Below are 56,439 nucleotides of genomic sequence, written 5' to 3' on the forward strand. Positions count from 1 at the left end.
CAGACAGAGAGCATTCGGGAAATGATGCGTGCAAATGATTCGATGATGTGAGTGACGAATCAAGGGAGCCTGAACTGTGTTCGAGGAAAGCCATCTGCCGATTCGGCGGATAATGAAGACGGTTCAGACTGTCGGATTCAATTGAGCTCGTGCCGCTTCCATATGCTCGGGTTCTTCCGTCTGCAATGCGAACAGCCCCAACTCGACGGGAGAAGTCGAATAGAGCTCGCCGCAGTGCTCGGCGAACCGCGGCCAGATACGACCACCTTCGGCCACGTATCGCGCTGTCGTGGCCCCGAATGCCGAAGCTGAGACGCTGGCGTAGTGGAACATGAAGTCCTTTGCCGGATCGCCGATGGACGCGGTCGTCCAGTCGAGCAGACCCACAGTGACCGGCCCGTCCATCAGCTGGTGAGCCGGATAGACCTCGCCGTGAGTCACGGTTGTGAAAGTCGGCCAGAAGCTGTCGTCGTCGAGCCAAGCAGCCCATCGCTCGCGCAGGCTCGGCGCCACCTCGAACTCGGAGATGACACGATCGATGTCCTCACGCTTGCGCTGTCGAACCTCGGTGGGGGAGGACTCCGGGATCCCCGAATCGCGAACGGCGGTCGGATCGACTGTGTGCAGTTCGGCGAGGACGGAACCGAGTGAGTCCGCGTATTCGGGGGACTCGACATCGAAATGCCATCGCGGCGCTCCATCGTCATCGATCGTCAGTCCAGGGCTTCCCGGCAGCAGCGGGTAGGCGATGAGACTCTCTGAGTGGATCTGCCAATCCGGGACTGCGATGCTCAGCAGCGGTGCGATGGCAGTCAGGAAACGGCCCTCGACGCCGGCCCGGGCGGTGACATCGGAGCGGCGAGGTATCCGAAGGACCCAGGACCGGCCGTCTGCCGCCTCGGCTATGGCGACCTGGAAATCGAGGCCGAGTTCGTTGACGACGATGGAATCGGCATCGATGTCGAGACCGTGAGACCGGGCCAACTCGCGGATGTTCGATCGATCGGTGGACATGGCTGCAGCCTTTCTGAGTTCGACGATCACGGTTCTGCGTTCACGTCTCGAGTTTAGTGTTCGGTGAAGTAGTGAGGCCGTCATTGCCGGTCCAGCCGACGCCGAATCCTCGATGACAATGAAATTTCGCCATGAGCCGAACCCTTTCGGCTCATGGCGAAACCTGCAATAGAACCGCGCCCAAGGTGGTTAGGCTCAGAAGAATAAGAAGACCGAGGAGGATGAATATGTTCGAGCGGTTCACCGACCGAGCACGACGCGTAGTGGTGCTCGCGCAGGAAGAAGCGAAACTTCTCAAACACAACTACATCGGCACCGAGCACATTCTGCTCGGCCTCATCCACGAGGGTGAAGGTCTGGCAGCGAAGGCTCTCGAGGGCATGGACATCTCCCTCGAGCAGGTGCGCGACCAGGTCCAGGAGATCATCGGTCAGGGCCAGCAGGCTCCGAGCGGCCACATTCCCTTCACCCCGCGGGCGAAGAAGGTCCTCGAGCTGAGCCTCCGGGAAGCACTGCAGCTGGGACACAGCTACATCGGCACCGAGCACATTCTGCTCGGCCTCATCCGTGAGGGCGAAGGCGTTGCCGCGCAGGTGCTCGTCAAGCTCGGCGCGGACCTCGGACGCGTCCGCCAGGAAGTCATCAAGCTGCTGTCCGGCTACCAGGGCAAGGAACCCGTGTCCGCTGGCGGCCGCGAAGAGGGAACTCCCTCGGGATCGCTCGTGCTCGACCAGTTCGGCACCAACCTGACCGCGGCGGCCCGCGAAGCCGAGCTCGACCCGGTCATCGGCCGTCACGAGCAGATGCAGCGCGTGATGCAGATCCTCTCGCGCCGCACCAAGAACAACCCGGTTCTCATCGGCGAACCCGGTGTCGGCAAGACCGCCGTCGTCGAAGGACTCGCGCAGGCCATCGTCAACGGCGAAGTCCCCGAGATCCTCGCTGACAAGCAGCTCTACACCCTCGACCTCGGTTCGCTGGTCGCAGGTTCCCGCTACCGTGGTGACTTCGAAGAGCGTCTGAAGAAGGTGCTCAAGGAGATCCGCACTCGCGGCGACATCATCCTCTTCATCGACGAGATCCACACCCTGGTGGGTGCCGGAGCCGCCGAAGGCGCGATCGATGCCGCTTCGATCCTCAAGCCCATGCTGGCTCGCGGAGAGCTGCAGACCATCGGTGCGACCACTCTGGATGAGTACCGCAAGCACATCGAGAAGGACGCTGCTCTCGAGCGCCGGTTCCAGCCGATTCAGGTTCCCGAACCGTCGCTGGCGCATTCGATCGAGATCCTCAAGGGTCTGCGCGACAAGTATGAAGCGCACCACAAGGTCACTGTCACCGATGGTGCTCTGGCTGCCGCCGTGAACATGTCCGATCGCTACATCAACGACCGGTACCTGCCGGACAAGGCGATCGACCTCATCGACGAAGCCGGTGCCAAGCTGCGCATCTCGCGTCTGTCGGTGCCGCAGGAAGTGCGCGACCTGGAGGAGAAGATCCTCGAGGCCCGCCACCGCAAGGAAGCCGCGATCGATGCTCAGGACTTCGAACTGGCAGCCTCGGAGCGTGACTCCGAGATGCAGCTGGTCAAGGAGAAGGAAGAGCAGACCGAGGCCTGGCGCAAGTCCGGCACCGACACCTCGAAGGTCGTCGACGCCGATCTCATCGCCGAAGTGCTCGCCTCTGCCACCGGCATTCCGATCTTCAAGCTGACCGAGGAAGAGTCCTCGCGTCTGCTGCGGATGGAAGACGAGCTGCACAAGCGCGTCATCGGTCAGGACGATGCGGTCAAGGCGATCTCGCGGGCGATCCGTCGTACCCGCGCCGGGTTGAAGGATCCGAAGCGTCCCTCCGGTTCGTTCATCTTCGCCGGCCCCACCGGTGTCGGCAAGACCGAGCTGGCCAAGGCGCTCTCGGAGTTCCTCTTCGGCGACGAGGATTCGCTCATCAGCCTCGACATGTCGGAGTACTCGGAGAAGCACACAGTTTCACGACTGTTCGGTTCGCCTCCGGGATACGTCGGCTACGAAGAGGGCGGTCAGCTCACGGAGAAGGTCCGTCGCAAACCGTTCTCGGTCGTCCTCTTCGACGAGGTGGAGAAGGCCCACTCGGACATCTTCAACTCGCTGCTGCAGATCCTCGAAGACGGTCGCCTGACCGACTCGCAGGGTCGTGAGGTGGACTTCAAGAACACCATCATCATCATGACGACCAACCTCGGTACGCGTGATATCTCGAGTGGACTCCAGCTCGGATTCCAGGTCGAGGGTGACACGAAGACCAACTACGACCGGATGAAGCAGCGGGTCAACGAAGAGCTCAAGCAGCACTTCCGTCCCGAGTTCCTCAACCGTGTCGATGACACGATCGTGTTCCCGCAGCTGAGCATGGTCGAGATCATCAAGATCGTCGATCTCTTCCTCGAGCGTCTCGACGTCCGTCTGGCCGATCAGGGCATGAAGGTCGACGTCACCGCTGAGGCGAAGGATCTGCTGGCCGAGCGCGGCTACGATCCGGTCCTGGGTGCCCGACCTCTGCGTCGGACCATCCAGCTCGAGATCGAAGACACTCTGTCGGAGAAGATCCTGTTCAAGGAGATCGGCCGCGGCGAGACCATCAAGGTCGACGTCAAGGGCGAAGGTAAGGACACTGAGTTCACCTTCGAGGGCATCGAAACCGAGAGCCTGAAGCCCGCTGAGGATGACGACGGGGAACTCGCCGGTGCGGGGTCGTCCGGATCTTCGGAGTCCTCGGCCTGATCGTTCATCAGATCCTCGGATGACATCGAAGAGTCCGGGGAGTCGGCGGGAGTCGGCTCCTCGGGCTTTTTCGTGCCCGCGTCCGGTGATGGTGTTGAATGTCCGTATGAGCTCACACGCAGTCGACTTCGATCATGGACGGATCTCCGGGGACCACCACTCCAAGCATGAACTTCCCGGCGGTCTGTATCTGCGACGGGCGAGGACCGGCGATGTCAAAGGCATCGAGGCCCTGGTTGCCCCGCTGGCCGATGAGCGGATCCTGCTCGCCAAGGACACGGTGACGTACTTCGAATCACTCCAGGAGTTCTGGCTGGTCGTCGACCCGCAACCCGACGGTTCCGAGATCCTCGCCGGCTGCGGTGCCCTGCATGTCATCTGGGCGGACCTCGCCGAGGCGCGCACGGTCGCCACTTCACCGGACTACAGGGGCAGGGGAGTCGGCAGAGCGATCATCAATCAGCTGCTCGCCGATGCCCGTGAGATCGGAGTCGACCGGGTGTTCTGCCTGACCTTCGAGACCGGATTCTTCGGTTCCCTCGGCTTCGAGCCGATCAAGGGCATCCCGGTCTCGCCTGAGGTCTATATCGAGCTGCTGCACTCCACCGACGAAGGTGTCGCAGAATTCCTCGACTTAGCGCGGGTCAAACCGAACACCCTGGGCAACTCACGGATGATCAAATACCTCTGACTCTGATTTCGGCTTCATCCGCTGCCTTGAGCCTCCGGCGAGCTGTCGCCGGCACTGTGCCTCAGCGGTTCGGCAGAGCCAAACGCCCGTCGACCTGTTGAGCCAGACCGTCGGCGACGAGATCGGTGATGAGGCGAGAGATCCTGTCCTGGTCGGCACTGAGCTCACGTACTCGTGCCACCGCTGCGGAGGTCGATTCTGCCATTGAGTCGACGAGCGCGGGATCGAAGTCGGTCACCGTGGTGGTGAAGACGTCGGTGCTGACACCGTTGTGGTCGTCTCCGGCGGCGTGTGCGGCCTTGAGAACGTCCATGATCGCGCCGCGCAGCTGTCGATCCGTTCCCGCCCACTTCTGAGTCTTCCGCTTCGTCGCCGAGGCGGGTCTGCCCATCTGGTTCCATGTGCAGATGTCCTGCAGCGGGCAGGCAGGGCAGTCAGGATTTCGTGCCGTGCAGACGAGGGCCCCGAATTCCATCACTCCGGCGTTCCACTCCACGTGCCTGTGTTCGGGCACGAGGTCGGAAGCCCAGGCGGTCTCCTGCCGTCCAGGTGAGGCGGCGGGGCGTTCCCGGCCTGCGAAGAGGCGGATGAGGACCCTCCGCACGTTCGTGTCCAGGACGGTGGTCTTTCGGCCGAAGGCAAAGGAGGAGACCGCGGCGGCGGTGTAGGAACCGATTCCCGGCAGGCGTTCGAGTTCTGCGGTCGTCTCAGGAACCTGGTTGTCCAATTCGTCGGCGATCACGGCGGCGGCTTCCTGCAGTCGGAGAGCTCGGCGCGGGTAGCCCAGGCGGCCCCAGGCGTGGAGGACTTCGGCGGTGGGTGCGGCAGCCAGGTCGGCCGGTGTCGGCCACTCGTCCATCCAGGCGCGCCAACGTGGTTCTACTCTGGCGACCGGGGTCTGTTGAGACATGATCTCACTGACGAGGATCGCCCAGGCACTCGTGTTCGGATGCCGCCACGGCAGGTCGCGGGCTGCCTCTTCGAACCAGGCGATGATCGTGTCCTGAACTCGTCTGAGCAGCGATTCCGTCACGGCGGGAAAGTCGGTGGAAGACGCGGAAGATTTCGATTCGGGACCGACTCGGTGTGTCATTTGGATGCTCATTCGCAATTGCCTAGGCTCAAAAAGATGACTCCTTCCAATCGTGGTTCGCAGCCGAACAGAGCTGCCGGGCAGCCTCGCCAGTCTAGCGGGAAGCTGCCTGCTCACGTGTACCGCAGACGCCGCATCACTCTGGGCGTGGCGAGCCTCCTCGTCCTGGGACTGCTTGTGCTCGGAATCGTCGGTATCGTCAAAGCGATCGGCGGCCGCAGCGATGAACCAGACAAGACCGCCGTCGAGGAGACGACACCGGCTGAATCGACGACGACGGCACCAGTGCCGGATAAGAAGGCAGCGAGCGGAAAATGCCCTGAGGGCAAGGTCTCGCTGAAGGCGAAGGTCGATCCGAAATCCGTGAAGGACGGAAAAGAACCCGAATTCGGCATGGTCATCGAGAACGACCACACCGCCACCTGCCTCATCGAAGTCGGCACTGAGAAGCAGGAGTTCATCGTCGAGAAGGACGGCGACGTCGTGTGGTCGTCGAAGTACTGTGCGGCCGCGAAAGATGAGAATGCGGAGGCCTCAACTGAGTTCGCACCGCAGTCGGAGAAGACCGCGAAGCTCAAGTGGAACCGGACCAAGGTCGACAAGAACTGCAATCGCAGCGATGAGGACTTCGCTCCCGGCGACTATGACCTGATTGTGAAGCTCGAGGACAAGAAGAGCGAACCGACGACGTTCACACTCGAAAAAGACGCCGCCACCAAGGCGAAGGAGAAGAAGGCCGCGGAGGAGAAGAAGAAAGCCGAAGACGAGAAGAACTCGGAGGAGGAGTCCGGCGAGAAGGCTTCCTCGGATGAGGAGAAGTCAGAGGAACCGCAGGACTGATCGGACGGGCCTCAGGCTCCGCGGTAGGAGCCGACTCCCCAGGAGTTTCCGTCGTGGTCGCGGAAGTCGAATTCGCGGCCGCCGTGTTCTTGAGTCGCCACCGGTCGGACGATCGCGTGACCCAGGTCGACGATCTCCTGGTAGAGCCGATCGACTTCACGTTCCGTGTCGACGACGACATAGATCGAACTGCCGCCCACTGCGTCGAGTGCTGATCCGTCGCTGCGGACCGAGCCGACCATGATTCCGCCGGTGTCGCCGAGCGCGAATTCGGCATGATCGACGAGTGCCGGATCCTGCTCGTTGCGCACCATCAGCCGTTCGGTGAATCCGAGCGTGACCAGCAGTTCGATCGTCGCTTGTGCATCCGTGGTCCGGAAGGCCGGAAAAACTGTCGTGGTCATGACACCAGGATGCTCCAAAAGCGTGGGAAAGTCCCGAGAATTCTCATTTCGGATCCCGCAGCCCCTCGTTCGTCAGCATCAGTTCGACCGCTCCGGCGATATGTTCGCACTCCTTGATCTCCATCGTCTCCGGCGCCGCCACATTGGTCATCGCACCCTTGGCCACGACGGCATGAGTGATCCCTAAGCGTTTGGCTTCGTTGAGTCGTTGTCCGAGGTTGGGGACGTTGCGGATCTCTCCGGACAGGCTGACCTCGCCGATTGCGACGAGGTGACGGGCCAGCGGTTTGCTGAGCAGCGCCGAGGCCAGGGACATGCAGATCGCCAGATCGCTGGCCGGTTCCGACAGCTTCGCTCCGCCGACCGTGGCCGTGAAGACATCGCTCTTGGCCAGGTTCGCCTGAGTGACGTTCTGGCTGAGCACTGCCAACATCATCGCCACTCGGGACGAATCGACTCCCGAGACAGACCGGCGGGACTGCCCGCCGGCGGACTCGGTGATCAGTGATTGGACTTCGACGAGAAGCGGGCGCTTGCCTTCCTGCGTCACAGTCAGGCAGGTGCCGGACGGATTCGCGCCGCTGCGGGAGAGGAACAGACCCGAGGGATCCTCGAGGCTCTTGATCCCGTTCTCCTCCATGTCGAAGCACCCCACGTCATCGGTGGGACCGAAGCGGTTCTTCACCGCTCGCAGCATTCGCAGTCGCGAATGCCGTTCTCCTTCGAAGGTGCAGACGACATCGACGAGATGTTCGAGCAGTCGGGGACCGGCGATTGTGCCGTCCTTCGTGATGTGGCCTACGAGCACAGTGGGAAGGGACCTGGCCTTGGCCTCTCTGATGAGAGCAGAGGCGACTTCCCGGACCTGGGTGACTCCCCCGGGGATGCCTTCGACTTCGGAGGAGGCCAGAGTCTGAATCGAGTCGACGACGAGCAGCTCGGGCTGTTCGGCTTCGATCATTCCCAGCACCGAACCCAGATCGGTTTCGGCAGCGAGCAGCAAGGAGTCGGCCAGGGCGTTGATCCGTTCTGCGCGCAGTCTGACCTGGCCGGCGGATTCCTCACCGGTGACGTAGAGGACCTTGACCCCGAACATGGCGATCTTCGCAGCGACGTCGAGCAGCAGAGTCGACTTGCCGACACCGGGTTCGCCGGAGAGCAGAACGACGGCGCCGGGCACGATACCACCGCCGAGCACCCGATCGAATTCGGGGACGAACGTCGATCTCGCCTGTGCCAGCGTCGAGTCGATCTCGCTGATCGGCTTCGCTCCGCTGGACTTCTTGACCTTCGTCTTCACCTTCGACGAATTGGCACCCTTTTCCTCAAGGGTGCCCCAGGCCTGGCATTCGGGGCAGCGTCCCAACCATTTGACCGTCGAATAGCCGCATTCGGAGCACGTGAAAGACATACCGCAATTCTGGCACGAGCCGCTGACACAGAGGGCCGATCACAGTCGTCCCCGGTCTGAACGACTCGGCCGATGCATCACACGGGGAAGGGGAGCAGCCGCGAAGGCAGAGGGCGCCCGACGATCTGTTCGTCGGACGCCCAATGACAGCTGTGCGGCAGCCAGCTCAGTCGAGCGCGGTGAGGACTCGGGGACCATCCTCGGTGATGGCGATCGTGTTCTCCGAATGCGCGCCGTTCGAACCGTCGGCCAGACGCAGGGTCCAACCGTCCTTGTCGACGGTGAGCTTCTTCGAGGTGAACGACCACCAGGGCTCTATGGCCAGGGTCAGGCCCGGCTTGAGGACGAGCCCGCGACCACCCTTGCCGCGGTTGGGCACGTGCGGATCCTCGTGCATCGTGTGCCCGAGTCCGTGCCCGCCGAAGTCGAGATTGACCGGGATCCGCTGAGCGTCGGCGACGTCACCGATGGCCTTCGAGATGTCGCCGAGGCGGTTGCCCGCCTGAGCGGCGTCGGTGCCGGCTTCCAGCCCGGCCCAGGTGGAGTCGATGAGTCGCTGGTCCTCGTCGCTTCCGTCGCCGACGACGACGGAGCGGGCGGCGTCGGCGACCCAGCCGTCGATGGACACGGCGAAGTCGAGGGTGAGCAGGTCGCCGTCTTTCATCACATAACTGTGCGGTTTGCCGTGGAGGACTCCGTCATTGACTGAGAGGCAGATGACGTTGCGGAAGGGGCCCGAACCGAAGGACGGAGCGTAGTCCCAGTAGCAGGACTTCGCGCCGCCATCCTCGATGAGCTTCCTGGCGGTCTTCTCCAGGTGCATGATGTCCATGCCCGGCTCTGCGATCGAGGTCAGCTCGGCCAAGGTCTTGGCGACGAAACGGCCGGTCACCGCCATCTTGTCGATCTCGGCAGGCGTCTTCAGCTCAATCACAGGGGCCTCCTCAGGCGATGCGCAGGGTTCGTATCGATTTTAGTCCCTGGCCGCAGCTCCGCTGCATCCGCACCCGAATTTGCGGACTCTTCGACTGCCGCAGCCGACGTTCTGCAACGATCCGGCTCAGGCAGTGGCCGGCCTCGGACGGTGCACCGGCTCGGGCGGAAACCCACTCAGGCGGAAACCCACTCAGGCGCGAGTCGTCTCGGGCAGTGGCCGGCCTCGGGCGGCCACTGGCCTCAGGTCACGCGAATCTCGAAAAAGTCGTCGCCGGCGGCGCGAATTTCGAGTTTCGCGTTACCTGAGAGGAGGGTCGCTCCGGATGGCGGCTCATCGTGCTGCCTGCGCGGAGAACTGGCGTGCGAGCAAGGAGTCTTGTGCCCGGCTGTCTTGGAACGTAGGGTGCCGGGCATGAGAGACATCATCTTGGCGTTCAGTGTGGGGATTGCTTTTGCGACCGTTGTGCCCATAGGGGTCGAGGACCTCCAGTCAGGCGGCCCTTGGATCCTCACGCTCATCGTCTTTCCCGTCTTCTCGCTGCTCTGCCTCGCTTTCGTCCTCCGCGATCACAGAAGACGGTCGTCGTCCGAGGACAGGCGTCTGGACTCCTCAGCGGAGCAGGTCGTCTCCGAACAGCGCTGAGCAGGTCACCGTGGCGTGGTGAGAGCAGAGCACCTCAGCTGAGGCCGCTGTTTTCCTTCTTTGGTCGTGCTGCAAGCCAACAGATCGGCCCGATGAGAGGGAGAAGGAAGACGATGATCACCCACGCGAGCTTTGCGGGGGCCTCCATGCCTGATCTGGCGATGCTGATGAGCGTCCAGACGAGCAGGGCGATCATCAACAGGACCACGCCCGACCAGACGATGTCGTAGGCGGCGGGCAGCAGCGGATTCTCACTCATACGCCCAAACTACCTTGTCTCCTCCCGCGCGACCCGCTCGATCAAGGGTTCGCTCGAAAATGTCGTCGTAGACGGTTCGGTATTCGAGCGAACCCTTGAACGACGCGGTAGGTGGCTGGCGGAGTCGCCTCGAGCCGCAGGAGCGGCCGGGTCGCAGTGAGCGTAGTGGGTGAACCGGGCCGAAACGGCCAGGGGCGGTCAGAGGAATTCGACGCCCTGGGCCAGAGGAAGCTCGCCGGAGTAGTTGATCGTGTTCGTTGCCGGTCGCATATAGGCTTTCCACGAATCCGAACCCGACTCGCGTCCGCCGCCGGTCTCCTTCTCACCGCCGAACGCGCCGCCGATCTCCGCGCCCGAGGTGCCGATGTTGACGTTGGCGATGCCGCAGTCTGACCTGGACAGGAACCGTTCCGATTCGGCCAGCTCGGAGGTGAAGATCGCCGAGGACAGACCCTGCGGCACCCCGTTGTGGATCTCGAGTGCCTCGTCGAGGTCCGAATAGGTCACGACGTAGAGGATCGGGGCGAAGGTCTCATCCTTCATCACCGCCGTCTGTCCGGGCATGCGCACCACGGCCGGTTCGACATAGTGAGCGTCCGGGCGTTCGTCGGCCAGCACCCGGCCGCCGCCGCAGAGGACCTCGCCGCCCTCGGCTTCGGCCTGCTTGAGCGCCGACTGCATCGCCTCATACGATCCCTCGTTGATGAGCGGTCCCACTAGCACCTCGTCATCGGTCGGGGACCCGATGCTCAACGTCTTATATGCCGCGACGATGCGATCGACGAAGTCATCGGCGATGGACTCATGCACAATGAGCCGTCGCAGAGTCGTGCAGCGCTGACCGGCGGTGCCGGCGGCGGCGAAGACCACTCCGCGTAGGGCCAGATCGATGTCCGCACTCGGGGCTACGATCGCGGCATTGTTGCCGCCGAGCTCGAGCAGGATCTTGCCGAATCGCTCGGCCACGACCGGCCCGACCTCGCGCCCCATCCGCCCCGACCCGGTCGCCGAGACCAATGCCACTCGTTCATCCCGGACCATGACATCGCCGATGTCGCGACCGCCGATGAGGACGGGTGCGAGGTTCTCCGGGGCACCCACCTCGGCGGCGGCACGGGCCAGCAGTGATTGTGCCCCGAGCGCGGCGAGCACGGCGTTCTCCGACGGCTTCCACACCACCGCATCACCGGCGACCAAGGCCAGGGCGGTGTTCCAGGAATACACGGCCACGGGGAAGTTGAACGCCGAGATCACCCCGACGACGCCGAGGGGATGCCACGTCTCCATGAGCCGGTGACCGGGGCGTTCGCTGGGCATGGTCTTGCCCCACAGCTGCCGGGACTGACCGAGCGCGAATTCGCAGATGTCGATCATCTCCTGCACTTCACCGGCCGCTTCCGAGGGAGTCTTGCCGGCTTCGACGGTGATGATCTTCGCCAGATCCTCCTTGTGCTCGCCGAGCAGCTGTCCCCACCGCTGTACCAGCTGGCCGCGCACGGGAGCGGGCACGTCCCGCCAGGCCTCGAACGCCTGTTGAGCGGCAGCGATCTTCGCCGAGGCAGTATCCGCCGTGTCCGCGGCGATCGTGCCGAGGTCCTGACCGGTGATGGGGGAGCGGGCAGGCAAGCTCGCCGAGGCGGCCGACCCCTCAACCACGGATGTGTCCACCCCGCAGGCGTTCAGTCCCGCGGTGAGGAGTTCGGTGATGGTCTGGTCGGTGGGCAGTGCGGTCATGGTGATCCTTTCGTCGACTGCTGCGTCGATTGGCTGTTCAGCCGTTCGGTGGTGATCTGGGGAGGTCGGGTGGGCGAGGGTGATTGCGTGCTGGTCAGACCACGTTGAGTTCCTTGCGAAGACCGGTGGTCGCGAAGCGGCGTTTGTCCATCGTGCTCACGTCGACGAACGGCTCGCGGCCGGTCATGAGGTCGGCGACGACCTCGCCGACTGCCGGACCCATGAGGAAGCCGTGCCCGGAGAACCCGCAGGCGTAGAAGAATCCGGGAAGTTCTTCTGCCTCGCCGATGAGCGCATTGTGATCAGGCGTCATCTCGTACAGTCCGGCCCAGCCGCGCTTTGCCTCGACATCGCCGAGTTCCGGGGTGCGCGCCTCGATGTGTTCGGCCAGGGTGGCCAGCCAGTTCGGGTCGCGTTTGTCGTTGAAGGACCAGTCGTCTGCCTCGTCGGGGCAGCCGAAGAGCAGTCCGGAGCCTTCGGGGTGGACGTAGTAGCCGGTGGAGAAGTCGATCGTGAAGGGCATCTGCGACGTGTCGAAGTCGACGGGTTCGGAGACCATGATCTCTCGCCTCAAAGGCCTGACCGGCAGGTCGACTCCGGCCAGCTCGCCGATGAGTCCGGACCACGCCCCGGCGGCGGCCACGACTTGTTCACAGGCGATGGTGCCGCGGCTGGTGATCACCGAGGTGGCCCTGGGTCCTGTGTCATCCCCGCTCCCAGAGGGGGAGTCAGTGTCGCCGGTGACCCCGAACCCGGTGACCTCGCAGGACTTGAGCACCCGCACGCCGCGCTTGCGGGCGGCGCTGATGTACCCGGACACGACCGCCTCGGGGGTGCAGTGACCGTCACCGGGGTTGAAGGCTCCGGCCACGAGGCCTTCGGTATTCACGTGCGGGGCGAGTTCGGCCACCTCGGCGACGGTGAGCATCCGCGAATCAAGCCCCATCCGCTGCTGCAGAGCCACATTGGCGGCGAATGCCTCGGCGGATTCGGTCGAGTCGAGGAGGAAGAGGTAGCCGTTGCGGACGAGGCCGATGTCGATGCCGAAGTCGGCCTCGAAGGTTGAGAGCACCTCGAGTCCGCGGGCGGCCAGGGCGATGTTGACCTCATCGGAGAACTGGCAGCGCACACCGCCGGCGGCCTTCGACGTCGAGCCGGAGCCGGGGGTGTCGCGTTCGACGATGACGATGTCCTCGATGCCGCGCTCGGCCAGGTGAAAGGCGATGGACGCACCCATGACGCCGGCGCCGATGATGACGACGGAGGCGGTGGTGGGGAACGTGTCTTCGGCAGTGCTCGGGGTTGACGGGGTTTCCATGAAGCACCTCACTTTCTGCTGCTGCAAGGGACGTCCTCGACCCTCACAGCTGCGGAACATGCCGACAGCGGTGTCGGCGAACTGTGACCTGTCTCCATTGTGGTGGCCCTCACAGTTAAGGACAAGGGAGAGTTTGTGAAAGGTCTGTTTAGAACTCCTAAAAACAGCTACGATGCCTTCATGACCTGGACGCTCGGACAGCTGCGCACCTTCGTCACCGTGGCCGAACTCGGCTCCATGACAAGGGCGGCCGACCACCTCGGCTACAGCGTCGGCGCCGTGTCCCAGCACATCACCGCCTTGCGCAAGGTCGTCGGCTCCGACTTGTTCCTGCGGCGCGGTCGCGGACTCGTCCTCGCCGAGGCCGGACGCACACTGCTGCCTCGGGCCCGCAACATCCTCGCCGCTCAGCAGCAGGCGGAGATGGCGATGCTCGGCCGCGACTTCCGCAGCGAAGCCATCGTCACCCTCGGCGTCTTCGGCTCGGCCTCGACGACGGCGCTGCCGCAGGTGGTGACCGAACTGAAGAAGCGACACCCGGACATCGAGGTTCGGGCGCGCGAGATCGACGTCGAGACGATGTCCGCGGCCGTCATCGACGGTGTCATCGACCTCGGCATCGGAATCAACTACCCAGCCGTACCGCTGCCGCCGATGCGGGGGCTGCGCTGGGAGGCCGTTGCCGCGGAGGACTTCGGCATCGTCGTGCCCGCCGGTCGACCCCGCCCGACCGCGGCTGAGCTCGCCGAGGCCGACTGGATCCTCCCACCGGCTGAGGAGCTCTTCGGTCGCGCGATGCGCTTGGCCACGTCGGCGCTGGGGATCAACGCGAAGGAGACGCACATCGTCACCGACACCGCGGTCGCGCTGGCGCTCGCCGGAACCGGGCTGGGGCTGACCTTGGCGACGCCGATCATGATGTCCTTGGGCGGACCCGACATCGACCTCCATTCCGTCGCCGAGGCGGGTGGCCGAGAGATCATCGTCCTGACCTCCCCTGACCCCAGCGACCCGGTCGGGGCCGTCGCTGAGGTGGTCGCCGAAGTCTTCGCGTGAACGCAGGCTCGTCTGCAGCGAATCTCGGCCTAGGATGAGATCATGAGCTTCGACCATCAGTGGAACAGAGTACGCAGGGCCAATCCCGACCATTCCGCGAATTATGCGCAGCGGTGGCGTGATCTCGCCGCCGCCGGTCACGACATCGGCGGTGAGGCGCGGTTCGTCAATGCCATGGCCCCGCGAGGCTCTCGCATCCTCGATGCCGGCTGCGGAACCGGCCGGGCCGGCGGACTGCTCATCGACGAAGGGCATACGGTCTACGGCGTCGACCTCGACGAATTCCTCATCTCCGTCGCCGAGGAGGACTTCCCCAGTGGTGAATGGCACACCGGCGACCTCGCCGACTTCGACTTCGCCGGTGCCGGGATCAACGAGATCGACGTGGCCTTCTGCGCCGGAAACGTCCTGTCTTTCCTTGACCCCGCCTCCCGTCGGCAGACCCTGGGCAACATCAAATCAACACTCAAACACGGCGGCCGCTTCGTTGCCGGCTTCGGTGCCGGGCGCGGCTACGACTTCGGCGAGTTCATCGACGACGTCAAGGCCACGGGTATGTTCGTCGAGCAGAAGTTCTCGACTTGGGAACTCCGCCCCTTCGACTCCGACAGCGACTTCCTGGTCCTCATCGCCGAAAGGCTGTGAGCGGCTCGAATCGCAGGAGCGTCCGAACTAAGCTGGCACCGAACCCTGAAACCGATCAGCTGAGGAGAATCCACCATGATCTTCATCGTCGTGAAGTATGACGTGAAGCCCGAAAGCGTCGAGCAGTTCCCCGAGGCTGTGCGCGCCTTCACCGAGGCGACCCGCTCCGAACCCGGCAACCTCTTCTTCGAATGGTCGAAGAGCCTGGAGAACCCGAATGAGTTCGTCCTCGTCGAGGCATTCACCGATGACGGTGCCGAGCCGCACGTCAACAGTGATCACTTCGCCGCGGGCCTCGAGGCCATGCGTCCGCACCTGGTCTCGACCCCGAAGATCATCTCCCGCAAGATCGACGGCGAAGGCTGGGACGAGATGGGCGAGCTGAAGATCGACTGATCCGTCTCCAGACCCTTCACCCCTGGTCGACTGAGCTAATAGACTTCAGCCATGGCGACCAGAGCAGCGAACATCGAGTCCATTGAGAAGGCGTTCGGCGAACCGTGGGCCACGACGCGGGGGCGCCTCGAAGACGCGGGCGGGGCATCGGCGAGCCATAAGGAGCTCGCCGATGCTCTCTACCCGCAGTTCGAGGGCGTCGTCGACAAGCACGGCTGGTGGGTCCAAGGCGCGGTCATCGCCTATGAGCAGGAGATCGGCAGACGTGTGCCCGGCCAACGCGCAGACGGCACTTTCGACGTTGCCGTGTCCCGCACCATCGCAGGGGACCGTTCCGAACTCATCGAAGAGTTCGCCTCCCTGATCGACGACACCCTCAACGAGGTGGCTCTCGACGGTGATCCCCGCACCTCCGAGACGGCGAAGCGCTCCTTCTGGAGAGCGAACCTCGAGGGCGGGATCAAGGTCGAAGCCGCCGCCGAGGCGAAATCCGAGGGCAAGACACTCTTCGTCCTCACCACGTCGAAGCTGCCCAGCCCCGAAGCCCTTGAGGAGTGGCGAGCCTTCGGCAAGGACTTTCTCATGCAGCTCTGATCGTCCGGAAGCGGAACATCTCCGACAATCCCGCTTCGTCTCAGCCTATGATCGGGTTCCAGACTCCGAACAGGTGAGCCGCACCGATCGCGAACACGCACACGGACACAGCCGACACCACAACCACGAGATCACGGAATCCGAACGTCGAGCGCCTGCGCCACGTGCGTCCCGGTCGTCCGAAAGACCGCCCCTCCATCGCCATCGCCAGGGTGGTCGCCCGCCGGATCGAGACGACGAGGAGGACGAACACACCGCTGAAGAGACTGTTCGTACGCCGGACCAGCGAACCACCGGCGACACCTCTCGCCCGCCTGGCCATCGACAGGACCTGCCACTCACTGACCAGCAGCCCGAGCAGACGCGACGCCGCCAGGACCGAGACCACGACGACCTCGGGCAGACGCAGATGCTGAACGAGGGCATCGGCCAGATCGCGCGGATCGATCGTCGACGCGAGCACGATGAGCGGAATCGCCAGAGCCAGAGCACGGACGAAGATCGCCGCCGCCGCGGAAAGGGAGCCGGTGGTGAACAGGAGCGGACCGAATTCGACGACCACATCCCCAGTCTTCTCAGCCAGCAGAGCAGTGCCCCAAGCGGCGAGCAGAGCACCCGCCGGGAGGAACCACAGCCTCCTGGCTGCGGCCGCCAGATCGAGGCCCGTGGCCGGCAGAGCCAGCAATGACGCGAGCAGCACGACTCCGGCAGAGACCAGATCGATGCTCAGCAGTGTGCCGAACATGAGGATGAGGGCCACCCCGATCTTCGTCAGCGGATTGCACCGAGCCACAGCAGTGGAGCGCACGACGGGGATGAGCTGGCCCGGATCCTGCACGGAAACCTCGGGGGAGGGGCGAGTGCGCTGATCGAGACTCTCACTCACTGCGATCACCGGCACTGACACGGTCATCCGGTTGGCAGTCGGCGACTCGTTCTGCACTGCTGCGGTCTCCGAGTTCGAGGAGATCGGCGCCGATGGCTTCAAGGAACGAATGATCATGACTGACAGCGACTACAGCGGATCCGTAGTCCAAGGCATCGCGGAACATCTCCACCAGCCCCGCCCACGTCAGGGCATCCTGACCGAACGTCGGTTCATCGACGATGAGCACTCGTGGTCGGGGAGCCAACATCGCCGCCACTGACAAGCGACGCTTCTCACCGCCGGACAGGCTCTGCGGATGCGCGTGCGCCAACCTGGTGAGACCGAGACCCCCGAGCAGTTCCGCCACCCTTGCCTGCGCCTCCGCGGCCGACCACCCGGCCAGCCGCGGACCCAGTTCGAGTTCGGCCGCCACGCTCGAAGTGAGGAACTGGTGTGCCGGTTCCTGGAAGACCATGCCGATGCGCGCCGCCAACTGCTTCGAGGGCCAGGCGAACGGACGGGTCCGCTTGGCACCTTCCCGCAGCGCCGCCTCGGCGAGGACCTGCCCGGAGAACTCGGGCAGCAGCCCTGCCAAGGTCAGAGCCGTGGTCGACTTGCCGGCCCCGTTCGCTCCGACGAGTCCCAGCGCCTGACCGGACCGCAGGCTCAGGCTCAGGTCCGACGCGGCGGGGGTGCGCATGCGCGGACGAGCAGCACTGAGCTGATCGGTGCGCAGCAGAACCTCGCCGAGGCGGCCCGAGCGGCCGCCCTCAATCGGACTGCCAGACAGGGGCCCCACTTGGTGTGCCGCCGACCGCGGGGGCGGAGGAGCCGAGAGGCCGCCTCGGCGCGGGGCGGGGGAGTCCTGCGGCATCCAGATGCCGCAGTCGATGAGCGTGTCGGTCAGCTCCGGATCGGTGAACAGCTGTCCGGGCGGGCCTTGGGCGACGATGCCGTCGCGGCCGAGCACGATGACCTGATCGACATGATCGATCCACAGCTCCACCCGGTGTTCGACGACGAGCATGGTCGCCGTGGTCTCAGCCTGCACGGTGAGCACGGCGTCACGGACCTCGGTCGCCGAGGCGGGATCGATATTGGCGGTGGGCTCGTCGAGGACGATGACATCCGGAGCCATCGCATGGATTCCGGCCAGCGCCAGCCGCTGCTTCTGCCCACCTGAGAGGGCCGCGCTCGGATGCTCCGGCGGCAGATCGAGTCCCAGCGCCCGCAGGGAGGAGGGGATCCGGGCCTCGACGACCTCTGCCGGGAGCCCGAGGTTCTCCATTCCGAACGCCACATCGTCGCCGATGCGGGAGAAGATCACCTGCGAATCGGGATCCTGAAGGACCAGCCCGGTGCTGCCTCGGCGAGGATCCGGCGCCTCGCCGCCGACGAGGAGTTCACCTGCAGGCTCACCGGATTCCTCGGGAAGGACTCCGGCGACGGCGTGGAGGAACGTCGATTTCCCTGCCCCGGAGGCGCCGAGCAGCAGCACCCTCTCGCCGGCGGCGATCTGCAGATCGAGCGGACCGACGGCCGGTTCGTCACGGTCGGCGTGCGTCCACGAATACCCGCATGCGGTGATCGGCAGAGCCATCAGCGCAGACGGCCGGAGGCGAAGGAGCTCAGCGCTCCGGTGGCCGCGATCGCCCGGTAGGCGAACCACGCGCCGATTCCGGAGATGACGAGACCAGAGACGATCGCGCAGACGGCATAGATCGCCTGGAAGCCGAACTGCCATTCGGCGTTGTACATGATGTTCTCGCTCACGGCCATGAACGCGGCCGCGAGCATTCCCGAGGCCGCGGTGACCCACAGGGTGAAGCGTCTGTAGCCGAAGGCGGCGAAGACGAGCTCGGCCCCGAGGCCCTGCAGCAGGCCCGACAGCAGCACGGTCGCTCCGAAGTGGGAACCCAGGACGGCTTCGACGATGGCGGCGATGAGCTCGCACAGGAGGGCGGCACCGGGTTTGCGGATGATGGCTGCGGCCAGCGGTCCCGCGAGCACCCAGAGGCCGGCGATGAGGCCGATCGAGGGTGGGAACGCCTGGAACGCGAGTTCGAGGACCTTCCAGCTCAGAGCCAACACCCAGAACACGAGCCCGACGGCGATGCCGAGCACGGCGGTGGTGACGTAGTCGACCACCCGCCACTGTTTGGACTTCGGCGCCGAGGTGAAGGCGCGCGCGGAGGTGGTCTTCGGCGTGGTGGTTTTCGGCATTGTGCCTCCTCATGCAAGGAGGGGTGAAGAGTCTCGACTTCCTTCGGCGGTGCTAACCGCATCAGGTTCGAGGGTCTGCAGCTTCTTCTGCACTCTCAGCGCCCCTGACGGCGCTCCCCTGTCGTAGCCACCACTGTACAACAGAGGAGCGCGGGGGCGACCGCTCAATGGAGACGAACGCGGTGCCGGCCGCTGATCAGCTCGGAACCACCATGACCGGGCCCTCGGCGTGGTTGAGGACTCCGCGCGAGACGGATCCCAGCAGAGCGCTGCGGATCCGTCCGCGCCCGCGGGTGCCCATCACCGTCAGCTGCGCACGCGAGCTGATCTCGACGAGGGTCTCGGTGGGGTCGCCGACCGGCACCGAGGTGGTCACCGTCAGATCCGGGAACTGCTCGGCCAGCGTTTCGGCCTCCTTCTCCAGCCCGTCGGTCAGCTGTTTCTGACGACGTGCGGTGACCTCGGAGCTGAGTTCGAGGTCCGGGTACCAGTACAGCCATTCCTCACCGGCCGGCAACACCGCGACGAGCTCGAGGTCCGCCCCTCGCACAGCCGCCTCAGCGGCAGCCGTGAACATGGCGACCCGACCGGCGTCCGAGCCGTCGACGGCGACGACCACCGGACCCTCGGCGCCGGGTTCCGAGGGCGACCGTTCGGGGACGACGATCGTCGGGCAGTTCGCGTGAGCCGGCAGAGCCGTGGACACGGATCCGAGGACGCGGCCCATGAAACCGCCGCGGCCGCGGGCACCGACGATGACGACCTCGGCGTTGGCACTGAGCGTGACGAGCGCACCGGCAGAGTTGCCGGGCACCGTGCGGAAGGACTTCTCACCGGGGTGTTCGCGCAGAAGTTCGACCGCCTCGGCGAGAGTCTTCTCTGCGTTCTTCTTCGCCTTGTCATCCTCGGGTTCGCTGGGGATGGAGGCCATATTCGGGTAGATCATCGTCGGCAGCTCATAGGCGGTGACGGCGGTGAGAACGGTTCTGCGGCGTTCGGCCTCGATCACGCCGTAACGGACAGCCTGGGCAGCGAGTTCGGAGCCGTCGAAGCCGACGAGGACGCCGAGTTCGAGGTTCAGGCCGGATTCGGACGAACTGGATTGAGCAGACATCTCGCACCTCTCGATCGGGGCCTGTCCAACCCAGACGCAGACGACGGCCCCGACTGGCGGTATCGTCTGCGCCGCCTTCAGTCTACCAACAGACTTCTACGGGAGGTAGAAATGCGTGTTCGGTGAGAACCTTCATCTCACCTGAACGAGTCTGGACCTCAGACGCGGAAGCCCAGATGAGCCAAGGCGATACGCAGGATATGGTCCTGGCCGTAGCAGAGCTCGCCGACGATATCGGGACGCAGAGTCTCCTCGGGAGTCAGCCAGTCGAGGCTGAGCGCATCGGCGCGCGGGGTGCACTCGCCGCGGACCTCGAGGATGAAGCACATGGAGATCGCATGCTGCCTCGGGTCGTGGAGCAGGGACGAGCCTTCGGTGGGGAAGTACTCGGCGATGTGGAACGGCGAGATCGCCGGAGGGATGACCGGCAGCGCCATCGGGCCGAGGTCATTCTCGGCATGACGCATCAGCGCGGTGCGGATTGTCTCGTGGAAGCGGATCCGCCCGCCCACGACCTCCCGTCCGAGGGTCCCGTCCTCGAGGCTGCGCAGCAGCAGGCCGATGCGCTCGACATTGCCCGTCTCGCCCACCCGCACAGGGATGGCGTTGACATAGGGGATCGGCATGCGTCTGCGCAGGCGTGCGTACTCTGCGTCGTCGAACCAGTTCTCATCGAAGTCCAGGGCAGTCCGGGTCATGACCCAATATTCCCACAACCTCACTCGCAGCAGAAGTGTCCGGACACCCAGTTGGTGAACCAGAACACGCATCGGGTAAAGTATCTTGATGTCGAGATAAATTTTCGACCGGCAGAGACCTGCCGAGTGACGTGGCCTACAGTTGTGTCAGCACTATGTGACCATTTCCGGTCAAGGACTATGAAGGGGTATCCATGATCAATCATGAAGTCCGCACCTACAAGAGCTCAGAGAACCTGGCTCGTGAAGATCAGCTCGCATGGAAGATCGCCGAGGTCGCATCCGACCCGACGCCGGTCGATTCCGATGTCACTGAGATGGTCATCAACCGCGTCATCGACAACGCTGCCGTCGCCGCGGCATCCGTGCGCCGCTCCGCTCCGACCCACGCCCGTGAGCAGGCCCAGACCCACCCGTTCAATCCCGGTGCCAACATCTTCGGCCTGCCGGTCGGTGACCGCTTCTCCCCGGAATGGGCCGCTTGGGCCAACGGCGTGGCCGTGCGCGAACTCGACTTCCATGACACCTTCCTCGCCGCCGAGTACTCGCACCCCGGTGACAACATCCCGGCCGTGCTCGCCGTCGCCCAACACAAGGGCATCGGCGGTGCGGACCTCATCAACGGCATCGCCACCGGATATGAGGTCCAGGTCGACCTCGTCAAGGGAATGTGCCTGCACGAGCATAAGATCGACCACGTCGCCCACCTCGGCCCCTCGGCCGCGGCCGGCATCGGTGCGCTGCTGCACCTGCCCACCGAAATCACCTTCCAGGCTGTCCAGCAGGCCCTGCACGTGACCACCGCGACCCGTCAGTCGCGCAAGGGTGAGATCTCTTCCTGGAAGGCCCATGCCCCGGCCTTCGCCGGCAAGATGGCCGTCGAATCCGTCGACCGTGCGATGCGCGGCGAGGGTGCACCGAATCCGATCTACGAAGGTGAGGACGGCTTCATCGCCTGGATCCTCTCCGGTCCCGAAGCCCGCTACACCATCCCGCTGCCGGGCAAGGGCGAATCGAAGCGCGCGATCCTCGACACCTACACCAAGGAGCACTCGGCCGAATACCAGGCCCAGGCGCTCATCGACCTCGCCCGCAAGCTCGGTGGACAGATCGAGGACCTGTCGAAGATCAAGCGCGTCGTCATCCACACCTCGCACCACACCCACTACGTCATCGGCACCGGTGCCAACGATCCGCAGAAGATGGATCCTGGGGCCAGCCGCGAGACCCTCGACCACTCGATCATGTACATCTTCGCCGTGGCGATGCAGGACCAGGGCTGGCACCACGAACACTCCTATGCTCCCGAGCGTGCCGGCCGTCCCGACACCGTCGAGCTGTGGCACAAGATCGAGACCACTGAGGATCCCGAGTGGACCCGCCGCTACCACTCGATCGACCCGAACGAGAAGGCCTTCGGCGGACGTGTGGAGATCGAGTTCGAGGACGGTTCGACCCTGGTCGATGAGATCGCCGTCGCCGACGCCCACCCCTTCGGTGCGCGTCCCTTCGCCCGTGCGAACTACATCGAGAAGTTCAAGACCCTGGCCGAGGGCATCGTCTCCGACTCGGAACAGGCTCGCTTCATCGACCTCGCCGAGAACCTCGAGAGCCTCGACGCCGAGGGCGTGGGCGAACTCAGCTTCACAGTCGACGGACTCGAGCACAGCGGATCGAAGGGCATCTTCTGATGCTCGGCGCACAGGCAACCCCTGCCGAGCGCCGCGCGAAGTTCCGCGAGCTGCTCGCAGGCGATGAGATCCTCCAATTCCCCGGGGCCATCAACCCGATCAATGCTCAGATCATCGAGCAGACCGGATTCGAAGGCGTCTACATCTCCGGCGGAGCGTTCTCCGCGGCCATGGGCCTGCCCGACATCGGGCTGACGACGCTCACCGAGGTGGCCGACCACGGACGCAATATCGCCCGGGTGACGAACCTGCCGACCTTCATCGACGCCGACACCGGATGGGGCGAGGCCATGAACGTGGCCCGCACCATCCAGGAGTTCGAGGACGCCGGAATCTCGGGCATGCACTTGGAAGACCAGGTCAACCCGAAGCGCTGCGGCCACCTCGACGGCAAGGAGGTCGTGACTGCGGCCGAGATGTCCAAGCGCATCAAGGCCGCCGTCAAGGGCCGCCGGGACGAGAACTTCGTCATCTGCGCCCGCACCGACTCCCGCGCAGGCGAAGGCCTCGACGCCGCCATCGACCGGGCGAAGGCCTACGCCGATGCCGGTGCGGACATGATCTTCCCCGAAGCGATGCGAGATCTCGGAGAGTTCGAGAGATTCGCGTCCAGCGTCGATGTGCCGATCCTGGCGAACATGACGGAGTTCGGAAAGAGCGAACTGTTCACCACCGAGCAGTTGGCGAATGTCGGAGTCAAGCTTGTGATCTACCCGGTCACGACTCTGCGCATCGCCATGGGTGCGATCAAATCGGGCCTGCAGACCATTCGGGACAAGGGCACTCAGGTGGACCTGCTCGAGGGCATGCAGACCCGTGCGGACCTGTATGACACGATCGACTACGCGGCATACAACGAGTTTGACGCCGCAGTCTTCAACTTCTCACAGGAGGGTCACCAGTGACCGAAGAAATCAAGAAGGGCCTCGCCGGTGTCGTGGTCGACACCACCGCAGTGTCCAAAGTGGTCCAGGAGACCAACTCGCTGACCTACCGCGGCTATCCCGTACAGGAGCTCGCCGCCAAGCGCAGCTTCGAGGATGTCGCCTACCTCATCTGGAACGGCGAGCTGCCCACCGAGTCGCAGCTGAAGGAGTTCCAGGAGCGTGAGCGCGCTCAGCGTGCCATCGACGACAAGCTCGTCCAGCTCATTCTCGACCTGCCCAAGGACTGCCACCCGATGCACGTCGTGCAGACGGCTGTGGCCTACCTGGGTGCCGTCGACCCTGAGGCCGACACCGAGGGCGCTGAGGCGAACCTGGCCAAGGCCGAGCGCCTCTACGCCCAGCTGCCGACGATCGTGGCCATCGACCACCGTCGCCGACACGGCCTCGATCCCGTCGCCCCGACGAAGGACCTCGGCTACGCCGCGAACTTCTTCAAGATGGTCTTCGACGAAGTGCCTGCCGAGGAGGTCGTGCGCTGCTTCGACGTGTCGATGATCCTCTACGCCGAGCACTCGTTCAATGCCTCGACTTTCACCGGTCGTGTCATCACTTCGACCACCTCGGACCTGTACTCGGCTGTCGCCGGTGCCGTCGGTGCGCTCAAGGGCCCTCTGCACGGCGGCGCGAACGAAGCCGTCATGGCGATGCTCGAAGAGGTCGGCACCGCCGACAAGGCTTCGGCCTGGATCGACGATGCGCTGGCCAAGAAGGCGAAGATCATGGGCTTCGGCCACCGCGTGTACAAGAACGGCGATTCGCGAGTTCCCACCATGCGCAAGGCCTTCGAAGACATGGTCGCGGCCAAGGGTGCGAACGATCTGCTCGATCTCTACAACGCCTTCGAAGAGGACTTCGTCGGGCGCAAGGGCATCTACCCGAACCTCGACTATCCCTCGGGCCCGGCCTACCATCTCATGGGCTTCGACACCGAGCAGTTCACCCCGATCTTCGTCATGGCCCGCATCACCGGTTGGACCGCTCACATCTTCGAGCAGCAGGCGAACAACGCCTTGATCCGTCCGCTGAGCGCCTACGACGGCGAAGACCAGCGCGAGGTTCCCGACAACCGCGGCTGACCTCTCGAAAGGCAGAACACATATGGGACCTGACGGTTCGTACCGTCCGGTCGATCTCGAGGGTTTCGACTTCACCGTCACCGGTGGAGTCGGAACCCTCGTCATCGATCGGACCGAAAAACGCAATGCGATCTCGCGTGCCATGTGGCGGGCGCTGCCGGAGATCATCGCGAACGTCGACGCCGATGATTCGATCGGGGCGCTTGTGATCACCGGGGCCGGTGGGCATTTCTCCGCCGGTTCGGACATCGCCGACCTCAACGTTCCGCTCGCCGATTTCTGGGCACTCAATTCCACCGCCGAGGCGGCCCTGGCGAACTCGCGGACACCGACGATCGCAGCCATCACAGGCAATTGCGTGGGCGGGGGAACGGAGATCGCGGCAGCCTGCGATATCCGCATCGCCGCCCCCGGTTCGATCTTCGGCGTCACCGCAGCCAAGCTCGGACTCGTCTACCCGGCCGGACCCACGCAGCGTCTGGCTCAGATCCTCGGCGATGCCTGGGCGAGATATCTGCTGATCACGGCCTCGATCGTGAAGTTCGAGAAGATGGCCGAACTCGGCTTCTTCCACGAGATCTCCGAGACTCCGCTGGAGTCCGCGCAGGCTCTGGGAGAGCGGATCGTGGGACTGTCCCGACTGAGCCAGGTCGGGGCCAAAGCGGTCCTCGACGGTGATCTGGCTGAGGGCACGGAGCCGCCTCGGTGGCTCGATGATGCCTACCGGGCCGAGATCGCCCACGGTCAGGAAGCGTTCTTCGCTAAAGAGTCGCCGGAATTCGGCTTCACCAAATCTGCGTGGCACAACGGTGCCTAGGTTCGTCGGCGCGGAGTCCGGCAGAGAGGATAAACTGGGCGAATGCGCCTAGCAGTCCTCGACATCGGCTCCAACAGCGTCCACCTCCTGGTCGTCGACGCTCACGTCGGAGCACCGCCCCTGCCGGCCACCTCGCACAAGGAGGTGCTCCGCCTCGCCGAATACCTCAGCGACGACGGAACGATCGACGCAGAAGGTCAGGAACGGCTGCGTTCCTTCATCACCGACGCCGTCGAGATCGCCGAAGACCAAGGGGCGGAACAGATCCTCGCCTTCGCCACCTCGGCGGTCAGGGAGGCTCCGAACGGGATCGGACTCATCGATTCGATCAACGCTCAGCTCGGGGTCACGCTGAACGTGATGTCCGGCCGTGACGAGGCCCGAGTGACATTCCTCGCCGCCCGCCGCTGGTTCGGGTGGTCGGCCGGAAAGATCTTACTGCTCGACATCGGCGGCGGCTCACTGGAGATCGCGGCAGGTCAGGACGAGTACCCACAGGCGGCTGTGTCTGTTCCGCTCGGCGCCGGACGCACGTATTCGGACTTCCTGCCGGACCCGATGCCCACGGAAGAGGACATCCACAGACTGCGCAAGCATGCCCGAGCACAGATCGGACGCATCGCCGGCGAGATCAACCGAGTTGGCGTCCCCGATCAGGTCGTCGGTTCGTCGAAGACCTTCCGTTCCCTGGCCCGAATCGCCGGAGCGGCCCCGAGCGGAGACGGAATCTATGCGCCCCGGAAGCTCTTCCGCCGCGATCTCGACGGCATCATCGACACTCTCGCCTCCCGCACCCCCGAGGAGCGGGCGACCCTGCCCGGCGTCTCCGAAGCCCGTGCCGGCCAGGTGCTGGCAGGGGCGATCGTCGCCGAGGCGGCCTTCACGATCTTCGACGTGGGCGTCATGAGCATCTCCCCATGGGCGCTGCGCGAAGGCATCATCATGCGCAAGCTCGATCTGCTCGACTCGGCCGAGCAGTCCTCGGCGATGCGCGTCGAGCCCGTCGCCGCCCTCGATTGAGTCTTCGCCGGAGGTGGCTCAGGAGCTTCTCCCGGCACAGCTGAGTCTTCTGCGCGTCTGTCGGTCGGTATCGGAATTCAGGTTCGCCTGCTAGTTTTTGATTAGTCGCCGAGGCGGCACCGCACGTGCCGACACCGGCTGAAGCCCGATACTTCTGACAGAAAGCACGAACCTGCTGATGCGAAATGGTGAGCTGTCCCCGAACTTCCGTGACCAGGCACTGGAGACTCTGAAGAAGACGAGCGCGGCCGACCCGCTCGACGTCTTCGTCGTCGGCGGGGGAGTGACCGGAGCAGGATCGGCCTTCGACGCAGCCACCCGTGGACTCAAGGTCGGTGTCGTCGACGCGAAGGACTGGGCGTCGGGAACCTCCTCCCGGTCCTCGAAGCTGATGCACGGCGGACTGCGCTACCTCGAGATGCTCGACTTCAAACTCGTCGCCGAGGCACTGAAGGAACGCGACCTGCTGCTCCAGCACACCGCACCCCACCTCGTCGAACCCGTCGCTTTCGTGTTCCCCTTCGAACATCGCCTCATCGACCGCGCATTCATCGGCTCCGGTGTGCTCCTCTACGACACGATGGCCACCCGGCCCGGTCGCAAACGCGCCGTGCCGATGCACCGCCATCTGGGGAAGAAGGCACTGAGCGCCCACTTCCCGGGATTGGCCGACGACGCCGCGGTCGGTGCCCTCGAATACTACGATGCGAAGGTCGACGACGCCCGCTTCGTCATGACTCTGGTCCGCTCGGCCGTCAGCTACGGCGCCGCTGCCGCCAATCACGTCTCCGTCATCGGCTACCTCCACGACGGCGACCAGGTCGCCGGCGTCCGTGCCCGGGACGAGATCAGCGGCGAAGAATTCGACATCCACGCCCGCCGCACCATCCTCGCCGGAGGCGTCTGGACCGAAGAGCAGCAGGACCTGGCGAAGGCCGACGCCGGACTCAAGGTGCTCGCCTCCAAGGGCGTGCACATCACCGTGGCCGAAGACAAGATCAAGGCCGACCCCAATACCGGAATCATCTCGAAGACGGAGAAATCGGTGCTCTTCGTCATCCCCTGGGAGGGGTATTGGGTCATCGGCACCACTGACACCCCGTGGAACGAAGACGTCGATGCACCGGTGGCGACTTCGCAGGACATCGACTACCTGCTCGAACACGCCAACGACATCCTCGCCGACAAGCTCACCCGCGACGACGTCATCGGCGTCTACTCCGGTCTGCGCCCGCTGCTGCAGCCGGTCGTCAAGGAAGGGCAGGCCTCGACGAAGGTCTCGCGCGAACACACCGTGATGGAGGTCGAACCCGCTCTGGCCGCGATCGCCGGAGGCAAGTTCACCACCTACCGAGTGATGGCCGAAGACGCTGTCGACTTCGTCCTCGGCGACGATGCGAAGGACCGCCGGTCCCTGACGGAATCGGTGCCGCTGCTCGGTGCACAGGGAGTGGGAGCGCTGCGGCGCGGCGAGTCAGGGATCGCGGAGAAGTACGGATGGGACGAAGAGCGCGTCAAAAGGCTCATCCGGCGCTACGGCACCCTCATCGAGGATCTGCTCGACCTCGTCGACGAGGACCCCGAGCTCGGTCAGCCGCTCGAAGGCGCCGAACGCTACCTGCGCGTCGAAGCCCACTACGCGGCGGCTGCGGAAGGGGCCGTCCACCTCGGCGACATCCTGGAGCGGCGGATGCGGCTGAACTACGAGTCCCGAGACAGGGGGAAGAACGCCGCCGAGGCGGTCGCTGCCATCGTCGCCCCCGTCCTCGGATGGGACGCCGAGCATGAGGCGGCCGAGGTCGAGAAGTTCAACGCCCACGTCGATGCCCAGGTCGCGGCCGAGTCCACGGAGGACGACGCCTCGGCGGCGGCTCTGGTCGGGGCGACTCTCCACTGAACCGTTCACAACGATGTGCGGGACCACAACCGAATACCGATAATCGAATATCGACCGGCACCGGAGCACTCTCCGGGTCGACCATCGACCGGAACACCCACCGGAAAGACAAACAATAGGAGTTTGTGAGATATGGGCACTATCTTCCTCTATGAGATCGCCGGTACGGCGATGCTCATGCTGCTCGGCGTCGGCGTCGTCGCCAATGTCGTCCTCGGCAAGACCAAAGGCAATGGGGGCGGCTGGCTGCTGATCTCCTTCGGCTGGGGACTCGCTGTCTTCGCCGGTGTCTACGTCGCCTACAAGACCGGTGCACACCTCAACCCCGCCGTGACGTTCGGCATCCTCACCAGCGGAGCGAGCGAATACGCCGAGGGCATCCCCGTCAACTTCGTCAACACGGTGGCCTACCTCGCCGCCGAACTCATCGGTGCGATGATCGGTGCCTTCCTCGCCTGGGCCGTGTACAAGAAGCACTACGACGAAGAGAAGGACGCCGGGAACATCCTCGGCACCTTCTCCACCGGACCGGAGATCCGCTCCTATGGGTGGAACTTCGTCACCGAGGTCGTGGCCACCTTCGTGCTCGTCATCGTCATCCTCCTGTTCGGAGGAACACCGGACAGGCTCGGACCGCTGGCAGTCGCACTGATCGTCGTCGCCATCGGCGCCTCCTTAGGCGGACCGACCGGCTATGCCATCAACCCGGCTCGTGACCTCGGACCTCGTATCATGCATGCGCTGCTGCCGATCCCGAACAAGGGCAGCTCCGACTGGGCATATTCGTGGGTTCCGGTCTTCGGCCCGCTCGTCGGTGCTGTGCTCGCCGGCGTGGTCTCGCGAGCATTCATCTGAGTACGATCACCAAGAACCACTTCGACACAGGAGTCAGAATGAGTCAGGAAAAGTTCATCCTCGCCATCGATCAGGGCACCACCTCGTCGCGGGCGATCGTCTTCAACCATGACGGCCAGATCGTCTCGTCCGGTCAGCTCGAACACGAGCAGATCTTCCCCCGCGCCGGCTGGGTCGAACACGACCCGGTCGAGATCATCCAGAACACGAACGAAGCGATCGGCCAAGCGTTGGCGCGCGCGAACATCAACCGCCACCAGCTCGAGGGCGTGGGCATCACGAATCAGCGTGAGACCACCGTCATCTGGAACAAGAAGACCGGTGAGCCCGTCTACAATGCCATCGTGTGGCAAGACGCCCGCACCCAGAAGGTCTGCGACGAACTCGCAGGCGATGAAGGGCCGGATAAGTACAAGGACCGGGTGGGTCTGCCCCTGGCCACGTACTTCGCCGGTCCGAAGGCCAAATGGATCTTCGACAACGTCGACGGAGTCAAGGAGGCCGCTGCATCCGGGGACCTCCTCTTCGGCACCATGGACACCTGGGTGATCTGGAACCTCACCGGCGGAGTCAACGGCGGAATCCACGTCACCGACGTCACGAACGCCTCACGCACGATGCTGATGAACATCGACACCCTCGACTGGAATGCCGACATCGCCGCAGATATGGGCATCCCCATCGAGATGCTGCCGGAGATCAAGTCCTGTTCGGAGGTCTACGGATACGGGGCGAAGAACGGTCTGATCATCGACACCCCGATCTGCGGCATCCTCGGCGATCAGCAGGCGGCGACCTTCGGGCAGGCCTGCTTCGAGAAGGGGCAGGCGAAGAACACCTACGGTACGGGCAACTTCATGCTCATCAACACCGGCAATGAGCCGGTGGCCAGCAAGAACGGCCTGCTCACGACCGTGGCCTACAAGATCGGCGAGGACGAAGCGGTCTACGCTCTCGAAGGGTCGGTGGCCGTGACCGGTTCGCTCGTGCAGTGGCTGCGCGACAACTTCGGAATCATCAACGACGCTCCCGAGGTCGAGACCCTGGCCAAACAGGTCGATGACAACGGCGGCTGCTATATCGTGCCCGCGTTCTCCGGACTCTTCGCTCCGCACTGGGAGTCCGATGCCCGCGGAGTGATGGTGGGTCTGACTCGGTACGTGAACAAGAACCACATCGCCCGTGCGGCGCTGGAGTCCGTGGCCTTCCAGTCACGGGAGGTCCTCGACTCGATGAACCTCGACTCCGGTGTCGAGCTCACCGAGCTCAAGGTCGACGGAGGCATGGTCGCGAACGAGACGCTCATGCAGTTCCAAGCCGACCTCCTCGGCGTGCCTGTCATCCGTCCCGAGGTCATCGAGACCACGGCTCTGGGCGCGGCCTATGCGGCCGGCATCGCCGTGAAGTTCTGGAACGGCGAGGAAGACGTGAAGGGCAACTGGCGCGAGGACAAGCGCTGGAACCCGTCGATGGACGACGAGACGGTTGACCGTCTCTACCGTCTCTGGAACAAGGCCGTGGACCGGTCGAAGGGCTGGGTGGACGAGGACACCGAAGCCCTCTCCGGCTAAATTACTACCCGACGGCGGCTCAGCAACCTCGCGCGGGGTTGCTGAGCCGCCGTCAGGTAGTTCTGGGGCGGGGAGGTCGCGTTAGACTGGAATGGATGAGCAAGAAGTCGAAGTCCCAGCGGAAGGTGTTGACCACCAAGAACTCTGCGCGCTCGAATTCGAAGCGCAACAAGGAGTACTTCGACAGTCACGACGTCTATGAGAAGGACGCTCATCACGTCTCCGACAACCGGATCAGACTCGGCCTCTCCAGCTCCTCCGTCTCACCCATGACCGTCGAGGAGACCTTCGCCCAAGCCGCCAAACACGGCTACGACGGTGTCGAGATCATGGTCACGCACAACGCCGAGACCCGCGACGTCGACCTGATCAACGGACTCGCCCGTGACACCGGTCTCGACGTCCTGTCCCTGCACGCGCCGACCCTGCTGTTCCTGCCCCGCGTGCTGCACAAAGACCATTGGGAGAAGCTGCGGATCACCGCGAACCTCGCCAAAGAGGTCAACGCCGACACCGTCGTCCTCCATCCGCCGTTCCGGTGGCAGGGTGAGTACGCCTTCGGCTTCGTCGACGGCGTCCGACAGGTCGCTCACGAGTCCGGGGTGGCCCTGGCCGTGGAGAACATGTACCCCTGGCGCGCCGGCCTGCGTGAGATCCAGGTCTACTATCCCGACTGGAACCCCCTGGACGAGGACTACGACGACCTCACCTTCGACTTCTCCCATGCCTCCACAGCAGGAATGAACGCGCTGGAGACGGTGGATGAGATCTTCGACAAACTCCGCCATGTCCACCTCACCGACGGCGCCGGCTCGCTCAAAGACGAACACCTCGTTCCGGGTGAAGGCACAATGCCTGTGGCCGAGACCCTGCAATACCTCGCCAAGCACAATTGGCAGGGCGACGTCGTCGTCGAAGTCAACACCCGATTCGTGCGCAGACCCTCGGTCCGCGAGAAGATGCTCGCCGACTCCATCGCCTTCGCCCGTGAACACCTCGGCCTCGAAGAGGATGGTGCTCGGCGCAATGCCCACAGCCACACTCGCACCACCGAACACAAGACCGCGCGGTCCGGAGAAGACGGAGCCGACAGCTGAGCCTGCGTCCGAACGCGACATCGCAGGTCTCGCACATCAGCTTCGGACAGGCACGCACGGACACACACCGACCACTGCATCCCAAACCTCGAAAGGCTGGAGCACTTTGACCACCATCGCCTCCATCGGAACCGGCAACATGGGCACGGCCCTGATCCAGGGAATCCTCACCGCCGACGCAGGCATCACCGTCCGCGCGACCACGAGTTCGACCGCCTCGGCGCAGCGACTGCGCAATGAGCTGCCGACCGCCACGGTCACTTCGGCGGAGGACGATGCCGACGCGAACCGCAAGGCCGCGGCCGGAGTCGATTTCGTCTTCCTCGGTGTGAAGCCGTGGATGATGGCCGAGACCCTGCGCGAACTCGCCGATGATCTCGATCCGAGCTCAGTGCTCGTGTCCATGGCCGCCGGCGTCGCAGCCGCGGACCTTGCGGAGCTCGCCCCCGAGAACCCGATCGTGCGGATCATGCCGAACATGCCGAGCGCCATCGGCCACGGCGTCATCGCGTTGGCCCCCACCGCCGAGGTGAGCGCCGCCAGCGTGGACACACTGAAGTCCCTGCTGTCGGGCGCCGGGCTGGTCGTCGATCTCGAAGAATCCCAGATCCCGGCCATGACCGGAATCTCCGGGTCCGGCGTCGCGTACTTCTTCCTCCTCGCCGAGGCGATGATCGCCGCCGGCGTCAAGCAGGGACTGAGCGAGGACGCTGCCCGCCGGATGGTCTTGGCCACGGCCGACGGCGCCGGCCGGCTGCTGACCGAGAAACCCGATCCTGCCGCTCAGCGTCAGGCTGTGAGCAGCAAGGGCGGGACGACTCTGGCCGGTCTCCAGCAGTTCCTCGATTCCGGGATCTTCGATATCGCCGAGGCGGCCGCGCAGGCGGCCGCGGACCGTTCCGTGGAAATGGAACAGGAGAACTCCGAGGTCATCAACGGCTGAGTCGGGAGCCCCTGCTCAAGGGAGCACGTGGGACGAGCGGGCGATCGACACGGCCTCATGTCGGGTCCGTGCAGAGAGCTTGACCATCGCCGTATTGAGATAGGACTTCACCGTCGACTCACGCAGAGACAGTGCCTCTGCGATGCGCGCGTTCGGCCACCCCAGCGCGACATGCGAGAGGATGTCGGTCTCCCTCGGCGACAGTCGCACTGCGGGCACCGGCGTCTGGAAGTTCTCCGGATTGTGTCCGGAGAGGATATCGGCCAGTCGCGATTCGATTCCGGTGAGCTTCTCCCGGGTCTCCTCATCGACGATGCCGGAGCGGACGGCCCGCAGCTCTGCATAGGTGTGCCGCAGAGCCTCGCGACCCGAGGGATCCAGGTCCGGGTAGAGCGGTTCGTCCTTGACCGGGCCGCGGCGTTCCTGCCGGTAGCCGAGTCGCGCGAGATCGACTGACAGCTGGCGCACTCGCCTGACGAGGTCTCCTGTCTGCGTCGCCGCGGCGTTGTAGTCCGCGCGGTGGCCGCAGTAGACCATGCCGGTGACCTCGCCGCCGTGCAGGGTGGGGACGGCGACGAGGACCCGGATTCCCTCACCGAGCACTTCCTCGTCGTAGTGGTGAGTGATGAGAGGGTCGATCTCGTAGTCACGAGTCAGCTGAGGGGTGCCCTCGGTCATCGCTCGTCCACCGAGACCCCGTCCGGTGCTGACGATGAGGGAGGAGAGCAGGTCCTTGTCGGCACCGGCAACGGCCTCGACCGAGACCGAATCATCTTCGACCATGCCTCCGAAGACGACATCGCCCGTGCCGCTCTGATGCAGGGAGTCGACGGCTTCGACGAACAGGCGACGGGTCTCGACCTTGAGGGCCCGCGTTTCCTTGGCGTGCGCATTCATGTGAATAAGCTACCAACTTTCGGTGGTATTCCCTAGCGCATGCTGAACGTTACCTTTGGGTCATGTGATTCAGGACACTGATGTTCTGTCCATTCAAAGGAGAAAGAATGACTGACCCCGTCAACACCGGTGTTGACTTCCTCGAGGAGGAAGAGACCCCGGAGTTCAAGGCCCTCAAGCGCAAACGATTCTCGGTGGTGATCCCGCTGTCGATCGCGTTCCTCGTTTGGTACTTCCTCTACGTGATCCTCAGCACCTATGCCCATGACTTCATGTCGACGAAGGTCGTGGGGGAGATCAACATCGGACTCGTCTTCGGGCTGCTGCAGTTCGTGACGACGTTTGCGATCACCATGTTCTACGTCTCGTTCGCCAATAAGAAGCTCGATCCGCCCGCGGAAGCGATCCGTGAACGACTGCAGGCCGAAACGGAAGGAAGCCGCTCATGAGCACTCTGGCAATCGGAGACTTCGTCGCTTCGGGAGTAGACTTCCTCAGCGCCGCGACCACCGAGGTCGAGAACAACCCGGTCCTCAACATCACGATCTTCGCCGCATTCGTCGCGGTCACGATGTTTATCGTCCTGCGGGCCAGCCGCAACAACAAGTCAGCCTCGGACTACTACGCCGGCGGCCGGTCGTTCACCGGGCCGCAGAACGGCTTCGCGATCTCAGGTGACTACCTCTCCGCCGCGTCGTTCCTCGGTATCTGCGGTGCGATCGCCGTCAACGGCTACGACGGATTCCTCTATTCGATCGGCTTCCTCGTCGCTTGGCTCGTTGCGCTGCTCATCGTCGCCGAACTCATGCGCAACACCGGCAAGTTCACAATGGCCGATGTGCTGTCCTTCCGACTCAAGCAGCGTCCGGTGCGTATGGCTGCGGCCCTATCGACGCTGGCGGTCTGCTTCTTCTACCTGCTCGCGCAGATGGCCGGAGCCGGCGGGCTCGTATCCCTGCTCATGGGCATCGACGGCAAGATCGGTCAGTCACTGGTCATCGCCGTCGTCGGTGCGCTGATGATCATCTACGTCCTCGTCGGCGGAATGAAGGGCACTACCTGGGTGCAGATCGTCAAGGCGATCCTGCTCATTGCCGGTGCCTTTGCGATGACCATCTGGGTGCTCGCGCTCAACGGCTTCAATCTCTCGACTCTGCTGGCCTCGGCCGTGGAGAACGCCGCCGAAGGTGTCGGGGAAGGCGTCCTCAACCCGGGTCTGCAGTACGGCGAGAACCCGCTGGACTTCATCTCGCTGGCACTGGCACTCGTGTTGGGCACGGCGGGGCTGCCTCATGTGCTCATGCGCTTCTACACCGTCCCCACTGCGAAGGAAGCTCGCCGTTCAGTGGTGTGGGCGATCTGGCTCATCGGCGCGTTCTACCTCTTCACCCTCGTGCTCGGCTACGGTGCGGCCGCACTCGTCGGTGCCGAAGAGATCAAGAACGCTCCGGGCGGAGTGAACTCGGCGGCGCCGCTGTTGGCGCTCCACCTCGGCGGGCCCCTGCTCATGGGCTTCATCTCGGCGGTCGCGTTCGCCACGATTCTCGCGGTGGTGGCAGGTCTGGCGATCACAGCGGCGGCCTCGTTCGCCCACGACATCTACGCCAACGTCATCAAGAAGGGCAAGGTGGAAGACTCCGAGGCGGAGGTCAAGATCGCTCGCCGCACGGTCGTCGTCATCGGTGCGGTCGCGATCATCGGCGGTATCGGTGTGCAGGGCCAGAACATCGCGTTCCTCGTGGCCCTGGCCTTCGCAGTGGCCGCCAGCGCGAACCTGCCCACGATCGTGTACTCGCTGTTCTGGAAGCGCTTCACCACCCGCGGTGCGGTGTGGTCGATCTACGGCGGGCTGATCTCGGCGATGGTGCTCATCACCTTCTCGCCGGTCGTCTCCGGATCCGAGACCGCGATGATCCCCGGTGCCGATTTCGCGATCTTCCCGCTGTCGAACCCCGGCATCATCTCGATTCCACTCGGGTTCCTCCTCGGCTGGATCGCTTCGGTCACCGACCGGACGGTCGAGAGTCCCGAACTGGCCGCAGAGATGGACGTCCGCGCGCATACCGGGTTCGGCGCCGAGGAGGCGGTCGAGCACTGATCCTTCAGTGACCTGATCGTGTGGTGGGTCCGGCGGGGATCGAGTTCGAACTCCACCGGGTCGTGGTCTCCGCCGGGACGGGCTCGTCGGCGACGATTCGCCGGCACTGTACGAGGGGGCGACTTCGGTCGCTCCCTCGTGGTGTGCAGGGGACGCTCTAGCGCGAAATCAGCGCTTGAACCAATGACTGTCTATCGAACGTGCGCGCGGCCTGAATGTATGCGCTACGCCTGCACTTCGACCGTACAGTTGTGGACGAATCAACGAGGCTGCCTGCAATACCATCCCTGATCGCCGTGCCGTTTACGTCGACGTAGGTGCCGAAGAGTCAGCGCAGGGCCGGGCTCCATAGAGAGATGGCGACCTGCTCTGTGCTTCAGCCGGTCGCCGAGCGTTGTGGACGGTCGGCTGACTCGAGCGTCGGTGCCCTGTGGAACCGACACAAGTATCCACAGGGAGGCGACCTGCCCTTGCGCCGATGAAGGGAGCAAGGGGAGATTTGCCGCATGTACAACGTCATCCGCACCTGCGAACTCAACGCCCACGGAGTGCTGAGCCGAACCATCAAAGATGCGATCGACTGCTGCCTGCTGCGACTGAGCAGCGGAATGTATTCGATCATCAATCGGTGTGCTCGACCGCGCCACGCAAAGATCGCCGCGCTCATCACGGACGAATCGTGGCTTGCTCAGGTGATTGAGCAGACCGACGAACCCACGGGGAGAAAGCAATTCACGCTTCTCGACACCATTGAGAAGCTGCGTGCATCGTCGTATCCCTACTATCGGGTCGACGACGTCGTCTGGTCGGCCTCCGCCGCATATATTCACGAGCTTCCGCTCTATCAGCCTCCGCGAGGCAAAGTGCACATCGCGCATCCAAGCGTGCGAGGCAACAGCAGCGACATCAGGAGATCGCAGACTTCGATCCCCGGCGAAGACGTCGTTCACATCGGCAAGATGACGCTGACGACCCCGATTCGAACGGCTTTCGATCTCATCGGCCAACTCGGCGAAGCGGAAGGATTCGCCGCCCTCGACTCGTGTCTGAGGACATCAGTGTTCGGCTCAGTCGCCGCAGCAGATGAGGCGGCTCGCTTCGGGTACCCGCCGGACACGATGATGCTGGCCGAACAGCGAATCGCGGACGAGTTCATGCCAGTGCTCAATCGTCTGGTCAAGGGGAGGCGTCGCGCTGAACGACTCCTATCGGCGGTCGGTCCGCTGTCTGAGAGCTATGCGGAGAGCCGATTCGTCTACACCCTCATGCAGCTGAAGTTGAACGGGTTCAGACAGCAGGTGAGAATCTGGGACGGAAACAGAGTCATTGCTCGAGTCGACTTTGCGCATGAGGAGTCGAAGACGATTGTATTGATCGACGGAATCACGAAATATGCGGACAACGGGTTTCGGCTCATGCAGAAGGAAGCCAAGCAATACAACCGCCTTCTCGATTTGGGGTATCGCATAGTCCGTTTGAACTTCAGCGAGGTGACAAATCTGGAAACGACGTCGACCAAGCTCTTTCGTCAGGCGCCTCAGCTGCGAGCATACGTATCGCGCAGACGTTCGAAATCCTCGAAATCAGCGACTCCGGTGAGCAACGGGTGACCCGGAACCGATCTCCCCGTGGCGATCGTGTTGCCACAGACGCCCATGCTTGAGCAACTGCCTAGTCGAAGTGCACGCGTAGTGAATGTATGCACTACGTCAGCACTTTCAATGGACACTTGCTCTCGATGAGTACCGTGAGGCGTCGACCGGCCCCGCGAAAACAAACGGTGCGGGAAGAATGCGCGACATCGGAGGGGTCGGCGGATCCGAAACCGGGCCAAGGCTGTAGACTGGTTCGAGTCGCCGACCACGGCATGCCTGTACCGGCACCACCTGGGCGGACAGTTGGCTTTGGATGGCGACGCGCGGGCGTAGCTTAATGGTAAAGCTTCGGCTTCCCAAGCCGATGACGCGGGTTCGATTCCCGTCGCCCGCTCTCTTTGTGCCCGCGAGTGCGGAAGCTGCGGATTGCGAATTTCGGGGCGTATCTGCGGCGTGCGCCGTGCGGTCTGCTACGGGCGGCCGGCGAAGCGTCCGAGCAGCTCGACGTGCCCCGCGACGATGAGCAGGTCCTGTTTGCCCACACGGGTCGTCGGGTCGGCGTAGGTGAAGTCCCGGCCGGGACTCTTGATGCCCACGACCGTCACGCCGTATTTGTCGCGGACACCGGACTCGCTGAGTGTGAAGCCCTGGATCTCCCGCGGGGGACGCATCTTTACAACAGCGAAATGGCCCTCATCGAACTCGATGTACTCCATCATCCGGGAGCTGACCAGGTGGGCGACGCGGCGACCGGCATCCGACTCCGGGTAGAGCACATGGTGGGCGCCGATGCGGTGGAGGATCTTGCCGTGTGACGGTGAGATCGCCTTCGCCCACACCTGCGAAACTCCCAGGTCAACGAGGTTGGCGGTGGTGAGCACACTGTCCTCGATCGAGGTTCCGATACCGACGACGGCAGTCGAGAAGTCACCGGCACCCACCTGACGCAGAGCGTCGATGTTCGTCGAGTCAGCTTCGACGACATGCGTGAGCTTGCCGCTCCAGTCCTTGACGAGTTCGGGATTGTGTTCGATGGCCATGACCTCGCGCCCCAGCTTGGCCAGTGTGGCCGCCGTCGAGGACCCGAAACGTCCCAGTCCGATGACCAGGATGGAAGTGTGTTCGTTAGCCAACGACCGGCCTTTCTTCGGGGTAGCGGTACAGACGCACCGAGTCCTGCATAGACAGTGCCGCCGCAAGTGTAATCGTACCGAGCCGGCCGATGAGCATGATCACCGACAGCACGTAGAGCCCCGAGTCCGGTGACGTCGCCGATACCCCGGAGGTCAAGCCCACGGTGCCGAAGGCCGAGATCACCTCGAACAGCACCCGGTCGAGAGGCTCGGCACTGATCTGCAGCATCGCCAGAGTGCCGATGAAGACGATGAGGGCACCGGTGAGCAGGATCGAGATCGAGAGTTTGATCGTCGAGGAGGTCAGCCGCCGACCGAACACGTGCACGTCCTGCAGACCCCTGGCCTCGGCGAACGCGGCGAGGACGAGCACAGCCACAGTCGTGACCTTGATTCCGCCGGCCGTCGACGACGAACCCCCGCCGATGAACATCATGAGGTCCATGAGCAGGTGCGAAGCCTGGCTCATATCCGCGACCTCCATCGTCGCGAACCCGCCGGAACGGGGCATCACCGCCATGAACAGGACCTCGACGAAGGTGTGACCGGCGTTCTTATCACCCAGAGTCGCCGGGTTCGCCGACTCGAACAGCGCCAACAGCAGCAGTCCGATCGCCAGGACAGTCGTCGTGGTCGTCAGTGTCAGCTTCGTATGCAGGTCCCACCGGCTGGGTCGGTTCCAGAACATCGCGACCATGAGCACGACCGGGAAGCCCAGAGACCCGACGAACACCCCGGCCATGAGCAGGGTCAGAATCCACGGGTCCGAGGCGAAGTAGGCAGCCCCGCCTTCGTGGATGGTGAACCCGGCATTGTTGAACGCCGAGATCGAGTAGAACACCGAATACCAGACGGAATCGCCGAGGGATTCCCCACGGATGAGGAATCGTGGGAACAGCAGCACCGCGAGAATCGATTCGGCGGTGAAGATGGTGATGACTACGGTCTTGAGCAGCGAGCCGACCTGCCCCAGATTGAGCGCAGAGGTGGCCTGCTGAGCGATCAGACGCTGCCGCACTCCTAGCCGGCGCGAGACCGCCATTCCCAGCACCGAGGCGAGGGTGAGGATTCCGAGTCCGCCGACCTGGATTCCGGCGGTGATGACCGAGATCCCGAAGTCCGACCAGTACTCCTCCGTGACGACAGGGGTCAGTCCGGTCACGCACACCGCCGAGACCGCGACGAACACAGAGTTCGCGATGTGCGTGGCCTGATCCACCGAACCGGGATGGCGCATGCTCGCCGGCAGGATCAGCAGGATCGCGAACGCCGCGACGACGGCGACGAAGGAACCGATCGCCAAACGCGCCGGTGATGCCACAGCGAGGTCGTCGACGAAGTCACGGACCCACCGACCCGGCTTGAGCAGCCGGTCGTAGCGCGGCGAGGAATTCTTGGACACAAGCACCATGGTAGAGCCGGGGACCCCGGAATCGGCGCAAGTGAGCTGTGCCATATAGCATGGTGGGCATGGCCGAAAATGATGTGTATGTCGTTTGGGACGACGAGGTGACCGGTTACAACTTCGGCCCCAGCCACCCCATGCACCCCCTCAGGCTCGACCTGACAGCGAAGCTCGCTGCCGATTTCGGACTCTTTGACGCGGACAACGTCCACGTCAATCCCATCGGTGAGATCGATGAGGCCAAGCTCGCCCGCCTCCACGACCCCGACTTCATCGCAGCGGTCAAGCAGGCCGGCACCGAAGAGGGCCTTGAAGAGCAGGACGCGAACAGATACGGAATCGGCACCGAGGATGTTCCCGGGTTCGAGAATATGCACACCGCCTCGGCGCTGCTGTTCCAAGGCAGCATCAACGCTGCGAATGCGATCATCTCCGGGGACTACCTGCGCGCAGTCAACTTCTGTGGTGGAATGCACCATGCGATGCCGGGCAAGGCCAGCGGGTTCTGCGTCTACAACGATGCGGCCGGAGCGATCACCGAATTCCTCGACGCCGGATACGAACGCATCGTCTACCTCGACACCGACGCCCACCACGGCGACGGCGTGGAGACGTTCTTCTGGCACGACCCGCGAGTGCTCACGATCTCGATCCACGAATCGGGCAAGTTCCTCTTCCCCGGGACCGGGTATCCTGCCGATATCGGGGGACTCAAGGCAGCCGCCTCGGCGGTGAATATCGCTCTGCCCCCGCGCACCGGGGACGCGGACTGGCTGCGTGCCTTCGATGCCACGGTCCCACAGGTGGTCGCCGCATTCGAACCCCAGGTCATCGTCTCCCAGCACGGCTGCGACGGGCACCGCGAGGATCCGTTGACCCATATGCGACTGAGCGTGGACGCCATGCGCATCGCCGCCGAACGCATCCGCGACCTCGCCGTCGAGCACGCCGGGGGACGCTGGCTGTCCGTCGGGGGAGGGGGATACGCGATCATCGACGTCGTGCCCCGCGCCTGGACGAATCTCCTGGCCGTCGCGGCGGACCGCGATATCGATCCCGGTGCCCGGATCCCCGGACGGTGGGCCGCCTATGCGCAGACGAAGACCGGACGGGAGGCGCCGCTGTCGATGACCGACGGATTCGACGGCTCCTTCCAACCCTGGTCGAAGGGATTCGACCCCGAAGCCGAACTCGACCGGGCCGTGATGGGCACCCGGAAGAACATCTTTCCCTTCTACGCCCTCGACCCCTATTTCGACTGAGCGACATCGGGCGCCTGCGCCCGAACCGAACCCGGCCCTGCCCCGCACGCCACCTGAGCAGGATGCGATCCCCGCCGCAGCGCGGATCGACGGGGACGCCGCTGTGGATCTGGACACAGTTTTGGGAAAGCAGGCGGCCAAGCGATAGAATTGCACGGTTAGTTCAATGGGTGGGCACCTGATGTTCACCCTCCACCGACAAGCACAAGGGGTACCCGAGTGGGCTCAGTCATCAAGAAGCGCCGCAAGCGTATGTCGAAGAAGAAGCACCGCAAGCAGCTTCGCAAGACACGTCACCAGCGTCGCAACAAGAAGTAAGACCCGACGGTCCTACGCCCCCGCTCGAGTGATTTCTCGGCGGGGTTTGTTGCACCCGATGAGGAGTGAGCCATGGTCGATCTGACCTTCCTCACGCGCGTCGACTGCCATCTGTGCGCCGCGGCGCTGCAGACCGTCACCGAGGTGGCCGAGGGCAGAGACGTGACCGTGACCGAGATCGACATCGACAGCGATGACGATCTGGCCGCACAGTACGGATGGGATGTTCCGGTCGTTCTCCTCAACGGGCGACAACACAGTTTTCATCGAGTCGATAAGGATCGGCTGTCCAAGGCGCTCGACGCCTTGGGCGCATGAGATCGATTGAAGGAGTGAGGCGGATTCGTGGGCGAGATTCTGTCCGCCAACAGGATTGAGGGTGTCGTTCGCAGGGACGTACCCGAGCGCGTGATATCCCGACTCCCGATCTATCTGCAGAACGTCGAGACGATTGCCGCCACCGGCCAGACCACAGTGTCGTCGGAGGACCTTGCCGCACGCAGCGGAGTGTCCCCGTCGATTCTGCGCAAAGACCTGTCCCAGCTGGGGCGATCGGGAACCCGCGGTGTCGGCTACTCCTGTCCGGAACTGGCCGCCACTCTGCGGACCTTCCTCGGCCTCGACCGAGACCGGGCTGTGGCCATCATCGGCGCCGGACGCCTCGGCTCGGCCCTGGCCGACTACGCCGGATTCCGCCGCCGCGGTCTGCGCCTGACAGCCGTCTTCGACATCGACGAGGAGAAGATCGGCACCGCCATCGGTGCCCTGACCGTCTCCTCCCTGGACGAGCTGCCCACCTGGTCCGAACACATCGACCTGGTGGTCATGGCCGTCCCCGCAGCCGCGGCACCCGCGGCGGCCCGCACGGCCGTCGAAGCAGGTGTGCGCGGCATTCTCAATTTCTCACCCACCGTGCTCGACGCACCGGACACCGTCCGTGTCCATCAAGTCGACTTGGCCAGTGAGCTGCAAGTACTCGCATACTATTCGGCGCTGGACACGGCACCGCTCAACCCTGGTTTTGAGGAGCACAGGAATTGACTCTCTTGGTTCTCGGCATTTCACATCAGTCGGCTCCGATCGACATGCTCGACCGAATGGCCTTCGGCGCCGGTGAGGTCGGCACTCTGCGCCGTGACGCCCTGGCCGGAGAGAACATCGAAGGACTCGCCGTGCTCTCGACCTGCAACCGCCTCGAACTCATCGCTGACGTCTCGGCCTTCCACGGTGGACTCGCCGACCTCGGCAACGCGCTGGTGACCTCGATCGACAAAGAATGGTCCGATATCGCCGGGCACTTCTACGCCCACTATGACAATCAGGCCATGGAGCACCTGCTCAAGGTCGCCTGCGGACTCGACTCGATGGCCATCGGCGAAGCCCAGATCCTCGGCCAACTCCGCTCGGCGTTCACGGATTCGCAGTCGGACAAAGCCCTGACCTCCGAGCTCTCCCAGGCACTGCAGCAGGCGCTGCGCGTGGGCAAACGCGCACACTCGGAGACCGACCTCGGTGAGGTCGCCCGGTCCCTCTTCGGCGCAGGCATCGAAGCCTCCGCCGCGCACATCGGATCCCTGCGTGCTGCCAATGCGCTGGTCATCGGTGCCGGCGCTATGTCCGGCCTCGTCGTGTCGGGACTGCACAAGGAAGGCGTCGCCCGCATCACCGTGCTCAACCGCACCCTGGACAAGGCCGAACGCCTCGTCGCCGAGGTGGGCGGGCGCGCCCGCGAACTCACCCCGCGCATCATGGCCGAAGAGATCGCCGACGCAGACCTCATCGTCTCCTGCACCGGCGCCCGCGGAGTCGTCGTCAGCCGCGACGACATCGTCGCGGGCCTCTCGCAGAACCCCAAGGGTGCCGCGAACAAGGCCTTCATCGACTTGGCCCTGCCGCATGACATCGAACCCAGCGTCCGCGAGTTCGAACATGTCGCCCTCTTCGGGCTCGGGGAGATCCGTGATCTGCTGCGCAGTTCCGACAAGGAACGCGATTCGAAGGTCGCCGGCACCATCGACGAAGTCCGGTCCATCATCTCCGCTGAGTTGGAGAACATCGCCACCGGAACCAAGGAGCGCTCCGTCGCACCGACCGTGACCGCTCTGCGTTCTCATGCCAAGGACGTGCTCGCCTCAGAGACCCAGCGTCTGGAGAAGAAGCTCGGTGACGGCGTCGACGCGAAGGCGTTCGCAGAGATCCGCAAATCACTGCACCGGGTGGCCGAGAAGCTCATCCACACCCCAACCGTGAAGGTCAAGGAACTCGCCGTGACCGAATCCGAGGTCGACTACGCCCAGGCGCTCATGCAGCTCTTCGACCTGCCCGTGAACAAGGTCGCCCACGCCATGACTCCGCCGGAGACGAAGGTCGCGACGGCCGGCAGCGCACATCACGTCGAAGCCGATGGCATCCGCCCGGTCGCTGACCACACCCTCGACATCGTCGAACCCGAACACTTCAGCGGCCGCACCGTACGTCTGGGCACTCGCAGGTCCCAGCTGGCCCGCTCCCAGTCCACGGCCATCGCCCATCAGATCGCTGCGCTCACCGGGTGGCGCGTCGAGATCGTCGAAGTCGTCACCGAGGGTGATGTCAACATGTCGCCCCTGGCCGGTTTCGGCGGCACCGGAGTCTTCGTCTCCGCCGTCCGCCAAGCCCTCCACCAGGGCAAGATCGACCTGGCCGTGCACTCGCTCAAGGACTTGCCCACAACCCCCGAGGCGGGCATCCAGATGGCGGCCATCCCGCCGCGCGTCGACCCTGCCGATGTCCTCATCGGACGTGACGGGCTGAGCCTGAATGATCTGCCCGCCGGATCCGCCATCGGCACCGGTTCGCCGCGTCGTGCCGTGCAGCTGCGTGCCGCCCGTCCCGACATCGAGGTCCGCGGTGTGCGCGGAAACGTCGACACCCGTATTGCCCATGTCCGCGACGGCCGCCTCGACGCCGTCGTCCTCGCCGCCGCCGGAGTCCGTCGCATCGGTCGGCTGGCCGAAGCCACCGATTCGCTCAACTTCGATGTCATGCTCCCGGCGCCGGGCCAGGGTGCCTTGGCGGTGGAGACGCGCAGCGCCGACAGCGTCTTCGCGACCACCGAGGACATCCTCGACGGCGATGCCGAGGTGCGCGCCGCTCTGCGTCAGATCCACGACCAGACCACGGACCTCGCCGTGACCTGTGAGCGGGCGATCCTCTCCCGCGCCGAAGCAGGCTGCTCGGCCCCCATCGGTGCGCTGGCGAAGATCGAAGGCACCGAATTCATCGTCGACGCCGTGATGGCCGATGATGACGGCAGGCTCGCCCGCACCCGTCAGAGCACCGAGCTGCCTGCCCTGCTCGACGTGGACTGGAGCACCGGGAACGAACAGCAGCTGTCGGTGACTGCGAAGGAACTGGCTCGTGTCGCCGACGAACTCGGCACCGCCGCGGCCGAAGACCTCTTGGGACGCCTCGGCATCGACCCGGCCGCCAGCGCCGATCACCTCACCCCCGTCAAGGTTCAGGAGCAGGGATGAACAGCCAACCGACAACGGGCCAGGTGCAGCCGCGCCGACTCCTGCCGGCAGCCCCACGCGTCGTCTTCATCGGCAGCGGACCCGGCGAATCGGGTCTGATGACGATGCGCGGCGCCGAAATCCTCGCCACTGCCGAAACCGTCGTCTATGACGCCGATGTCCACTCCGAGGTCGTCACTGCCTACGTGCCGCAGGCTGCGACCCTCATCGACGCCGCCGACCTCGGAGTCGCCGCGTCGACCCGTGGCCGCCGCATGGCCGAACTCGCCCGTCCCGACAAGACGGTGGTGCGGCTGAGCTCGGATGACGGAATCATCTTCACCACCACGACCGCGGAAGCCGCTGTCTGTCGCAAGGAACAGGTCGAAGTCGAGATCGTGCCCGGAGTCGGACTCTCCGCCTCGACGGCGGCCTATACCGGAACCGCGCTGACGACCAACCGGGTCCGGTCCGTGCGCTTCATCGAAGCCGGACCGCAGACCCATGTCGACGTCTCCCGCCACCGCAACACCACGCATGTGCTCACCGGCACCGCCGCGGCCCATGAACAGGCCATCGAGGCTCTGCTCGCCGACGGCTGGGACGAGGACACGAAGGTCCTGCTGGGCTGGGGGATCTCGACGATCGAGCAGACGAGCGTGGAGACGACCCTGAAGCAGGCGCTGTCCATGGCGCAGACAGGTTCGGATCGTATGGTGGTGATCATGGGGCAGGGCGTGGAATCCAGAGGAGAGCTCAGCTGGTTCGAATCCAAACCGCTCTTCGGCTGGCAGGTGCTCATTCCGCGGACGAAGGAACAGGGAACTTCGACAGCAGAGGCCCTGGCCGAACTCGGCGCCGTCGGCACCGTCGTCCCCACCATCGCCGTTCAGCCTCCCCGCACACCGACCCAGATGGAGAAGGCGATCCGCGGCCTCGTCGACGGCTCCTACGAATGGGTCGGATTCACCTCGGTCAACGCTGTCCGCGCTGTGCGCATGTGGTTCGAAGACTTCGGACTCGACTCCCGCTCGATGGCCGGAGTCAAGGTCGCAGCTGTGGGCGGTCGCACCGCTGCAGCCCTGGTCGACTGGGGCATCACCCCCGACCTCGTCCCCGACGGGGAGCATTCCGCACGTGGGCTGGCCGCGGCCTGGCCGGACTTCGTCGATGACATCGACCCGATGAACACCGTGCTCCTGCCTCGTGCCGATATAGCCACCGAGGTGCTCGTGGCCGGGCTGCTGGAGAAGGGCTGGGACCCCGACGACGTCACCGCCTACCGCACGGTGCGCGCCTCTCCACCGCCGGCGCCGATCCGCGAATCGATCAAGGCCGGCGATTTCGACGCCTTCCTCTTCACCTCCTCGTCGACGGTGCGCAACCTCGTCGGCATCGCCGGCAAACCCGCCCCAACATCGGTGATCTGCTGCATCGGCCCGGCGACGGCGAACACCGCAGCCGAACACGGACTGCGCGTCGACGTCCTCGCCGAGGAGGCCAACCTCACCTCGCTCATCGACGGTCTCGTCGAATTCGCACTCACCCAGCGCACCGAGGACGTGGAAGCCGGGACCTCCCCGCAGCGTCCGAGTCAGAAACGTCGCAGAAGGAAGGCCTGACATGTCATTGGTCCCCGGATCCGTCCGTCCCCGTCGACTGCGGTCGACCCCGGCCCTCCGTCGGCTCGTCTCCGAGGTGCGCCTGAACCCCTCCGAACTCATCCTGCCGATGTTCGTCAAGGAGGGCCTGAGCGAACCGCTGCCATTGGCCGGAATGCCCGGAGTCGTCCAGCACACCCTCGACTCCCTGCTCGAGGCCGCGCGGGAAGCGGTTGCGGCCGGAGTCGGCGGACTCATGCTCTTCGGCATCCCGGAGCACAAGGATGAGATCGGGTCTCAGGCCGATGACCCCGAGGGCATCCTCAACCGGGCCCTGTCGCTGCTGGCCCGCGAACTCGGCGACGACACCGTGATCATGGCGGACCTGTGCCTCGACGAATTCACCTCCCACGGCCACTGCGGAGTCCTCGATCAGGCCGGGGGAGTCGACAACGACGCCACACTCGATCGCTACGCCTCGATGGCACTGTCCCAGGCCCGCGCCGGAGCTGAGGTGCTCGGACTCTCGGGGATGATGGACGGTCAGGTCGCCCGCTGCCGTGAGGCACTCGACACCGCCGGATTCACCGATACCGTCGTCATGGGCTACACCGCGAAGTACGCTTCCGCGTTCTACGGCCCCTTCCGCGAAGCCGTCGACTCCGAACTCAAAGGCGACCGCAAGACCTACCAGCAGGATCCCGCCAACGGTCGCGAGGCTCTGCGCGAACTCGGCCTCGACCTCGCCGAAGGCGCCGACATCGTCATGGTCAAACCCGGACTGCCGTACCTCGATGTGCTCGCCGAGGTGGCCCAGGAATCCATTGTGCCCGTGTGGACCTACCAGGTGTCCGGGGAGTACGCGATGATCGAATTCGCGGCCGCCGCCGGAGCCATCGACCGGGAGAAGGCGATCGATGAATCCCTCATCGCCTTCAAACGTGCCGGCACCGATGCGATCCTCACCTATTGGGCCACCGAGGTCGCGCAGCGCCTCCAAGCCGAAGCCGCAGGTCACACCGCGAGCCGCACTGCAGTCGGAGGCCGGTGATGACCGAGCCCCGCTGGCTGTCCGCGCTCGACCAGAAAGCCTGGCGCAGCTACCTCAACGGCTCTCAGCTGCTCAGCGCACAGCTGGACAAGGAGCTGCGTGAGAAGCACGGCATCGGCCTGCCCGAGTACGAGATCCTCGTGCGACTGTCCGAACACGAAGGGCGGACGATGCGGATGGCGCTGCTGGCCACCGACACCACGATGTCCCGGTCCCGGCTGACCCACAGCGTCGCCCGGATGGAGAAGCGCGGACTGCTCGAGCGCTCCGCCATCCCCGAAGACGGCCGCGGGGTCAACTGCGTGATGACCGCAGCCGGGTGGCAGCTGCTGCAGGACGCCGCCCCCGACCATGTCTGCGGAGTCCGCAGCCACCTCGTCGATCTCCTCGACCGCGAGGAGATGGAGACCCTGGGTCGAATCTTCACCAAAGTCTACGACCATATGACCGAGCGCGACGGCGCCTGAGCCGTCCCCACGCCTATCCGACAGCGATCAGACCCGACTCGCGAAGAATCAGAGGAGAACCATGACGACAGCAGAGACGAACGGTCACACCACCGATCGGTCCGCCGCCCTCTTCACCCGCGCCGAGGCAGTCATCCCCGGCGGAGTGAACTCCCCGGTCCGCGCGTTCAAGGCCGTCGGCGGCACCCCCCGTTTCATCACCGAGGCGACCGGCGCCTGGCTGCGTGACGCCGATGGCAACGACTACATCGACCTCATCGGATCGTGGGGTCCGATGATCATGGGCCACTCCCGCCCCGAGGTCGTCGCCGCCGTCCAGGAAGCCGCCGTCAAGGGCTTCTCCTTCGGCACACCGTCGACCGGAGAAGTCGAACTCGCCGAGGAGATCGTCAACCGCATCGATCCCGTCGACCAGGTCCGCCTCGTCTCCTCGGGCACCGAGGCGACCATGTCGGCGATCCGCCTGGCCCGCGGATACACGGGACGGTCCAAGGTCGTGAAGTTCGCCGGCTGCTACCACGGCCACGTCGACTCACTGCTGGCCCAGGCCGGCTCCGGACTGGCCACCTTCTCCCTGCCCGACACCCCCGGGGTCACCGGAGCTCAGGCGCAGGACACGATCGTCGTCGACTACAACGATGCCGCCGGACTCGAAGCGGTGTTCGCCGAACACGGTGAGGACATCGCCTGCGTCATCACCGAAGCCAGCCCCGGCAATATGGGCGTCGTGCCTCCCCAAGACGGGTTCACGAACACCATCCGGCGGCTGACCAAGGCCCACGGTGCGCTGATGATCAGCGACGAAGTGATGACCGGCTTCCGCGTCTCCGCCGCCGGCTGGTACGGCTATGAGTCCGAGGCCATCGGCTACCCCGAAGGCCCGGCCGACCTGTTCACGTTCGGCAAGGTCATGGGCGGCGGGTTCCCGGCAGCGGCCTTCGGCGGCCGCGCCGAGATCATGGCCCACCTCGCGCCCTCCGGCCCCGTCTACCAGGCCGGAACGCTCTCGGGCAATCCGGTGGCCACCGCCGCCGGACTGGCCACGCTCAAGCTGACCACCGAACTCGATGTGTACTCGCATATCGACCGTGCCGCAGATACTCTGCGTCCGGCAGTCGCTGCCAGCCTCGAGGCCGAAGGCGTCGCCCACGTCATCCAGTCCGCGAACTCGATGTTCTCCGTGTTCTTCACCGACTCTGATGTGACGAACTACGAGCAGGCGCGAGCCCAGAACGTCGACCGCTACACCGCGTTCTTCAACGCCATGCTCGATCAGGGCATCCACATGCCTCCGAGCGCGTTCGAAGCCTGGTTCCTGTCCTATGCCCACACCGATGAGATCCTCGACCGGATCATCACCGCTCTGCCCGCAGCAGCCAAGGCCGCGGCCGCGGTTCCGGAGGCCGGAGAGATGCAGTCATGACCACCATCCACCTCGTCCGTCACGGCGAAGTCGACAATCCCGAAGGCATTCTCTACGGTCGGCTGCCGCACTTCGGACTCACCGAGCGCGGACATGAGATGGCCGCCCGCGTGGCCCAGCATTTCGCGTCGGCAGAGAACCGGCCGGTCGAACTCGTCGCATCCCCGCTGCTGCGGACCCAGCAGACGATCTCACCTCTGTCCGAGGCCCTCGGGCTGCCGGTGTTCGACGATGATCGCGTCATCGAAGCGGCGAACTCCTTCGAGGGGCAGAAGGTGGGCGTGCGACGTCTGGCCGATCCGAAGAACTTCGTACGACTGTACAACCCGCTCACCCCATCCTGGGGAGAGCCGTACAAGCAGATCGTGCTGCGCATGCGGGCCGCGATGGCCAGCCTGCGGGCCAAGCTCGACCACCACGGTCCGGTCGCCGAGGGAGTCATCGTCTCCCACCAGCTGCCGATCTGGATGACCCGCCTGTCGGGGGAGGGACGCTCGCTCGTCCACGACCCGCGCAGGCGGGAATGTGACCTGGCTTCTATCACCAGTTTCACATTCGATTCGTCCACACTGGTGTCCGTGAGTTACGAGAGCATCTGTGCGGATCTGCAGCCGGGCACCGCGGTGGCGGGAGCATGAGTTTCGGGCGTCATTCCCTCAATCGTCGGGCCCTCTTCACCTCCGCTGTCGCCGCCGGCACGGCCCTGGTCTTGAGCGCCTGCAGCGAGAATGACGAGCTGGCCGATCAGGCCGGATCCGACCAGGGGTATGTCTCCGGCTCGGGAGTCGTCTCGCAGGTGGCAGTCGAGGACCGCGGCGAACCCCTGGACTTGAGTTTCGAGACTCTCGACGGAGAGACGGTGTCCCTGGCCGATCTGCGTCCCACCCCGGTCGTCATCAACCTCTGGTATGCGGCCTGCCCGCCGTGCCGGAAGGAAGCCCCGGATCTGAAGTCCGTGTCTGAGGAGTTCGGGGACAAGTCTCGGTTCATCGGCGTCAACGTCCGTGACCAGGAGGCTGCGGCCAACGCCTTCATCCAGAACTACCAGGTGCCGTACTCGAATATGCTCGACACGAACGGTGAGATGGTCTCCCTGCTCTCCGGCGTCCTGCCCCCGCAGGCGACCCCCTCGACGGTGGTCCTCGATGCGAAGGGCCGGGCCGCGGCCAGAGTCGTCGGTGAGGTCGACGCGTCGACACTCAAGGGACTCATCGAGGACGTGCTGGCCGAGTGAGTGGGCTCGGGGCGGACTTCGCCCAGACCGTCCTCTCGGGACCGCTGCTGCTGGCTGCCGGTGCGGCGGCCCTGGCTGGACTCGTCTCGTTCGCCTCCCCATGTGTGCTGCCCTTGGTCCCGGGTTACGTCGGGTACGTCACCGGTCTCTCCGGATCCTCGCTGAAGGACAAACAGACGTGGCGAGTGGTCGTGGGCATCACCCTCTTCGTCCTCGGCTTCACCGTCGTTTTCGTGCTGCTGGGAACCAGCTTCTCGGCCCTCGGAGCGCTGTTCTCCCAATGGCAGCCGATCATCCTCCGGGTTCTCGGCGTCATCGTCATCGTCGCCGGTTTCGTGTTCATGGGCGGATTCGGTCTGCTGCAGAACGAACACCGCATCCGCGCCCGCCCGAAGGCCGGTCTCTGGGGTGCACCGGTGCTCGGGGCGACCTTCGCCCTCGGCTGGGCACCCTGTGTGGGACCGACCCTGTCGGCTGTGCTGAGCATGTCGGTGGGCTTCGGCGGTGACGGGATGATCTGGCGCGGAGCACTGCTGGCCTTCGTCTACTGCCTGGGCTTGGGCATCCCGTTCATCCTCCTGGCGCTCGCGATCCATAAGGGTGCGGGACGGCTCGTTTGGGTGCGGAGACATCAGACCGCGATCGTGCGCGCCGGGGGCACCATGCTCATCATCCTCGGTGTGCTCATGGCCAGCGGCGTATGGAACATGTGGATGACCTCTCTGCAAGGTCTCATCAATGGATTCGAAGTGGTGATCTAGTGGCGGGCTCAACCGAAGGCTCGGAGAAGACGCAGCCGACATCGGGCGTGGACTCGACGGCGAAGCAGGGGGACCGACCTGCCGCGAAGTCGACCGTGACGCAGCCGCAGCTCGGGTTCCTCGGCATGTGCCGGTGGGCCTGGACGCAGCTGACGACGATGCGGGTCGCCCTGATCCTCCTGCTCGTTCTCGCCCTCGCCGCGATTCCCGGATCTCTGCTGCCCCAGCGCATCCAGGACCCGGGCCGTGTGAACACCTTCCTGGAGGACAACGGTGCCTGGGGGCAGTTCCTCGACACCATTCAGATGTTCGACGTGTACTCCTCCATCTGGTTCTCTGCGATCTACCTGCTGCTGATGATCTCGCTCATCGGCTGCATCATCCCGCGGACGAAGCAGCACTGGAAGGCGATGCGTTCGTCCCCGCCCAAGGCGCCGAGGCGGCTGTCCCGGATGCCCGGATATGCCGATTTCGATTCGGCGCAGGGTGAGGCAGAGACCCGTGCGGACGCGGATGAGGCGTTCCTCGACGCCGCCGAGGCGCGGCTGAAGAAGTCCGGATACCGCATCAACCGGCAGTCCGATCACATCGCCGCCGAACGAGGCTATCTCCGGGAGACCGGCAACCTCGTCTTCCATATCGCCCTGCTCATGGCGACCCTGACGATGGCGATCGGATCGCTGTTCGGCTACGAGGGTCAGCGCATCCTCGTCGAGGGTGAGACGTTCTCGAACTCGCTGGTCTCCTACGATTCCTTCGAACCCGGGTCCTACTACGATGCGGACAATCTGCCGGACTTCCGACTCAAGCTCGATTCCTTCACCTCCACCTTCGACGATCAGGCGGTGGGCAACCAATTCGGTCAGCCGCGCAGCTTCGATGCGAAGGTGACGACGACTGCGGACGGTCACAGCGAATCGCATGTCCTCAAGGTCAACGAACCGGTGCGCGTGGGCGGCGTCGGCGTCTACCTCACCGGCAACGGCTACGCCCCCGAGGTGACCGTGCGCGATGCGAAGGGCGATATCGTCCACTCAGGTCCGCAGGTATTCATCCCGGACGGCGGGGACCCCGGATATTCGTCCGAAGGCGTCATCAAGGTCCCGGATTCGGCCGGCACGCAGATGGGCTTCGTCGGGGTGTTCCTGCCCACAGCCGCTCAGAATCAGGACGGGGAACTGGTCTCGAGCTTCGCCGAGCTGCGCAATCCCTACCTCGTGATGAGCGGGTACACAGGCGACCTCGGCCTCGATTCGGGAGTCCCGCAGTCCGTGTACTCCCTCGACGCAGAGAACATGGAGGAGATGACGGACGAGACAGGCAATCCGCTCGTCATCCAGCTCGCCGAGGGGGAGACGCAGAAGCTGCCGAACGGCGGTTCGGTGACCTTCGACGGAGTGAAGAAGTACATCGCCGTCGACATCTCCCAAGACCCGACGCAGGCACTCATGCTCATCAGCGCGATACTCGTTCTGGCGGGTCTCGGCCTGTCATTGTTCATTCCTCGACGTCGCGTGTGGGTGCGGATCAGGAACGGACACGCCGAGGTGGCCGCCCTGGCCCGCGGTGAGGATCCCATGGTCGAACGCGCCGTTGACGGCCTGGTGAAGGACCTGCGCGATCCGGAACCCGATGCGGGTGAGGACGGCGATGGGGACGAAAGATGAACCCGAAGTACTACGCGGAGTAGAATAGCCGCGGAGTGCACTTGGCCTCGGCTTCTTCACGGAGTCGGGCGGGCGCACGGACAGTCAGTCAGCAGCATGAGACAGAAGAGCACTCTTGGGGTGCGGAGGATGAATGGACGTCAACACTGACCTCGCAATGTGGTCGAACCAGTTGATCATCTCGGCGATGATCGTCTACGCCGTCGCCATGATCTTCTACGCCTTCGACCTCTTCGGCGCGCGTGAACTCAAGACTTCGGAGTCCCGGGCCGCCAGCCCCGCCAAGGCCAGCACGGTGCGGCGGACGAACCGGAAGACGGCGACGACTGCGGTCCTCGACCGCCCCGACGACGATGACTCCGAGGCGGTGAAGTCGCCCCGGAAGAACCGGCACCGCGGAGCCCGCATCGGCACCTCGCTGCTCGTGCTCGCCATGCTCCTCCACGTCGGCGGAGTGCTCACCCGCGCCCTGTCCGTGGCGCGCGTGCCATGGGGCAACATGATGGAGTACGTCCTCTCTGCCACTGCGATCACCGTCATCGTCTACCTCCTCGTGCTGACGAAGAAGGACGTGCGCTATCTGGGGACGTTCGTCTCCGGGGGAGTGCTGCTGTGCCTGGGTCTGGCGATCACCGTCTTCTACACCCCGGCCGCGAAGCTCATCCCGGCCCTGGACTCCTACTGGATCGCCATCCATGTGCCGATCGCAATCCTCTCGACTTCTCTGCTCTACATCTCTGCGATCCTCGCGGTCTTCCAGATCCTCAAGAGCGTGCATGAGACCAAGGATCCGAAATGGCTGCGGTTCCTGCACCGTCTGCCCTCGAGCACCGACTTGGAGCGCACCTCGTACACGATTGCGGCCGTCGGCTTCATCACGTGGACCTTCACCCTCATCGCCGGCGCCATCTGGGCCGAGGTGGCCTGGAGCCGCTACTGGGGGTGGGACTCGAAGGAGATCTGGACGTTCGTCGTCTGGGTCATCTACGCTGCGTACCTGCACGCGCGTGCGACCCGCGGCTGGGGCCCGACGAAGGTGGCCGTGCTCAACCTCATCGGCATCGCCTCGGTGATCTTCAACTTCACCGTCGTCAACATGTACTTCAACGGCCTGCACTCCTACTCCGGCCTCGACTGACTCTTCAGGCCGCCCTCAAGGCCGTTCGAACGTCCCGCAGCGGCAGCCAAATCTGCTGACGGCCCAGGTCGAGGTGAATAGCCCAGGTTCAAACGTGTGCTATTCACCTCGACCTGGGCCGTCAGCGTGCTGTAGGCGTGGAGCGGCTGCCTGCGGTTTGCTGGCCGAAGACCGTTGTGGTCCAGTCGGCTCTGAACCCACGTTCTTCGGTGGGCAGTTCAGAAGAAGGTGTACCGATTCGCCGGATCGTTTCGCTGCCCAGACGCCGCTGTGACCGTGCCGGCGAGTGTGGCCCGCTGCGGTGAACGGATGTGGACTCAGAGGGTTCCAGGGTCGGCGGATGCGTGTGCTGAGGCGAGCGGGGCTAGATCAGTTGGAGCGGCCGCGGCCTTCGCCCTTGGTTCCCCGGTCATCGGTGTCGGCGGAGGAATCAGCGGGATCGCTGTCATCATCCGACTTCTCGGAGTCGTCGCGTGGAGACTCCTCCTCATCGTCGTCCTGAGCCGGAGGTGCATGTTTGCCGAGTTTGAGTTCGCGATCGACTTGTCGCAGGTAGTCCGGGTCGTCATCGGGAGCGACCTGCCCGCGGGGGCGTGTGCCGCGCGAGGGCTTGTCTTCAGAGCCACGTCCGAACAGGTACCAGAGGATGAACCCGAGGACGGGGATGAAGAGGATGATGAGTGCCCACGCGGGTTTGGGCAGGACTCGAATCAGACCCCGATCACGCAGCAGGCAATCGAAGAGTCCGTACAGTGTCACCGCTGCCGCCAGGACGATCGCGGCAATGAGTAGTCGAGCCATGTACCAAGGATAGTCCACCAACCTGAGCGCGGTCTCCAGCGGGCGGTGACAAGACTGTCACGATCGGAGGCTAAAATTGGGACAATGCGCACCTTCTGGCTCTACACACTCGCTCGCTTCGGCCTCATCATCGCCGCCGGCCTCGTCCTGTTCCCGTTCCTCGGCCTCAACCTGGTCATGGCAATCGCAGCAATCATCATCGGCGCGCTGCTCAGCTACCTGCTCCTGGGCAAGCTGCGCGCTCGAGCCGCCACCGAGATCGAAGCGAAGGTGGCCAAGCGGGCATCCAAGCCCAAGCGCGTCGGCGCCGATGAAGAGGCAGAGGATGAGATCGTCGAAGAGCGCCTCGGCGACGACGGCGACCAGCCCAAGTGAGCGGCGACCAGCCCAAGTGACCGGCGACCAGCCCAGACCAGCCTGAATGAGCTGAGGCGCTTCAGAGCGCCAGTCCGAGGCCCATCAGCCCGGCGAAGGCCAGCCCGGTCAGTCCCGTGGACTTGATCGGCGGGATCAGCCCTGGACCTGTCGTGCCGCTGAGCACTGTCTTGAGTGGGTTGAGCGCCGGGACGAGGGCGAGGATCGCCAACGCGACAGCGGGATGGCCGTCGAGGATCGCCAGTGCCAGCAGAGCGAACGGCAGCAGCACGAGCACCGCATAGGCGATGCGTGCGGCATTGTCGCCCATCCTCACGGCCAGAGTGATCTTGCCCGCCTCGGTGTCGCTGGGGATGTCCCGGAGGTTGTTGACCATGAGTACGGCAGACGCCAATGAGCCGATCGACACGGCGCCGGCCCAGCCGCTGAGGCTGAGATGGCCGACCTGCATCCACATCGTGCCCAAGGTCGCCACGAGCCCGAAGAACACGAACACGAAGACCTCGCCGAGACCCATATAGCCATAGGGGCGTCTGCCGCCCGTGTAGAACCAGGCGGCGGCGACGGCGGCGGCTCCGACGACGAGGAACCACCACGCCTGCGAGATGAGGACGAGTACGATGCCCGCGACGCCGGCCAGACCGAAGAAGACGAAGGCCGCCCGTTTGACTTGAAGAGGTTCGGCCAGCCCGGTCGCCGTGAGACGGACAGGCCCGACACGTTCGTCATCGGTGCCGCGGATGCCGTCGGAATAGTCGTTGGCGTAGTTCGAGCCGATCTGCAGACACAGCGAGACGAGCAGCGCGAGGAAACCGCGCAGCAGGATCTGCCCGAAGCTGACATGGTCGTCATCGCCGGAGATGTCGTCGAGGATGAAGGCGGTGAATCCGCCGAGAGAACCGATCGCGGCGCCGGTTCCGATGAGGACGGGTGCGAGAGCCAGGGGCAGAGTTCGCAGTCGAGCTCCAGAAATCCACTGGGCGGCATCAGCCATAGGTCTCGCTCACCTTCCTGTCGAATTGTGGAGCCGTCTTATATTACCGGTTGTTCACCAGTATGGGTATTCGCGTCACGCGCCATGAGATCGGCGGCGATCCGGGCCGCAGCGC

At 64.5% G+C, this 56,439-nt stretch carries 55 protein-coding genes, 1 tRNA gene and 1 riboswitch (1 of these 57 cut by a window edge); of the genes, 37 read left to right on the forward strand and 19 right to left on the reverse strand.

Features of this window, described 5'->3' with window-relative positions; genetic code table 11:
- Positions 1–123: 123 nt before the first annotated feature.
- On the reverse strand, positions 124–1,014 hold the full coding sequence (locus EB835_RS11965) for a macrolide 2'-phosphotransferase (protein ID WP_135809695.1): 891 nt from the start codon (positions 1,012–1,014) through the stop codon (positions 124–126).
- Between the two features lie 227 nt (positions 1,015–1,241).
- On the opposite strand from EB835_RS11965, the gene EB835_RS11970 reads away from it, so the two are divergent.
- On the forward strand, positions 1,242–3,773 hold the full coding sequence (locus tag EB835_RS11970; protein WP_135809696.1) for an ATP-dependent Clp protease ATP-binding subunit: 2,532 nt from the start codon (positions 1,242–1,244) through the stop codon (positions 3,771–3,773).
- Positions 3,774–3,879: 106 nt separating this feature from the next.
- Entirely contained in the window at positions 3,880–4,464 is a 585-nt protein-coding gene (locus EB835_RS11975) for an amino-acid N-acetyltransferase (RefSeq protein ID WP_135809697.1), read from the forward strand.
- A 61-nt stretch (positions 4,465–4,525) separates the two neighbouring features.
- Here the strand turns inward: EB835_RS11975 and EB835_RS11980 are convergent, their stop codons facing one another.
- Positions 4,526–5,557: an HhH-GPD family protein gene (locus tag EB835_RS11980; RefSeq protein ID WP_135809698.1), complete on the reverse strand. Its 1,032-nt coding sequence runs from the start codon at positions 5,555–5,557 to the stop codon at positions 4,526–4,528.
- A 36-nt stretch (positions 5,558–5,593) separates the two neighbouring features.
- Between EB835_RS11980 and EB835_RS11985 the strand changes: the two genes are divergently transcribed.
- Entirely contained in the window at positions 5,594–6,397 is an 804-nt protein-coding gene (locus EB835_RS11985; protein WP_240688712.1) for a hypothetical protein, read from the forward strand.
- 11 nt (positions 6,398–6,408) lie between these two features.
- On the opposite strand, the gene EB835_RS11990 is transcribed toward EB835_RS11985, so the two are convergent.
- The 3 genes from EB835_RS11990 to map all read right to left on the reverse strand — a co-directional run bounded on the left by EB835_RS11990 (position 6,409) and on the right by map (position 9,146).
- Positions 6,409–6,801, reverse strand: coding sequence for a VOC family protein (locus EB835_RS11990; RefSeq protein WP_135809699.1), 393 nt, complete (start codon positions 6,799–6,801; stop codon positions 6,409–6,411).
- Positions 6,802–6,844: 43 nt separating this feature from the next.
- Complete coding sequence (gene radA, locus EB835_RS11995; protein WP_135809700.1) at positions 6,845–8,212, reverse strand: DNA repair protein RadA; 1,368 nt, start codon at positions 8,210–8,212, stop codon at positions 6,845–6,847.
- 166 nt (positions 8,213–8,378) lie between these two features.
- Entirely contained in the window at positions 8,379–9,146 is a 768-nt protein-coding gene (gene map / locus EB835_RS12000) for a type I methionyl aminopeptidase (protein WP_135809701.1), read from the reverse strand.
- Positions 9,147–9,560: 414 nt separating this feature from the next.
- Between map and EB835_RS12005 the strand changes: the two genes are divergently transcribed.
- Complete coding sequence (locus EB835_RS12005; protein WP_135809702.1) at positions 9,561–9,791, forward strand: hypothetical protein; 231 nt, start codon at positions 9,561–9,563, stop codon at positions 9,789–9,791.
- Between the two features lie 34 nt (positions 9,792–9,825).
- Here EB835_RS12005 and EB835_RS12010 read toward each other — a convergent pair whose 3' ends face one another.
- From EB835_RS12010 to EB835_RS12020, 3 genes are all read right to left on the reverse strand, one after another.
- The gene (locus EB835_RS12010; protein WP_135809703.1) at positions 9,826–10,050 is read right to left on the reverse strand and encodes a PLD nuclease N-terminal domain-containing protein; all 225 of its coding nucleotides are present in this window, start codon (positions 10,048–10,050) and stop codon (positions 9,826–9,828) included.
- Positions 10,051–10,248: 198 nt separating this feature from the next.
- Complete coding sequence (locus EB835_RS12015; protein WP_205749931.1) at positions 10,249–11,784, reverse strand: L-piperidine-6-carboxylate dehydrogenase; 1,536 nt, start codon at positions 11,782–11,784, stop codon at positions 10,249–10,251.
- A gap of 94 nt (positions 11,785–11,878) precedes the next feature.
- Positions 11,879–13,102, reverse strand: coding sequence for an NAD(P)/FAD-dependent oxidoreductase (locus tag EB835_RS12020; protein ID WP_135809705.1), 1,224 nt, complete (start codon positions 13,100–13,102; stop codon positions 11,879–11,881).
- Between the two features lie 180 nt (positions 13,103–13,282).
- Between EB835_RS12020 and EB835_RS12025 the strand changes: the two genes are divergently transcribed.
- The 4 genes from EB835_RS12025 to EB835_RS12040 all read left to right on the forward strand — a co-directional run bounded on the left by EB835_RS12025 (position 13,283) and on the right by EB835_RS12040 (position 15,793).
- Positions 13,283–14,158 (forward strand): LysR family transcriptional regulator, encoded by an 876-nt coding sequence (locus EB835_RS12025; protein WP_135809706.1) that lies wholly within the window; start codon positions 13,283–13,285, stop codon positions 14,156–14,158.
- 42 nt (positions 14,159–14,200) lie between these two features.
- Positions 14,201–14,803 (forward strand): class I SAM-dependent methyltransferase, encoded by a 603-nt coding sequence (locus EB835_RS12030; protein WP_135809707.1) that lies wholly within the window; start codon positions 14,201–14,203, stop codon positions 14,801–14,803.
- Positions 14,804–14,878: 75 nt separating this feature from the next.
- Positions 14,879–15,199 (forward strand): putative quinol monooxygenase, encoded by a 321-nt coding sequence (locus EB835_RS12035; protein ID WP_135809708.1) that lies wholly within the window; start codon positions 14,879–14,881, stop codon positions 15,197–15,199.
- A 51-nt stretch (positions 15,200–15,250) separates the two neighbouring features.
- Complete coding sequence (locus EB835_RS12040) at positions 15,251–15,793, forward strand: hypothetical protein (protein WP_135809709.1); 543 nt, start codon at positions 15,251–15,253, stop codon at positions 15,791–15,793.
- Between the two features lie 40 nt (positions 15,794–15,833).
- On the opposite strand, the gene EB835_RS12045 is transcribed toward EB835_RS12040, so the two are convergent.
- The 5 genes from EB835_RS12045 to EB835_RS12065 all read right to left on the reverse strand — a co-directional run bounded on the left by EB835_RS12045 (position 15,834) and on the right by EB835_RS12065 (position 20,696).
- A complete protein-coding gene (locus EB835_RS12045) occupies positions 15,834–16,679 on the reverse strand; it encodes an energy-coupling factor transporter transmembrane component T family protein (RefSeq protein WP_240688713.1) in 846 nt (281 codons plus the stop codon).
- Complete coding sequence (locus EB835_RS12050; protein ID WP_135809711.1) at positions 16,672–18,261, reverse strand: ABC transporter ATP-binding protein; 1,590 nt, start codon at positions 18,259–18,261, stop codon at positions 16,672–16,674. The genes EB835_RS12045 and EB835_RS12050 overlap by 8 nt, the downstream gene beginning before the upstream one ends.
- Positions 18,261–18,884, reverse strand: a complete 624-nt coding sequence (locus tag EB835_RS12055; protein ID WP_135809712.1) for an ECF transporter S component — start codon at positions 18,882–18,884, stop codon at positions 18,261–18,263. Before EB835_RS12055 ends, EB835_RS12050 begins: the two co-directional genes overlap by 1 nt.
- Before the next feature lie 21 nt (positions 18,885–18,905).
- A riboswitch (TPP riboswitch) is annotated at positions 18,906–19,014 on the reverse strand.
- A gap of 66 nt (positions 19,015–19,080) precedes the next feature.
- Positions 19,081–19,998 (reverse strand): universal stress protein, encoded by a 918-nt coding sequence (locus tag EB835_RS12060; RefSeq protein WP_135809713.1) that lies wholly within the window; start codon positions 19,996–19,998, stop codon positions 19,081–19,083.
- A 158-nt stretch (positions 19,999–20,156) separates the two neighbouring features.
- Positions 20,157–20,696, reverse strand: coding sequence for a DUF4916 domain-containing protein (locus EB835_RS12065; protein WP_135809714.1), 540 nt, complete (start codon positions 20,694–20,696; stop codon positions 20,157–20,159).
- 194 nt (positions 20,697–20,890) lie between these two features.
- Here EB835_RS12065 and EB835_RS12070 point away from each other — a divergent pair, with 194 nt between their 5' ends.
- From EB835_RS12070 to proC, 10 genes are all read left to right on the forward strand, one after another.
- Positions 20,891–22,387, forward strand: a complete 1,497-nt coding sequence (locus EB835_RS12070) for an MmgE/PrpD family protein (protein WP_135809715.1) — start codon at positions 20,891–20,893, stop codon at positions 22,385–22,387.
- Positions 22,387–23,292, forward strand: a complete 906-nt coding sequence (gene prpB, locus EB835_RS12075; RefSeq protein WP_135809716.1) for a methylisocitrate lyase — start codon at positions 22,387–22,389, stop codon at positions 23,290–23,292. Before EB835_RS12070 ends, prpB begins: the two co-directional genes overlap by 1 nt.
- Positions 23,289–24,410 (forward strand): bifunctional 2-methylcitrate synthase/citrate synthase, encoded by a 1,122-nt coding sequence (locus tag EB835_RS12080; RefSeq protein WP_135809717.1) that lies wholly within the window; start codon positions 23,289–23,291, stop codon positions 24,408–24,410. Before prpB ends, EB835_RS12080 begins: the two co-directional genes overlap by 4 nt.
- Before the next feature lie 22 nt (positions 24,411–24,432).
- Positions 24,433–25,227, forward strand: a complete 795-nt coding sequence (locus EB835_RS12085) for an enoyl-CoA hydratase/isomerase family protein (RefSeq protein ID WP_135809718.1) — start codon at positions 24,433–24,435, stop codon at positions 25,225–25,227.
- Between the two features lie 42 nt (positions 25,228–25,269).
- Positions 25,270–26,247, forward strand: a complete 978-nt coding sequence (locus EB835_RS12090) for a Ppx/GppA phosphatase family protein (RefSeq protein ID WP_135809719.1) — start codon at positions 25,270–25,272, stop codon at positions 26,245–26,247.
- Between the two features lie 178 nt (positions 26,248–26,425).
- Positions 26,426–28,144 (forward strand): glycerol-3-phosphate dehydrogenase/oxidase, encoded by a 1,719-nt coding sequence (locus EB835_RS12095; RefSeq protein ID WP_135809720.1) that lies wholly within the window; start codon positions 26,426–26,428, stop codon positions 28,142–28,144.
- Positions 28,145–28,276: 132 nt separating this feature from the next.
- A complete protein-coding gene (locus tag EB835_RS12100; protein WP_135809721.1) occupies positions 28,277–28,999 on the forward strand; it encodes an MIP/aquaporin family protein in 723 nt (240 codons plus the stop codon).
- Positions 29,000–29,037: 38 nt separating this feature from the next.
- A complete protein-coding gene (gene glpK / locus EB835_RS12105; RefSeq protein WP_135809722.1) occupies positions 29,038–30,570 on the forward strand; it encodes a glycerol kinase GlpK in 1,533 nt (510 codons plus the stop codon).
- A 95-nt stretch (positions 30,571–30,665) separates the two neighbouring features.
- Positions 30,666–31,667, forward strand: a complete 1,002-nt coding sequence (locus tag EB835_RS12110; RefSeq protein ID WP_135809723.1) for a sugar phosphate isomerase/epimerase family protein — start codon at positions 30,666–30,668, stop codon at positions 31,665–31,667.
- A gap of 106 nt (positions 31,668–31,773) precedes the next feature.
- Complete coding sequence (gene proC, locus EB835_RS12115; RefSeq protein ID WP_135809724.1) at positions 31,774–32,610, forward strand: pyrroline-5-carboxylate reductase; 837 nt, start codon at positions 31,774–31,776, stop codon at positions 32,608–32,610.
- Between the two features lie 15 nt (positions 32,611–32,625).
- On the opposite strand, the gene EB835_RS12120 is transcribed toward proC, so the two are convergent.
- On the reverse strand, positions 32,626–33,507 hold the full coding sequence (locus EB835_RS12120; RefSeq protein ID WP_135809725.1) for a helix-turn-helix transcriptional regulator: 882 nt from the start codon (positions 33,505–33,507) through the stop codon (positions 32,626–32,628).
- A 107-nt stretch (positions 33,508–33,614) separates the two neighbouring features.
- On the opposite strand from EB835_RS12120, the gene EB835_RS12125 reads away from it, so the two are divergent.
- The 4 genes from EB835_RS12125 (at position 33,615) to EB835_RS12140 (ending at position 37,594) form a co-directional block, all read left to right on the forward strand.
- Positions 33,615–33,956, forward strand: coding sequence for a DUF485 domain-containing protein (locus tag EB835_RS12125; protein ID WP_135809726.1), 342 nt, complete (start codon positions 33,615–33,617; stop codon positions 33,954–33,956).
- On the forward strand, positions 33,953–35,605 hold the full coding sequence (locus tag EB835_RS12130; RefSeq protein ID WP_205749932.1) for a solute symporter family protein: 1,653 nt from the start codon (positions 33,953–33,955) through the stop codon (positions 35,603–35,605). Before EB835_RS12125 ends, EB835_RS12130 begins: the two co-directional genes overlap by 4 nt.
- 506 nt (positions 35,606–36,111) lie before the next feature.
- Positions 36,112–37,215: a hypothetical protein gene (locus tag EB835_RS12135; protein ID WP_135809727.1), complete on the forward strand. Its 1,104-nt coding sequence runs from the start codon at positions 36,112–36,114 to the stop codon at positions 37,213–37,215.
- Between the two features lie 308 nt (positions 37,216–37,523).
- A tRNA-Gly gene (locus tag EB835_RS12140) sits at positions 37,524–37,594 on the forward strand.
- A gap of 76 nt (positions 37,595–37,670) precedes the next feature.
- On the opposite strand, the gene EB835_RS12145 is transcribed toward EB835_RS12140, so the two are convergent.
- Together EB835_RS12145 and EB835_RS12150 are read right to left on the reverse strand one after the other, a co-directional pair.
- A complete protein-coding gene (locus tag EB835_RS12145) occupies positions 37,671–38,333 on the reverse strand; it encodes a potassium channel family protein (RefSeq protein WP_135809728.1) in 663 nt (220 codons plus the stop codon).
- A complete protein-coding gene (locus EB835_RS12150; protein WP_240688716.1) occupies positions 38,326–39,744 on the reverse strand; it encodes a TrkH family potassium uptake protein in 1,419 nt (472 codons plus the stop codon). The genes EB835_RS12145 and EB835_RS12150 overlap by 8 nt, the downstream gene beginning before the upstream one ends.
- A 59-nt stretch (positions 39,745–39,803) precedes the next feature.
- Between EB835_RS12150 and EB835_RS12155 the strand changes: the two genes are divergently transcribed.
- The 14 genes from EB835_RS12155 to ccsB all read left to right on the forward strand — a co-directional run bounded on the left by EB835_RS12155 (position 39,804) and on the right by ccsB (position 54,154).
- Positions 39,804–41,000 carry an acetoin utilization protein AcuC gene (locus EB835_RS12155; protein ID WP_135809730.1) on the forward strand — a complete coding sequence of 399 codons (1,197 nt, stop codon included), beginning with the start codon at positions 39,804–39,806 and terminating at the stop codon, positions 40,998–41,000.
- Positions 41,001–41,219: 219 nt separating this feature from the next.
- Positions 41,220–41,318 (forward strand): 30S ribosomal protein bS22, encoded by a 99-nt coding sequence (locus EB835_RS12160; RefSeq protein WP_009882927.1) that lies wholly within the window; start codon positions 41,220–41,222, stop codon positions 41,316–41,318.
- A gap of 72 nt (positions 41,319–41,390) precedes the next feature.
- Entirely contained in the window at positions 41,391–41,636 is a 246-nt protein-coding gene (locus tag EB835_RS12165; RefSeq protein WP_135809731.1) for a glutaredoxin family protein, read from the forward strand.
- Between the two features lie 27 nt (positions 41,637–41,663).
- Positions 41,664–42,359: a redox-sensing transcriptional repressor Rex gene (locus tag EB835_RS12170; RefSeq protein ID WP_135809732.1), complete on the forward strand. Its 696-nt coding sequence runs from the start codon at positions 41,664–41,666 to the stop codon at positions 42,357–42,359.
- The gene (gene hemA, locus EB835_RS12175) at positions 42,356–44,833 is read left to right on the forward strand and encodes a glutamyl-tRNA reductase (RefSeq protein ID WP_135809733.1); all 2,478 of its coding nucleotides are present in this window, start codon (positions 42,356–42,358) and stop codon (positions 44,831–44,833) included. Before EB835_RS12170 ends, hemA begins: the two co-directional genes overlap by 4 nt.
- Positions 44,830–46,434, forward strand: a complete 1,605-nt coding sequence (locus EB835_RS12180; RefSeq protein WP_135809734.1) for a bifunctional uroporphyrinogen-III C-methyltransferase/uroporphyrinogen-III synthase — start codon at positions 44,830–44,832, stop codon at positions 46,432–46,434. Before hemA ends, EB835_RS12180 begins: the two co-directional genes overlap by 4 nt.
- 1 nt (position 46,435) lies before the next feature.
- The gene (gene hemB / locus EB835_RS12185) at positions 46,436–47,464 is read left to right on the forward strand and encodes a porphobilinogen synthase (protein ID WP_135809735.1); all 1,029 of its coding nucleotides are present in this window, start codon (positions 46,436–46,438) and stop codon (positions 47,462–47,464) included.
- Positions 47,464–47,931, forward strand: coding sequence for a MarR family winged helix-turn-helix transcriptional regulator (locus tag EB835_RS12190; protein ID WP_135809736.1), 468 nt, complete (start codon positions 47,464–47,466; stop codon positions 47,929–47,931). Before hemB ends, EB835_RS12190 begins: the two co-directional genes overlap by 1 nt.
- A gap of 61 nt (positions 47,932–47,992) precedes the next feature.
- Positions 47,993–49,354 carry a glutamate-1-semialdehyde 2,1-aminomutase gene (gene hemL, locus EB835_RS12195; protein ID WP_135809737.1) on the forward strand — a complete coding sequence of 454 codons (1,362 nt, stop codon included), beginning with the start codon at positions 47,993–47,995 and terminating at the stop codon, positions 49,352–49,354.
- The gene (locus tag EB835_RS12200; protein WP_135809738.1) at positions 49,351–49,992 is read left to right on the forward strand and encodes a histidine phosphatase family protein; all 642 of its coding nucleotides are present in this window, start codon (positions 49,351–49,353) and stop codon (positions 49,990–49,992) included. The genes hemL and EB835_RS12200 overlap by 4 nt, the downstream gene beginning before the upstream one ends.
- Positions 49,989–50,588, forward strand: a complete 600-nt coding sequence (locus EB835_RS12205; protein WP_135809739.1) for a TlpA family protein disulfide reductase — start codon at positions 49,989–49,991, stop codon at positions 50,586–50,588. Before EB835_RS12200 ends, EB835_RS12205 begins: the two co-directional genes overlap by 4 nt.
- Positions 50,585–51,349: a cytochrome c biogenesis CcdA family protein gene (locus EB835_RS12210; protein ID WP_135809740.1), complete on the forward strand. Its 765-nt coding sequence runs from the start codon at positions 50,585–50,587 to the stop codon at positions 51,347–51,349. The genes EB835_RS12205 and EB835_RS12210 overlap by 4 nt, the downstream gene beginning before the upstream one ends.
- The gene (locus tag EB835_RS12215) at positions 51,349–53,016 is read left to right on the forward strand and encodes a cytochrome c biogenesis protein ResB (RefSeq protein ID WP_240688715.1); all 1,668 of its coding nucleotides are present in this window, start codon (positions 51,349–51,351) and stop codon (positions 53,014–53,016) included. Before EB835_RS12210 ends, EB835_RS12215 begins: the two co-directional genes overlap by 1 nt.
- A gap of 133 nt (positions 53,017–53,149) precedes the next feature.
- Positions 53,150–54,154 carry a c-type cytochrome biogenesis protein CcsB gene (ccsB, locus tag EB835_RS12220; protein ID WP_135809741.1) on the forward strand — a complete coding sequence of 335 codons (1,005 nt, stop codon included), beginning with the start codon at positions 53,150–53,152 and terminating at the stop codon, positions 54,152–54,154.
- A gap of 369 nt (positions 54,155–54,523) precedes the next feature.
- Here the strand turns inward: ccsB and EB835_RS12225 are convergent, their stop codons facing one another.
- Entirely contained in the window at positions 54,524–54,955 is a 432-nt protein-coding gene (locus tag EB835_RS12225) for a PLD nuclease N-terminal domain-containing protein (protein ID WP_135809742.1), read from the reverse strand.
- 84 nt (positions 54,956–55,039) lie between these two features.
- Between EB835_RS12225 and EB835_RS12230 the strand changes: the two genes are divergently transcribed.
- Positions 55,040–55,330: a DUF4229 domain-containing protein gene (locus tag EB835_RS12230; protein WP_135809743.1), complete on the forward strand. Its 291-nt coding sequence runs from the start codon at positions 55,040–55,042 to the stop codon at positions 55,328–55,330.
- 61 nt (positions 55,331–55,391) lie between these two features.
- On the opposite strand, the gene EB835_RS12235 is transcribed toward EB835_RS12230, so the two are convergent.
- Both EB835_RS12235 and EB835_RS12240 read right to left on the reverse strand, forming a co-directional pair.
- Positions 55,392–56,324 (reverse strand): 1,4-dihydroxy-2-naphthoate polyprenyltransferase, encoded by a 933-nt coding sequence (locus tag EB835_RS12235; protein WP_135809744.1) that lies wholly within the window; start codon positions 56,322–56,324, stop codon positions 55,392–55,394.
- Between the two features lie 38 nt (positions 56,325–56,362).
- Positions 56,363–56,439: the final stretch of an AMP-binding protein gene (locus EB835_RS12240; RefSeq protein WP_135809745.1), read on the reverse strand. 1,159 nt of this gene lie beyond the right edge of the window; only the last 77 of its 1,236 coding nucleotides appear in the window; its start codon lies beyond the right edge, outside the window; it ends in the stop codon at positions 56,363–56,365.

The sequence above is a fragment of the Brevibacterium sp. S22 genome (genome assembly GCF_004745485.1).
In the GTDB taxonomy this organism is placed as follows: Bacteria; Actinomycetota; Actinomycetes; order Actinomycetales; family Brevibacteriaceae; genus Brevibacterium.

Excerpts from the sequence above, each read along its gene's own strand:
- EB835_RS11965 (WP_135809695.1), bottom strand. The coding sequence starts at position 1,014 with ATGTCCACCGATCGATCGAACATCCGCGAGTTGGCCCGGTCTCACGGT.
- EB835_RS11970 (WP_135809696.1), top strand. The coding sequence starts at position 1,242 with ATGTTCGAGCGGTTCACCGACCGAGCACGACGCGTAGTGGTGCTCGCG.
- EB835_RS11975 (WP_135809697.1), top strand. The coding sequence starts at position 3,880 with ATGAGCTCACACGCAGTCGACTTCGATCATGGACGGATCTCCGGGGAC.
- EB835_RS11980 (WP_135809698.1), bottom strand. The coding sequence starts at position 5,557 with ATGACACACCGAGTCGGTCCCGAATCGAAATCTTCCGCGTCTTCCACC.
- EB835_RS11985 (WP_240688712.1), top strand. The coding sequence starts at position 5,594 with ATGACTCCTTCCAATCGTGGTTCGCAGCCGAACAGAGCTGCCGGGCAG.
- EB835_RS11990 (WP_135809699.1), bottom strand. The coding sequence starts at position 6,801 with ATGACCACGACAGTTTTTCCGGCCTTCCGGACCACGGATGCACAAGCG.
- radA (WP_135809700.1), bottom strand. The coding sequence starts at position 8,212 with ATGTCTTTCACGTGCTCCGAATGCGGCTATTCGACGGTCAAATGGTTG.
- EB835_RS12005 (WP_135809702.1), top strand. The coding sequence starts at position 9,561 with ATGAGAGACATCATCTTGGCGTTCAGTGTGGGGATTGCTTTTGCGACC.
- EB835_RS12010 (WP_135809703.1), bottom strand. The coding sequence starts at position 10,050 with ATGAGTGAGAATCCGCTGCTGCCCGCCGCCTACGACATCGTCTGGTCG.
- EB835_RS12015 (WP_205749931.1), bottom strand. The coding sequence starts at position 11,784 with ATGACCGCACTGCCCACCGACCAGACCATCACCGAACTCCTCACCGCG.
- EB835_RS12020 (WP_135809705.1), bottom strand. The coding sequence starts at position 13,102 with ATGGAAACCCCGTCAACCCCGAGCACTGCCGAAGACACGTTCCCCACC.
- EB835_RS12025 (WP_135809706.1), top strand. The coding sequence starts at position 13,283 with ATGACCTGGACGCTCGGACAGCTGCGCACCTTCGTCACCGTGGCCGAA.
- EB835_RS12030 (WP_135809707.1), top strand. The coding sequence starts at position 14,201 with ATGAGCTTCGACCATCAGTGGAACAGAGTACGCAGGGCCAATCCCGAC.
- EB835_RS12035 (WP_135809708.1), top strand. The coding sequence starts at position 14,879 with ATGATCTTCATCGTCGTGAAGTATGACGTGAAGCCCGAAAGCGTCGAG.
- EB835_RS12040 (WP_135809709.1), top strand. The coding sequence starts at position 15,251 with ATGGCGACCAGAGCAGCGAACATCGAGTCCATTGAGAAGGCGTTCGGC.
- EB835_RS12050 (WP_135809711.1), bottom strand. The coding sequence starts at position 18,261 with ATGGCTCTGCCGATCACCGCATGCGGGTATTCGTGGACGCACGCCGAC.
- EB835_RS12055 (WP_135809712.1), bottom strand. The coding sequence starts at position 18,884 with ATGCCGAAAACCACCACGCCGAAGACCACCTCCGCGCGCGCCTTCACC.
- EB835_RS12060 (WP_135809713.1), bottom strand. The coding sequence starts at position 19,998 with ATGTCTGCTCAATCCAGTTCGTCCGAATCCGGCCTGAACCTCGAACTC.
- EB835_RS12065 (WP_135809714.1), bottom strand. The coding sequence starts at position 20,696 with ATGACCCGGACTGCCCTGGACTTCGATGAGAACTGGTTCGACGACGCA.
- EB835_RS12070 (WP_135809715.1), top strand. The coding sequence starts at position 20,891 with ATGATCAATCATGAAGTCCGCACCTACAAGAGCTCAGAGAACCTGGCT.
- prpB (WP_135809716.1), top strand. The coding sequence starts at position 22,387 with ATGCTCGGCGCACAGGCAACCCCTGCCGAGCGCCGCGCGAAGTTCCGC.
- EB835_RS12085 (WP_135809718.1), top strand. The coding sequence starts at position 24,433 with ATGGGACCTGACGGTTCGTACCGTCCGGTCGATCTCGAGGGTTTCGAC.
- EB835_RS12090 (WP_135809719.1), top strand. The coding sequence starts at position 25,270 with ATGCGCCTAGCAGTCCTCGACATCGGCTCCAACAGCGTCCACCTCCTG.
- EB835_RS12095 (WP_135809720.1), top strand. The coding sequence starts at position 26,426 with ATGCGAAATGGTGAGCTGTCCCCGAACTTCCGTGACCAGGCACTGGAG.
- EB835_RS12100 (WP_135809721.1), top strand. The coding sequence starts at position 28,277 with ATGGGCACTATCTTCCTCTATGAGATCGCCGGTACGGCGATGCTCATG.
- glpK (WP_135809722.1), top strand. The coding sequence starts at position 29,038 with ATGAGTCAGGAAAAGTTCATCCTCGCCATCGATCAGGGCACCACCTCG.
- EB835_RS12110 (WP_135809723.1), top strand. The coding sequence starts at position 30,666 with ATGAGCAAGAAGTCGAAGTCCCAGCGGAAGGTGTTGACCACCAAGAAC.
- EB835_RS12120 (WP_135809725.1), bottom strand. The coding sequence starts at position 33,507 with ATGAATGCGCACGCCAAGGAAACGCGGGCCCTCAAGGTCGAGACCCGT.
- EB835_RS12125 (WP_135809726.1), top strand. The coding sequence starts at position 33,615 with ATGACTGACCCCGTCAACACCGGTGTTGACTTCCTCGAGGAGGAAGAG.
- EB835_RS12130 (WP_205749932.1), top strand. The coding sequence starts at position 33,953 with ATGAGCACTCTGGCAATCGGAGACTTCGTCGCTTCGGGAGTAGACTTC.
- EB835_RS12135 (WP_135809727.1), top strand. The coding sequence starts at position 36,112 with ATGTACAACGTCATCCGCACCTGCGAACTCAACGCCCACGGAGTGCTG.
- EB835_RS12150 (WP_240688716.1), bottom strand. The coding sequence starts at position 39,744 with ATGGTGCTTGTGTCCAAGAATTCCTCGCCGCGCTACGACCGGCTGCTC.
- EB835_RS12155 (WP_135809730.1), top strand. The coding sequence starts at position 39,804 with ATGGCCGAAAATGATGTGTATGTCGTTTGGGACGACGAGGTGACCGGT.
- EB835_RS12165 (WP_135809731.1), top strand. The coding sequence starts at position 41,391 with ATGGTCGATCTGACCTTCCTCACGCGCGTCGACTGCCATCTGTGCGCC.
- EB835_RS12180 (WP_135809734.1), top strand. The coding sequence starts at position 44,830 with ATGAACAGCCAACCGACAACGGGCCAGGTGCAGCCGCGCCGACTCCTG.
- hemB (WP_135809735.1), top strand. The coding sequence starts at position 46,436 with ATGTCATTGGTCCCCGGATCCGTCCGTCCCCGTCGACTGCGGTCGACC.
- EB835_RS12190 (WP_135809736.1), top strand. The coding sequence starts at position 47,464 with ATGACCGAGCCCCGCTGGCTGTCCGCGCTCGACCAGAAAGCCTGGCGC.
- hemL (WP_135809737.1), top strand. The coding sequence starts at position 47,993 with ATGACGACAGCAGAGACGAACGGTCACACCACCGATCGGTCCGCCGCC.
- EB835_RS12200 (WP_135809738.1), top strand. The coding sequence starts at position 49,351 with ATGACCACCATCCACCTCGTCCGTCACGGCGAAGTCGACAATCCCGAA.
- EB835_RS12205 (WP_135809739.1), top strand. The coding sequence starts at position 49,989 with ATGAGTTTCGGGCGTCATTCCCTCAATCGTCGGGCCCTCTTCACCTCC.
- ccsB (WP_135809741.1), top strand. The coding sequence starts at position 53,150 with ATGGACGTCAACACTGACCTCGCAATGTGGTCGAACCAGTTGATCATC.
- EB835_RS12225 (WP_135809742.1), bottom strand. The coding sequence starts at position 54,955 with ATGGCTCGACTACTCATTGCCGCGATCGTCCTGGCGGCAGCGGTGACA.
- EB835_RS12230 (WP_135809743.1), top strand. The coding sequence starts at position 55,040 with ATGCGCACCTTCTGGCTCTACACACTCGCTCGCTTCGGCCTCATCATC.
- EB835_RS12235 (WP_135809744.1), bottom strand. The coding sequence starts at position 56,324 with ATGGCTGATGCCGCCCAGTGGATTTCTGGAGCTCGACTGCGAACTCTG.